Origin of the sequence: Massilia atriviolacea (assembly GCF_003953935.1) — a bacterium.
Classification (GTDB): domain Bacteria; phylum Pseudomonadota; class Gammaproteobacteria; order Burkholderiales; family Burkholderiaceae_D; genus Telluria_A; species Telluria_A atriviolacea.
The window spans coordinates 113,490-169,385 of the sequence record NZ_RXLQ01000009.1; the positions used below are offsets into that span (position 1 = coordinate 113,490).

General features: G+C 63.4%; 56 protein-coding genes and 1 tRNA gene (2 of these 57 running past the window's edge). 33 read left to right on the forward strand and 24 right to left on the reverse strand.

Going from position 1 to position 55,896, the window contains the following annotated elements; translation table 11 throughout:
- Positions 1-865, forward strand: partial view of a response regulator gene (locus EJB06_RS17960; RefSeq protein WP_126075395.1) — the 3' portion only. The gene continues 131 nt to the left of window position 1, outside the view; the window shows 865 of its 996 coding nt (coding positions 132-996); its start codon lies off the left edge, out of view; it ends in the stop codon at positions 863-865.
- A 47-nt stretch (positions 866-912) separates the two neighbouring features.
- Here EJB06_RS17960 and EJB06_RS17965 read toward each other — a convergent pair whose 3' ends face one another.
- Together EJB06_RS17965 and EJB06_RS17970 are read right to left on the reverse strand one after the other, a co-directional pair.
- Complete coding sequence (locus tag EJB06_RS17965; RefSeq protein WP_126075396.1) at positions 913-3,444, reverse strand: ABC transporter permease; 2,532 nt, start codon at positions 3,442-3,444, stop codon at positions 913-915.
- Between the two features lie 18 nt (positions 3,445-3,462).
- Positions 3,463-4,482 (reverse strand): adenosine deaminase, encoded by a 1,020-nt coding sequence (locus EJB06_RS17970; RefSeq protein WP_126075580.1) that lies wholly within the window; start codon positions 4,480-4,482, stop codon positions 3,463-3,465.
- Positions 4,483-5,053: 571 nt separating this feature from the next.
- Here EJB06_RS17970 and EJB06_RS17975 point away from each other — a divergent pair.
- The 15 genes from EJB06_RS17975 (at position 5,054) to EJB06_RS18050 (ending at position 22,369) form a co-directional block, all read left to right on the forward strand.
- Positions 5,054-6,976 (forward strand): PrkA family serine protein kinase, encoded by a 1,923-nt coding sequence (locus EJB06_RS17975; RefSeq protein ID WP_126075397.1) that lies wholly within the window; start codon positions 5,054-5,056, stop codon positions 6,974-6,976.
- A 109-nt stretch (positions 6,977-7,085) separates the two neighbouring features.
- The gene (locus EJB06_RS17980) at positions 7,086-8,354 is read left to right on the forward strand and encodes a YeaH/YhbH family protein (RefSeq protein ID WP_126075398.1); all 1,269 of its coding nucleotides are present in this window, start codon (positions 7,086-7,088) and stop codon (positions 8,352-8,354) included.
- 29 nt (positions 8,355-8,383) lie between these two features.
- Positions 8,384-9,910 (forward strand): SpoVR family protein, encoded by a 1,527-nt coding sequence (locus EJB06_RS17985; RefSeq protein WP_126075399.1) that lies wholly within the window; start codon positions 8,384-8,386, stop codon positions 9,908-9,910.
- Positions 9,911-10,567: 657 nt separating this feature from the next.
- Positions 10,568-11,230, forward strand: coding sequence for an energy transducer TonB (locus EJB06_RS17990; RefSeq protein WP_126075400.1), 663 nt, complete (start codon positions 10,568-10,570; stop codon positions 11,228-11,230).
- Between the two features lie 88 nt (positions 11,231-11,318).
- The gene (locus EJB06_RS18000; RefSeq protein WP_198420854.1) at positions 11,319-12,248 is read left to right on the forward strand and encodes a MotA/TolQ/ExbB proton channel family protein; all 930 of its coding nucleotides are present in this window, start codon (positions 11,319-11,321) and stop codon (positions 12,246-12,248) included.
- Between the two features lie 6 nt (positions 12,249-12,254).
- A complete protein-coding gene (locus EJB06_RS18005; RefSeq protein WP_126075401.1) occupies positions 12,255-12,692 on the forward strand; it encodes an ExbD/TolR family protein in 438 nt (145 codons plus the stop codon).
- 76 nt (positions 12,693-12,768) lie between these two features.
- A complete protein-coding gene (locus tag EJB06_RS18010; RefSeq protein ID WP_198420855.1) occupies positions 12,769-13,197 on the forward strand; it encodes an ExbD/TolR family protein in 429 nt (142 codons plus the stop codon).
- Positions 13,198-13,369: 172 nt separating this feature from the next.
- Positions 13,370-14,506 carry a tetratricopeptide repeat protein gene (locus EJB06_RS18015; RefSeq protein ID WP_307720456.1) on the forward strand — a complete coding sequence of 379 codons (1,137 nt, stop codon included), beginning with the start codon at positions 13,370-13,372 and terminating at the stop codon, positions 14,504-14,506.
- A gap of 123 nt (positions 14,507-14,629) precedes the next feature.
- Positions 14,630-15,601: a bifunctional riboflavin kinase/FAD synthetase gene (locus tag EJB06_RS18020; protein WP_126075403.1), complete on the forward strand. Its 972-nt coding sequence runs from the start codon at positions 14,630-14,632 to the stop codon at positions 15,599-15,601.
- Between the two features lie 69 nt (positions 15,602-15,670).
- Positions 15,671-18,607, forward strand: coding sequence for an isoleucine--tRNA ligase (gene ileS, locus EJB06_RS18025; RefSeq protein ID WP_126075404.1), 2,937 nt, complete (start codon positions 15,671-15,673; stop codon positions 18,605-18,607).
- Between the two features lie 42 nt (positions 18,608-18,649).
- Positions 18,650-19,168, forward strand: a complete 519-nt coding sequence (gene lspA / locus EJB06_RS18030; protein WP_126075405.1) for a signal peptidase II — start codon at positions 18,650-18,652, stop codon at positions 19,166-19,168.
- A gap of 17 nt (positions 19,169-19,185) precedes the next feature.
- Entirely contained in the window at positions 19,186-20,406 is a 1,221-nt protein-coding gene (gene coaBC, locus EJB06_RS18035) for a bifunctional phosphopantothenoylcysteine decarboxylase/phosphopantothenate--cysteine ligase CoaBC (RefSeq protein WP_126075582.1), read from the forward strand.
- A 14-nt stretch (positions 20,407-20,420) separates the two neighbouring features.
- Positions 20,421-20,870: a dUTP diphosphatase gene (gene dut, locus EJB06_RS18040; protein ID WP_126075406.1), complete on the forward strand. Its 450-nt coding sequence runs from the start codon at positions 20,421-20,423 to the stop codon at positions 20,868-20,870.
- Positions 20,871-20,882: 12 nt separating this feature from the next.
- Positions 20,883-21,974 carry a M48 family metallopeptidase gene (locus EJB06_RS18045; protein WP_126075407.1) on the forward strand — a complete coding sequence of 364 codons (1,092 nt, stop codon included), beginning with the start codon at positions 20,883-20,885 and terminating at the stop codon, positions 21,972-21,974.
- Positions 21,971-22,369, forward strand: a complete 399-nt coding sequence (locus tag EJB06_RS18050) for a surface-adhesin E family protein (protein WP_126075408.1) — start codon at positions 21,971-21,973, stop codon at positions 22,367-22,369. The genes EJB06_RS18045 and EJB06_RS18050 overlap by 4 nt, the downstream gene beginning before the upstream one ends.
- 10 nt (positions 22,370-22,379) lie before the next feature.
- Here the strand turns inward: EJB06_RS18050 and EJB06_RS32900 are convergent, their stop codons facing one another.
- Complete coding sequence (locus EJB06_RS32900; RefSeq protein ID WP_267876906.1) at positions 22,380-22,514, reverse strand: hypothetical protein; 135 nt, start codon at positions 22,512-22,514, stop codon at positions 22,380-22,382.
- Positions 22,515-22,563: 49 nt separating this feature from the next.
- Here EJB06_RS32900 and EJB06_RS18055 point away from each other — a divergent pair, with 49 nt between their 5' ends.
- The 7 genes from EJB06_RS18055 to EJB06_RS18085 all read left to right on the forward strand — a co-directional run bounded on the left by EJB06_RS18055 (position 22,564) and on the right by EJB06_RS18085 (position 29,053).
- Positions 22,564-23,577 (forward strand): XdhC family protein, encoded by a 1,014-nt coding sequence (locus EJB06_RS18055; protein ID WP_126075409.1) that lies wholly within the window; start codon positions 22,564-22,566, stop codon positions 23,575-23,577.
- Between the two features lie 83 nt (positions 23,578-23,660).
- The gene (locus EJB06_RS18060) at positions 23,661-24,569 is read left to right on the forward strand and encodes a DMT family transporter (RefSeq protein WP_126075410.1); all 909 of its coding nucleotides are present in this window, start codon (positions 23,661-23,663) and stop codon (positions 24,567-24,569) included.
- Between the two features lie 9 nt (positions 24,570-24,578).
- On the forward strand, positions 24,579-25,469 hold the full coding sequence (locus tag EJB06_RS18065) for a DNA-3-methyladenine glycosylase family protein (protein WP_126075411.1): 891 nt from the start codon (positions 24,579-24,581) through the stop codon (positions 25,467-25,469).
- Between the two features lie 67 nt (positions 25,470-25,536).
- Complete coding sequence (locus EJB06_RS18070) at positions 25,537-26,565, forward strand: MerR family transcriptional regulator (protein ID WP_126075412.1); 1,029 nt, start codon at positions 25,537-25,539, stop codon at positions 26,563-26,565.
- Positions 26,566-26,734: 169 nt separating this feature from the next.
- Positions 26,735-26,953 (forward strand): ribbon-helix-helix protein, CopG family, encoded by a 219-nt coding sequence (locus EJB06_RS18075; protein ID WP_126075413.1) that lies wholly within the window; start codon positions 26,735-26,737, stop codon positions 26,951-26,953.
- 11 nt (positions 26,954-26,964) lie between these two features.
- On the forward strand, positions 26,965-27,378 hold the full coding sequence (locus EJB06_RS32240) for a hypothetical protein (protein WP_198420856.1): 414 nt from the start codon (positions 26,965-26,967) through the stop codon (positions 27,376-27,378).
- Between the two features lie 103 nt (positions 27,379-27,481).
- On the forward strand, positions 27,482-29,053 hold the full coding sequence (locus EJB06_RS18085) for a methyl-accepting chemotaxis protein (protein ID WP_126075414.1): 1,572 nt from the start codon (positions 27,482-27,484) through the stop codon (positions 29,051-29,053).
- A 61-nt stretch (positions 29,054-29,114) separates the two neighbouring features.
- On the opposite strand, the gene EJB06_RS18090 is transcribed toward EJB06_RS18085, so the two are convergent.
- Positions 29,115-29,191, reverse strand: a tRNA-Met gene (locus EJB06_RS18090).
- A gap of 191 nt (positions 29,192-29,382) precedes the next feature.
- On the opposite strand from EJB06_RS18090, the gene EJB06_RS18095 reads away from it, so the two are divergent.
- The 6 genes from EJB06_RS18095 to EJB06_RS18120 all read left to right on the forward strand — a co-directional run bounded on the left by EJB06_RS18095 (position 29,383) and on the right by EJB06_RS18120 (position 34,620).
- Positions 29,383-29,967 carry an NUDIX hydrolase gene (locus tag EJB06_RS18095; protein WP_126075415.1) on the forward strand — a complete coding sequence of 195 codons (585 nt, stop codon included), beginning with the start codon at positions 29,383-29,385 and terminating at the stop codon, positions 29,965-29,967.
- Positions 29,968-29,970: 3 nt separating this feature from the next.
- Positions 29,971-30,699 (forward strand): leucyl/phenylalanyl-tRNA--protein transferase, encoded by a 729-nt coding sequence (gene aat, locus EJB06_RS18100; RefSeq protein WP_126075416.1) that lies wholly within the window; start codon positions 29,971-29,973, stop codon positions 30,697-30,699.
- 82 nt (positions 30,700-30,781) lie between these two features.
- Positions 30,782-31,510 (forward strand): arginyltransferase, encoded by a 729-nt coding sequence (locus tag EJB06_RS18105; protein ID WP_126075417.1) that lies wholly within the window; start codon positions 30,782-30,784, stop codon positions 31,508-31,510.
- Between the two features lie 65 nt (positions 31,511-31,575).
- On the forward strand, positions 31,576-32,613 hold the full coding sequence (locus EJB06_RS18110) for a quinone-dependent dihydroorotate dehydrogenase (protein ID WP_126075418.1): 1,038 nt from the start codon (positions 31,576-31,578) through the stop codon (positions 32,611-32,613).
- Between the two features lie 10 nt (positions 32,614-32,623).
- Positions 32,624-33,670, forward strand: a complete 1,047-nt coding sequence (locus EJB06_RS18115) for an aldo/keto reductase (protein ID WP_126075419.1) — start codon at positions 32,624-32,626, stop codon at positions 33,668-33,670.
- Positions 33,671-33,744: 74 nt separating this feature from the next.
- Positions 33,745-34,620: a CE1 family esterase gene (locus tag EJB06_RS18120; RefSeq protein WP_126075420.1), complete on the forward strand. Its 876-nt coding sequence runs from the start codon at positions 33,745-33,747 to the stop codon at positions 34,618-34,620.
- A gap of 3 nt (positions 34,621-34,623) precedes the next feature.
- Here the strand turns inward: EJB06_RS18120 and EJB06_RS18125 are convergent, their stop codons facing one another.
- The 6 genes from EJB06_RS18125 to cysT form a co-directional block, all read right to left on the reverse strand.
- Positions 34,624-35,847: a DUF2325 domain-containing protein gene (locus tag EJB06_RS18125; RefSeq protein WP_126075421.1), complete on the reverse strand. Its 1,224-nt coding sequence runs from the start codon at positions 35,845-35,847 to the stop codon at positions 34,624-34,626.
- 10 nt (positions 35,848-35,857) lie between these two features.
- Positions 35,858-36,133, reverse strand: a complete 276-nt coding sequence (locus EJB06_RS18130) for a hypothetical protein (RefSeq protein ID WP_198420857.1) — start codon at positions 36,131-36,133, stop codon at positions 35,858-35,860.
- Between the two features lie 149 nt (positions 36,134-36,282).
- Positions 36,283-37,221: a CysB family HTH-type transcriptional regulator gene (locus tag EJB06_RS18135; RefSeq protein ID WP_126075422.1), complete on the reverse strand. Its 939-nt coding sequence runs from the start codon at positions 37,219-37,221 to the stop codon at positions 36,283-36,285.
- The gene (locus EJB06_RS18140) at positions 37,218-38,291 is read right to left on the reverse strand and encodes a sulfate/molybdate ABC transporter ATP-binding protein (RefSeq protein ID WP_126075423.1); all 1,074 of its coding nucleotides are present in this window, start codon (positions 38,289-38,291) and stop codon (positions 37,218-37,220) included. Before EJB06_RS18140 ends, EJB06_RS18135 begins: the two co-directional genes overlap by 4 nt.
- Positions 38,288-39,223 carry a sulfate ABC transporter permease subunit CysW gene (gene cysW / locus EJB06_RS18145; protein WP_126075424.1) on the reverse strand — a complete coding sequence of 312 codons (936 nt, stop codon included), beginning with the start codon at positions 39,221-39,223 and terminating at the stop codon, positions 38,288-38,290. The genes EJB06_RS18140 and cysW overlap by 4 nt, the downstream gene beginning before the upstream one ends.
- On the reverse strand, positions 39,220-40,122 hold the full coding sequence (gene cysT, locus EJB06_RS18150; protein WP_126075425.1) for a sulfate ABC transporter permease subunit CysT: 903 nt from the start codon (positions 40,120-40,122) through the stop codon (positions 39,220-39,222). Before cysT ends, cysW begins: the two co-directional genes overlap by 4 nt.
- 215 nt (positions 40,123-40,337) lie before the next feature.
- On the opposite strand from cysT, the gene EJB06_RS18155 reads away from it, so the two are divergent.
- Positions 40,338-40,742, forward strand: coding sequence for a hypothetical protein (locus tag EJB06_RS18155; RefSeq protein ID WP_126075426.1), 405 nt, complete (start codon positions 40,338-40,340; stop codon positions 40,740-40,742).
- A gap of 8 nt (positions 40,743-40,750) precedes the next feature.
- On the opposite strand, the gene EJB06_RS18160 is transcribed toward EJB06_RS18155, so the two are convergent.
- From EJB06_RS18160 to EJB06_RS18175, 4 genes are all read right to left on the reverse strand, one after another.
- Positions 40,751-41,524, reverse strand: a complete 774-nt coding sequence (locus EJB06_RS18160) for a sulfite exporter TauE/SafE family protein (RefSeq protein WP_126075427.1) — start codon at positions 41,522-41,524, stop codon at positions 40,751-40,753.
- Between the two features lie 114 nt (positions 41,525-41,638).
- Entirely contained in the window at positions 41,639-42,277 is a 639-nt protein-coding gene (locus EJB06_RS18165) for a peroxiredoxin (RefSeq protein ID WP_126075428.1), read from the reverse strand.
- A gap of 42 nt (positions 42,278-42,319) precedes the next feature.
- The gene (locus EJB06_RS18170; protein WP_126075429.1) at positions 42,320-42,880 is read right to left on the reverse strand and encodes an RBBP9/YdeN family alpha/beta hydrolase; all 561 of its coding nucleotides are present in this window, start codon (positions 42,878-42,880) and stop codon (positions 42,320-42,322) included.
- A gap of 112 nt (positions 42,881-42,992) precedes the next feature.
- A complete protein-coding gene (locus EJB06_RS18175) occupies positions 42,993-43,379 on the reverse strand; it encodes a diacylglycerol kinase (RefSeq protein ID WP_126075430.1) in 387 nt (128 codons plus the stop codon).
- Between the two features lie 148 nt (positions 43,380-43,527).
- Here EJB06_RS18175 and EJB06_RS18180 point away from each other — a divergent pair, with 148 nt between their 5' ends.
- Positions 43,528-44,307 (forward strand): IclR family transcriptional regulator, encoded by a 780-nt coding sequence (locus EJB06_RS18180; protein WP_126075431.1) that lies wholly within the window; start codon positions 43,528-43,530, stop codon positions 44,305-44,307.
- A 41-nt stretch (positions 44,308-44,348) separates the two neighbouring features.
- Here EJB06_RS18180 and pbpG read toward each other — a convergent pair whose 3' ends face one another.
- From pbpG to EJB06_RS18195, 3 genes are all read right to left on the reverse strand, one after another.
- A complete protein-coding gene (gene pbpG / locus EJB06_RS18185; RefSeq protein ID WP_126075432.1) occupies positions 44,349-45,446 on the reverse strand; it encodes a D-alanyl-D-alanine endopeptidase in 1,098 nt (365 codons plus the stop codon).
- 153 nt (positions 45,447-45,599) lie between these two features.
- The gene (locus tag EJB06_RS18190; RefSeq protein WP_126075433.1) at positions 45,600-46,295 is read right to left on the reverse strand and encodes a nitroreductase; all 696 of its coding nucleotides are present in this window, start codon (positions 46,293-46,295) and stop codon (positions 45,600-45,602) included.
- A gap of 8 nt (positions 46,296-46,303) precedes the next feature.
- Positions 46,304-47,149: a DMT family transporter gene (locus tag EJB06_RS18195; protein WP_229427145.1), complete on the reverse strand. Its 846-nt coding sequence runs from the start codon at positions 47,147-47,149 to the stop codon at positions 46,304-46,306.
- Positions 47,150-47,575: 426 nt separating this feature from the next.
- On the opposite strand from EJB06_RS18195, the gene phaP reads away from it, so the two are divergent.
- Positions 47,576-48,145 carry a TIGR01841 family phasin gene (gene phaP, locus EJB06_RS18200; RefSeq protein WP_126075435.1) on the forward strand — a complete coding sequence of 190 codons (570 nt, stop codon included), beginning with the start codon at positions 47,576-47,578 and terminating at the stop codon, positions 48,143-48,145.
- A 302-nt stretch (positions 48,146-48,447) separates the two neighbouring features.
- On the opposite strand, the gene EJB06_RS18205 is transcribed toward phaP, so the two are convergent.
- The 7 genes from EJB06_RS18205 to EJB06_RS18235 all read right to left on the reverse strand — a co-directional run bounded on the left by EJB06_RS18205 (position 48,448) and on the right by EJB06_RS18235 (position 55,330).
- Positions 48,448-49,170, reverse strand: coding sequence for an ABC transporter ATP-binding protein (locus EJB06_RS18205; protein ID WP_126075436.1), 723 nt, complete (start codon positions 49,168-49,170; stop codon positions 48,448-48,450).
- Entirely contained in the window at positions 49,167-49,940 is a 774-nt protein-coding gene (locus tag EJB06_RS18210; RefSeq protein ID WP_126075437.1) for an ABC transporter ATP-binding protein, read from the reverse strand. The genes EJB06_RS18205 and EJB06_RS18210 overlap by 4 nt, the downstream gene beginning before the upstream one ends.
- 21 nt (positions 49,941-49,961) lie before the next feature.
- Positions 49,962-51,170, reverse strand: coding sequence for an ABC transporter permease subunit (locus EJB06_RS18215; RefSeq protein WP_126075438.1), 1,209 nt, complete (start codon positions 51,168-51,170; stop codon positions 49,962-49,964).
- 23 nt (positions 51,171-51,193) lie between these two features.
- On the reverse strand, positions 51,194-52,123 hold the full coding sequence (locus EJB06_RS18220) for a branched-chain amino acid ABC transporter permease (RefSeq protein ID WP_126075439.1): 930 nt from the start codon (positions 52,121-52,123) through the stop codon (positions 51,194-51,196).
- Between the two features lie 279 nt (positions 52,124-52,402).
- Positions 52,403-53,350 (reverse strand): 4-hydroxy-3-methylbut-2-enyl diphosphate reductase, encoded by a 948-nt coding sequence (gene ispH / locus EJB06_RS18225; protein ID WP_198420858.1) that lies wholly within the window; start codon positions 53,348-53,350, stop codon positions 52,403-52,405.
- 47 nt (positions 53,351-53,397) lie between these two features.
- Positions 53,398-53,853: an FKBP-type peptidyl-prolyl cis-trans isomerase gene (locus EJB06_RS18230; RefSeq protein ID WP_126075441.1), complete on the reverse strand. Its 456-nt coding sequence runs from the start codon at positions 53,851-53,853 to the stop codon at positions 53,398-53,400.
- A gap of 91 nt (positions 53,854-53,944) precedes the next feature.
- Positions 53,945-55,330: a hypothetical protein gene (locus EJB06_RS18235; RefSeq protein ID WP_164557959.1), complete on the reverse strand. Its 1,386-nt coding sequence runs from the start codon at positions 55,328-55,330 to the stop codon at positions 53,945-53,947.
- Between the two features lie 178 nt (positions 55,331-55,508).
- Between EJB06_RS18235 and radC the strand changes: the two genes are divergently transcribed.
- Positions 55,509-55,896 carry the 5' portion of a RadC family protein gene (radC, locus tag EJB06_RS18240; protein WP_126075443.1) on the forward strand. 287 nt of this gene lie beyond the right edge of the window, so 388 of the gene's 675 nt are visible here — the first part of the coding sequence; the start codon lies at positions 55,509-55,511; its stop codon lies beyond the right edge, outside the window.

Here is a 55,896-nt window from a genome sequence, read left to right on the forward strand (position 1 = left end):
GCTGGCCTGGATCGGCGCCCACGGCGAGCGCCAGCCGGGCCGCCTGGCGGCCAGCCACGACACCTATCCCGGCGCGCAGGACGGCTGCAACGTCGCCGTCGACATCGACCAGATCCACCGCATCAGCTTCGAGCCGGAGCGCTTCATGACGCCGTCGGTGGTGGTGGTCGATTATTCGATGCCGCAGATGGATGGCCTCGAATTGTGCGAAGCGCTGCGCCACCTGCCCTGCAAGAAGATCCTGTTTACCGGCGTGGCCGACGAAAAGGTGGCGGTGGACGCCTTCAACCGCGGCCTGATCGACCGCTACATCAAGAAGAGCGACGACGGCGCGCTCGACCGCCTGGAAGCCGAAATCGTGGCATTGCAGCGCGAGTATTTCGCGGCCCGCTCGGACCCGCTGCGCGACATGCTGGAGCTGCACAACCACAGCTTCCTGAGCGACCCGGCCTTCAGTGCGGTGGTGCGCATGGTGATCGAGCAGCACGGGATCGTGGAGCACTACCTGTATCCGAATCCGGCCGGGATTTTGCTGTACGACGCGCGCGGCCGCGCGCAGCTGTTGGTGGTCGAGACCGAGGCCGGGATGAATGCGCACCATGAAGTCGGCTGCGACAGCGATGCGCCGCCCTCCTTCCTGCAGGCGGTGCGCGAACGCTGCATCGTGCCGTATTTTCGCGAGGGCGACGGCATGTATGCGCGCGACTTCGCCCGCAACTGGCATCGCTGGACTGCGCCCGCGCAGTGCTGCCGTGGGGCGCAGGACAATTATTACTGGGCGCTGTTCCCGCTGGCGCCGGGTGAGCTGGACCAACCGGCCCACCCGTTCTCCAGCTTCCTGCGCGAGCGCGAGACCACGCCTTGAGCAGCGCGCCCTTGTCCAGCGCGCCCTTGCCCCGCGCGCCCTTACTCTTACGTGCCGCGCAGGGTCTGCAAGGGCGGCTGGCGCAGCACGTTGCGCAGCCCGAGCCAGCCGCCGACGATCGCGCACAGCGCGCCCACCACCAGTCCGGCCAGCCACACCATCGGGCTGAAGGTCCACGGGAACTTGAACTGGTAGGTCGCCAGCGCCCAGCCCAGCGCCGCCGCGCCCGATGCCGCCAGCAGGCCCGCCAGCCCGCCCACCAGCGCGAATTCGATCCACTGCGCGCGCGAGAGCTGCTTGCGCGTCGCGCCGAGGGCGCGCAGCAGGCCGGACTCGCGGGTGCGCTCGTCCTGGGACCCCATCAGCGCCGCGTACAGCACCAGCACGCCCGAGGCCAGGGTGAACATGAACAGGAATTCGACGGCGGTGACCACCTGGTCCAGCACCTCCTGCAGCTGGCGGATGATGCCGCTGACATCGATCACGGTCAGGTTCGGGAAATCGCGCGTCAGGCCGTTGGTGAAGGTGGACTGGGCCGGCGGCAGGTGAAAGGCCGTCATGAAGGTCTGCGAGGTCTTTTCCATCGCGGCCGGGTTGATGATGACAAAGAAGTTGGCGCGCATCGAGCCCCATTCGAGCTTGCGCAGGCTGGTCACCCTGGCGTCGACCAGGGTGCCGCCGACGTCGAAGCGCAGGCTGTCGCCCAGTTTCAGGCGCAGGGTCTTGGCAAGGCCCTGCTCGACCGAGGCTTCGGCCACGCCCGGCCCATCCTTGTACCACTGGCCCGCCACGATCTCGTTCGAGGCCGGCATGTCGCGCGTGGTCGAGAGGTTGAACTCGCGGTCGGACAGGCGGCGCGCATTGTCGTCGTCGTAGGTCGCCGCAGTGATCGGATTGCCGTTGACGGCGGTCAGGCGCCCGCGAATCATCGGGAACAGCTGCGCGTCGTCGACCCTGGCGGCGGCGATGCGCCTGGCCACGTCGTCCTTTTGCTCGGGCAGGATGTTGATGACGAAGCGGTTCGGCGCGTCCGGCGGGGTGGCGCTGCGCCAGGCCGTCATCAGGTCGCCGCGCACCACGGTCAGCAGCAGCAGGGCCATCAGGCCGAGCGCCAGCGAGACCACCTGCACGATGGTCGCGCCCGGGCGGCGCTGCAGCGAGGTGACGGCAAAGCGCCAGCTCTGGTTGTCGACGGCGCCGCGCAGGGTCTTCAGAAAGGCCAGGCCGCCCCACGCCACCAGTCCAAACACGGCAAAGCCGCCAAGGAAGCCGGCCGCGGTCGACAGCGCCAGCTTGACGTCGCCCGCTTGCCACAGCAGCAGTCCCACAAACACCACGAGGCCGAGGCCATAGGTGGCCAGCGCCATCGGCTTCGGCGCGGCCTGTTCGCGCCGGATCACGCGGTTGTGCGGCACGTTGCGCAACTGGAGGACCGGCGGCAGCGCAAAGCCGACCAGCAGCAGCATGCCGGTGGCGATGCCCTGCAGCGCCGGCAGGAAGGAGACCGGCGGCAGGTCGGTGCTGAGCATGGCGCCGATCAGCTCCATCAATACATAGTGGCCGCCGAAGCCGACCAGCACCCCGAGCGTACTGCCCACCAGGCCGATCAGGGCGAATTCGATCAGGTACAGCATGCTGACCTGGTTCTGGCTCAGGCCGAGGCAGCGCAGCATGGCGCAGGCGTCCAGGTGGCGCAGCATGAAGCGGCGCGCCGCCATGGCCACGGCCACCGCCGCCAGCATGGCCGAGAGCAGGCCGACCAGCGACAGGAAGCGGTCGGCGCGGTCGAGCGTGGAACGCATTTCGGGACGGCCGTTTTCGAGCGACTCGACGCGCACGCCGCGCACCTTGTCGGCGGCGATGCGCTCGGTGATCCACGCTTCGAAGGCCTTGACGCTCCTGGTATCGTTACCGGACGGCGCGCCCACCTGCAGGCGGTAGGTCACGCGCGAGCCGTTGTCGATCAGGCCGGTGGCATCGAGGTCGGCCAGCGGCAGCATCACGCGCGGCGAAAAATTGGCGAACGAGGGACCGCGATCCGGTTCCGAGGCGATCAGCTGGGCGATCGTGAATTCCTTGTCGCCCACCCGGATGCGGCTGCCCACATCGACCTTGAGGGCGGTCAGGACATTCGGGTCGACCCATACCGTGCCCGGGGCGGGCGTGGCGTCGGTCTTCTCGCCCAGGGCGGCGCTGGCCTGTTCCAGGCTGGTGCTAATGCGCAGCTGGCCGCGCAGCGGGTAGCCGGGCGAGACCGCCTTGACGGCCGCCAGCTGCGACAGCGATTGCTCGCCCTCGCCCGCCTGCGCCATGCTGGGAAAGGTCACGGTATCGGCCAGCACCAGGCCGCGCTTCTTGGCTTCGGCGCGCCAGGCGGGATCGAGCGGCTGGTCGGCATTGACCAGCAAATCGGCGCCGAGCAGCTGGTGCGCATCGCGATTGAGGCCGTTGCGCATGCGGTCGATGAAAAACCCCACCGCCGACAGCGCCGAGACAGCGATGATCAGGGAGATCAGCAAAAAGCGCAGTTCACCGGCGCGCCAGTCGCGCGCGGTCATTCGAAGCGATTGAATCAGCATGGCGGGGCGGGCGGTGTTTTAGAGGGTGACGTTGGCGCTGGCGAAAAACTGGTCGACTTCGGCCAGGAAGGCGCGCTTGGCTTCCGGCGCCAGAAAGGCGGCCGTGAAGCTGTTGCGGGCCAGCTGGCGCGCGTGCGCGGCGGTCAGCGGCAGCGCGTCGAACACGGCCACGAAGTTATCGTTCATGTAGCCGCCGAAGTAAGCCGGGTCGTCCGAGTTGACGGTGGCGACCAGGCCGGCGTCGAGCAGGGTCGCCAGATTGTGTTCTTCCATCTCGCCGAACACGCGCAGCTTGACGTTCGATAGCGGGCACACGGTCAGCGCGATCTGCTCGCGCGCCAGGCGCGCCGTCAGGTCGGCGTCTTCCAGGCAGCGCACGCCGTGGTCGATGCGTTCCACATTCAGGACGTCGAGCGCGGTTTCGATGTAGGCCGGCGGGCCTTCCTCGCCGGCGTGGGCCACCAGGCGCAGGCCGAGCTGGCGGCAGCGTTCGAACACGCGCGCGAATTTCTCGGGCGGATGGCCGCGCTCGGACGAGTCGAGCCCGACGCCGATGAACTTGTCGCGGAAGGGCAAGGCCTCTTCCAGGGTGGCGATGGCGTCGTCTTCGCTCAGGTGGCGCAGGAAGCACATGATCAGGGTGGCGCTGATGGGGCCATCCTGGCAGGCGCGCCAGATGCCGTTGATCGCGGTCTCGAAGGGCACGCCGCGCGCGGTGTGGGTTTGCGGGTCGAAGAAGATTTCGGCATGGCGCACATTGTCGGCGTGGGAACGCACGAGGTAGGCCATGGTCATATCGTAGAAGTCCTGCTCCTTGAGCAGGACGCTGGCGCCGGCGTAGTAGATGTCGAGGAAGGATTGCAGATCGCTGAAGGCATAGGCCGCGCGCAGCTCTTCCACCGAAGCGTAGGCCAGGGAAACACCATTTCTTTGCGCCAGCGCAAAGATCAGCTCCGGTTCGAGCGACCCTTCGATGTGGATGTGCAATTCAGCCTTGGGCATCTGTTGCACAATATTTCTCATCTGGTCGTTCAGCATCATGTTTCTCCGTCGGTAATGGGTGTGTCCTCAGGCAGCAGTGTAGCGCAAGCGCGCTCCGCGCAAAGTTCGGGGCGGAAAATGTGTGACACGCGCGGCGATTTTCGTGCGCCATCGGTCGCAGAGTTCGTGCACTATCCAATCACACTTGATGGTCGTGATGGCGTTCTTTCGTTAGTGCAGGAAAGCTTGATCAAGACGACATGCATAACGAACATCCAAGTCAAAAATGAGACAGCAAAAAGGCAAGTAAACACAGCGCTTTTTCTTTTTAAATCAAGCAGTTAAGACGGTTACATCAGCTTACTCTACATTACTTTGACTTCCGCAACCATTAGGCACATAATAAATTTCATAGGCGTAAGAAGAGCTTGTCGACACGCGCAAAATCACCGGGCCACACCGGTAAAAAATAATAATACCGTTATCTGTTTTTTGTTTCAGACATGCTGGAACAGGAATGCCGGCGGCGGTTCAACAGGAGTACGCCAACGATCAGGGCTGGACAGCACGCCGACGGTAAGACTGCCAGTGACAGTGAAGTAGTGACAGCACATTAAAGGACATTCAAATGACCATTTTTGACAACTACGCAGCTCGCTACGAGCGTACCCGCGAAGAGGAATATTCCCTCTCTGAGTATCTGGCACTGTGCAAGAAGGACAAGCTCACGTATGCCAGCGCGCCCGAACGCATGCTGGCCGCGATCGGCGAGCCGACCCTGGTGGACACGCGCAACGACACGCGCCTGTCGCGCATCTTTGCCAACAAGGTCATCAAGATTTATCCGGCTTTCCGCGATTTCTACGGCACCGAGGAAGTCATCGAACAGGTGGTGTCCTACTTCCGCCATGCCGCCCAGGGGCTGGAAGAACGCAAGCAGATCCTGTATCTGCTCGGCCCGGTCGGCGGCGGCAAGTCGTCGATCGCCGAAAAACTCAAGGTGCTGATGGAACAGGTGCCCTTCTATGCCCTGAAAGGCTCGCCGGTGAACGAATCGCCGCTCGGCCTGTTCAACGAAGAAGAAGACGGCGTGATCCTGGAAGAGGATTACGGCATTCCGCGGCGCTACCTGCGCACCATTCCCAGTCCGTGGGCGGTCAAGCGCCTGCACGAATTCAATGGCGACATCAACCAGTTCCGCGTGGTCAAGCGCTATCCCTCGGTGCTCAAGCAGATCGCCATTTCCAAGACCGAACCGGGCGACGAGAACAACCAGGATATTTCTTCGCTGGTCGGCAAGGTCGATATCCGCAAGCTCGAAGATTACGCCCAGGACGATCCGGACGCCTACAGCTATTCGGGCGGCCTGTGCCTGGCCAACCAGGGGCTGATGGAATTCGTCGAGATGTTCAAGGCGCCGATCAAGGTGCTCCATCCGCTGCTGACAGCCACCCAGGAAGGCAATTACAAGGGGACCGAGGGCTTCGGCGCGATTCCCTTCGACGGCATCATCCTGGCCCACTCCAACGAGTCGGAATGGAAGACCTTCCGCAACAACCGCAATAACGAAGCCTTCCTCGACCGGATCTACATCGTCAAGGTGCCGTACTGCCTGCGCGTGTCGGACGAGATCAAGATTTACGACAAGTTGATCCGCAATTCCTCGCTGGAGCTGGCCCCGTGCGCGCCCGGCACCATGAAGATGATGGCGCAGTTCGCGATCCTGTCGCGCCTGAAGGACCCGGAAAATTCGAGCATCTTCTCCAAGATGCTGGTCTACGACGGCGAGAACCTGAAAGACACCGACCCCAAGGCCAAGTCGATGCACGAGTATGTCGACTATGCCGGGGTGGACGAGGGCATGAACGGGCTGTCGACCCGCTTCGCCTTCAAGATCCTGTCGAAGGTGTTCAACTTCGACAATACGGAGGTGGCGGCCAATCCGGTGCACCTCCTGTATGTACTGGAACAGCAGATCGAACGCGAGCAGTTCCCGCCCGAGACCGAACAGCGCTACTTCTCGTATATCAAGGAACACCTGGCGCAGCGCTATGTCGAATTCATCGGCAAGGAAATCCAGACCGCCTACCTGGAAAGCTATTCCGAATACGGCCAGAACATCTTCGACCGCTATGTGACGTTTGCCGACTTCTGGATCCAGGACCAGGAATTCCGCGATCCCGACACCGGCGAGAGTTTCGACCGCGATGCGCTCAACAACGAGCTGGAGAAAATCGAAAAGCCGGCCGGGATCAGCAATCCCAAGGATTTCCGCAACGAGATCGTCAACTTCGGCTTGCGCGCCCGCGCCACCAACGGCGGCAAGAATCCGGCCTGGACCAGCTATGAAAAGTTCCGCACCGTGATCGAGAAAAAGATGTTCTCGAATACCGAGGAACTTTTACCGGTTATTTCGTTCAATGCCAAGGCCAGTGCCGAGGATGCGAACAAGCACGCCGACTTCGTGGCGCGCATGGTGGAAAAAGGCTACACCGCCAAGCAGGTGCGCCTGCTGTGCGAATGGTATCTGCGCGTGCGCAAGTCGTCGTAAGGCGGCCCGCTGGCGGACCGTGCCGGTCCGCCCGGGCGCCTTGGCGCTGCCCAAGGCGCGCCACGGCGCCCGCCCAGGCGCAAACAGGATTTGAAGCAGGAGGCCCGTTTTGACTTACCTCATCGACCGACGCTTGCAAGGCAAGAACAAGTCTGCGATCAACCGAGAGCGCTTTCTCCGGCGATATAAAAGCCAGATCAAGGACGCTGTCGGGCGGGCCATCAAGGGCCGCTCGATCACCGATATCGAGAATGGCGAGAAGGTATCGATTCCCGTCAAGGATGTGAACGAGCCGAATTTCGGCCATGCCCACGGCGGCGTGTGGGAAACCGTCAACCCCGGCAACAAGGAATATCAAAAAGGCGACCAGTTCAACCGGCCCAAGGGCGGCGGCGGAGCGGGACGCGGCAAGGCGGGCAACAGCGACCAGCAATCGGAAGACGATTTCATCTTCGAGCTCTCGCGCGAAGAATTCATGAATTACTTCTTCGAAGACCTGGAATTGCCGAACATGGTCAAGACCCAGCTGACCGCCACCACCGAATTCAAGAACCAGCGCGCCGGCTACAATATGTCGGGCACGCCGTCCAACATCCACGTGCTGCGCTCGCTGCGCGGGGCGCTCGGACGGCGCATCGCGGTCGGCGGCAGCTCGCGCAAGGCGGTGCTGGAAGCCGAGAGCGAACTGGTCGCGCTGCTCGAGGACGGGGCGCCGCTGGACGACCCGCGCGTGGTCGAGCTCAAGCGCCTGATCCACCACCTGCACACCAAGCTGCTGGCGATCCCCTTCATCGATCCGTTCGACTTGCGCTACAGCAACCGCATCAAGGTGCCCAAGCCCATGACCCAGGCCGTGATGTTCTGCATCATGGACGTGTCGGGCTCGATGGACGAGAGCCGCAAGGATACCGCCAAGCGTTTCTTCATCCTGCTGTACCTGTTCCTCAAGCGCGCCTACGACAAGATCGAGGTGGTCTTCATCCGCCACCACACGGCCGCCTCCGAGGTGGACGAGGAAGAATTCTTCCATTCGCGCGAGTCGGGCGGGACCGTGGTGTCCTCGGCGCTGCACCTGCTGACCAAGATCATCGGCGAGCGCTACGGCAGCGGCGAGTGGAACAGCTACGTCGCCCAGGCCTCGGACGGCGACAACTGGGACAACGACTCGGTGCTGTGCAAGCAGCTCCTGATCGATACCATCATGCCGGCGGTCCAGTACTACACCTATGTGGAAATCACCGACGGCCCGCCGCAGAACCTGTGGGAGCAGTACGCCGAAGTGTCGGACCACCATCCGAACTTTGCGATGCAAAAGATTGTCACGCCGGCCGACATCTATCCGGTCTTCCGTGAACTGTTCAAGAAGCAAGTGAAATAGCCAGCTCGTCGGCACCAGGAGAGACAGCCATGCCAAGAGACCCGAAACACCCGCGCGCCCTGCCCGAGCAGTCCGAATGGACGTTCGACCTGATCGAGCACGCGCACGAGGAAATCCGTCGTGTCGCCAAAAAATTCGGCCTCGACACCTACCCCAACCAGCTCGAAATCATCACCGCCGAGCAAATGATGGATGCCTACACCTCGGTCGGCATGCCGGTCTCGTATAACCACTGGTCCTTCGGCAAACATTTCCTGTCCACCGAAAAAAGCTACAAGCGCGGTCAGATGGGCCTGGCGTACGAGATCGTCATCAACTCGAATCCCTGCATCGCCTACCTGATGGAAGAAAACAGCCTGACCATGCAGGCGCTGGTGATCGCGCATGCTGCTTATGGGCACAACTCATTTTTCAAAGGCAACTACCTGTTCCGCACCTGGACCGATGCCGACGCCATCGTCGACTACATGGTGTTCGCGAAGAACTATATTGCCGAGTGCGAGCAGCGCTATGGCATCGACGCGGTCGAGCTGCTGCTCGATTCCTGCCATGCCCTGCAAAACTACGGTGTGGACCGCTACAAGCGTCCGGCCAAGCTATCCCTGGCGCAAGAAAATGCACGCCAGAAAGAACGCGAGGAATACGCCCAATCGCAGGTCAACGCCCTGTGGCGCACGGTGCCCCGGCGCGACGAGGAGGCGGCCGACGTGGCGATCCCGCGCTTTCCGCCCGAGCCCGAAGAGAACTTGCTGTACTTCATAGAAAAATACGCGCCCCTGCTCGAACCATGGCAGCGCGAAATGGTCCGCATCACGCGCAAGATTTCCCAGTACTTTTATCCGCAGCGCCAGACCCAGGTGATGAACGAGGGCTGGGCCACCTTCTGGCACTACACGATTTTGCAGGAACTATATAAGGAGGGCATCGTCGGCGACGGCTTCATGATGGAGTTCCTGCAAAGCCATACCAACGTCGTCTACCAGCCGCCCGCCACCAGCCAGTACTACAGCGGCATCAATCCGTATGCGCTGGGCTTCGCCATGATGAGCGATATCCGCCGCATCTGCGAAGACCCGACCCCGGAAGACCGCGACTGGTTTCCGGCGATTGCCGGCACCGACTGGCGCGTGGCGCTCGACTTTGCGATGCGAAATTTCAAAGACGAAAGTTTCATTGCCCAATACCTCTCTCCGAAACTGATCCGCGACTTTCACTTCTTCGCCGTGCTCGACGACGACAAGAACGAGAAGCTGACCATCTCGGCCATCCACGACGAACGCGGCTACCGCTACGTGCGCCAGCAGCTGGCCGAGCAGTACAACCTGGGCAACCGCGAACCGAACATCCAGGTCTGGCAGGTGAACACGCGCGACGACCGGGCATTGACCTTGCGCCACACCCAGTTCCAGCGCCGTCCGCTCAACCAGCACGCCCAGGAAGTGCTCAAGCACGTGGCGCGCCTGTGGGGCTTCGATGTGCACCTGGACACCGTCGATCCTTCCGGAAACATCCTCAGCAGCCTCGAATGCAAGCGCGAGAAGCGCAACCGCAACTGAAGCGCGCCGATCGCCAGCCGGTGGAAGTCCGGCTGCCGGGCCCTCCACCCGGCCCTACCAGATGAGCGCAACAGAATCGTCCATGTCCGCGCAAAAAAGACTGGTACACGCGCATCAATATGCTATATTGCTGTCGTGATGACAGTCATTAGCCAGGCGCATAGCTTGGCGCGCCCGACTGGCCCGCCATCCCCGCGATGACAGCCTGTTTCGGCGCTGCGCAGCCAGCCTTTCGGCAGCACGTTCCCGGATGCGCAAGCGTGGCTTTCAACCGTACGCCTTCCCTGACCGAAACTCGATATAGTTAGCATAATCGCCACAAGGCGATAGAACATTATTTGGCGACAGTGTCAGTAAGGTGTAAGAAACAACGGGCTAAATCGATTGTTTGCTGCATTTTGTACGCTTTTGCATGCCCTTCAAATAAGTAGCGCTTTAGTATTGCTTTTTTCACCAGAAGATGCAGGTCAGGGCTCTAGCGAGGCCTTTGACAATCGTTTTCACGCTCCGAATCGAACCGTTTTGGAGCCGTAAAAATGTATGGTAAAAAAAGAATTCGTAGGTATAATTCGCCGACGTCCCGGATGCGGCTCAAGGTCTTGTCGTGTTTTGTGGGTTTAGTAGCAACAAAAAGAGTTGGTATTGGAGAAAGCAGGCATGAATTTTTCGCATGATAAGAACCCCGGGAAGAATTTCACTGGCATTGCGGTCGTAATTGCTATTCACGCATTGGTGGCTTGGGGGATCGTAAGCGGTCTGGGTACCCGCATGGTCACGAAAATGGCTGAAGCAGTGGAAACCAAGATTGTCGAAGAGGTCAAACCGCCTCCTCCGCCGGATGTTCCGCCACCGCCGCCGCCGCCTGAAATGAAGGCGCCTCCGCCTCCGTTCATTCCGCCGGTCGAAGTCAACGTACAGCAGCCGCCACCGGTGCAGAACACGATCGCCACGGCGACCAATGTCAAGCCGGCCACGACGGAACTGCCGCGTCCAGCGCCACCAGCGCCGCCAGCACCACCGGCGCCGGCCAACCCGAATCCAGTCCGCATTCCAGCGGTCGCCGACTTCAACACTTGCGCAAAACCGGAGTTCCCAAAAGCTTCCTTGCGTAACGAAGAAACCGGCACGGTTACCCTCTCTTTCCTGATCGGTACCGACGGTCGCGTCGCCGATTCGAAAATTGTCAAGTCGAGCGGCTTCAGCGCCCTGGACAAGGCAGCGAAAGAAGGCATCGGCAAGTGCAAGTTCAAGCCAACCATGGTCGATGGCAAGCCGGAACAAGCATGGATGCAAATGCAATACGTCTGGACGCTGGATTAACAACCGAGGCGGCAGTTTAGTCTCACTACTGTGATTTTCGTTGTCATTATGTTCAGCGAACTGATTATTTTATAAATTTGGAGGAAGCATGTTTAAGAATACCCGTTTGTCCGCTGCACTGGCGGCTGTCCTGTTCTCGGTTACGGCAGCTTCGGCGCTGGTCTCCGCACCAGCTTTCGCTGACGCTCCTGCTCCAGCGGCGGCACCTGCAGCAGATGCAGCGGCTCCAGCTGCGGCACCAGCACCGGAAGCGGCTGCTCCAGCAGCGCCGGCAGCTGAAGCTCCAGCAGCTCCGGTCAAGGAAGAAAAAGAAGCGGTGCACAACCCGTACGGTATCGAAGCTCTGTGGGCCGAAGGCGACTTCGTTTCCAAAGGCACGCTGATCATCCTGTCGCTGATGTCCATGGGTTCGTGGTACATCCTGATCACCAAGCTGATCGACCAGGCCAAGATCTTCAAGCAATCGAAAGAAGCCCAGGCCAAGTTCTGGAAAGCATCGTCGATCGCAGCTGGTTCGGCTACCCTGAAAGAAGGCAGCCCATTCCGCTTCATCGCTGAAACCGGCACCAAGGCAACCAATCACCACGATGGCGCCCTGCTCGAGCAGATCGACCTGTCGACCTGGGTGACGATGTCGATCCAGCGCGCTGTCGACAAAGTGCAATCGCGTCTGCAAGACGGCCTGTCGTTCCTGGCAACCGTTGGTTCGACCGCACCGTTTATCGGTCTGTTCGGTACCGTGTGGGGTATTTACAATGCACTGACCGCCATCGGCATGTCGGGTAACGCATCGATCGACAAGGTTGCAGGTCCAGTGGGTGAAGCGCTGATCATGACCGCCTTCGGTCTGTTCGTCGCAGTTCCTGCGGTTCTGGGTTACAACTGGCTGGTTCGCCGTAACAAGTCGGCCATGGAAGATGTCCGTTCGTTCAGCGCCGACGTTCACTCGGTCCTGATTTCGGGTGCGATGTCGACCAGCGAAGCTGGCCGTGCTGCCGGCGCTAAAAAGATCGGATAATTCACCATGTCCATGAGCGTCGGCTCCGATAGCGGAGAAGAAGATGCAGTCATGTCAGAGATCAACACGACGCCGCTTGTCGACATCATGTTGGTTCTGCTGATTATCTTCTTGATTACGAGCCCGGTGGTTCTGAAGCTGCAAAAGATCGCCTTACCTTCGGAAACCAACCAGGCATTGAAACCTAAGCCAACCACGGTGAACATCGTCGTCAATAAAGAAGGCGACATGTACTGGAACCAGACCCGTCTGAACGATACGACCGAGCTGTTCGAGTTCCTGAAGAAGGAAGCCGTGAAGATGCCGCAGCCTGAAGTCCACGTTCGCGGCGATCAACAGACGCGTTACGAGTTCATCGGCAAGGTGATGTTCACGGCACAGCGTGCTGGGATTCAGAAGGTCGGCTTCATTACGGAACCACCAGATAAAACTGGCGGCCGTTAAGCCCTCCTGAGTAGGGCGCGCAACGGGCAAGACGGTTGCGCGCCTTACGGGTTCCAACATTAGAAAAGGAAACATCATGAGTATGAGTGTCGGTTCTCCCGCCGCAGGCGCGGATCCGGAACCAATGATGGAAATGAACATGACCCCCTTGATCGACGTAATGTTGGTCTTGATTATCATGTTGATCATCACGATTCCGAAACAAAACCATGCAGTCAATCTGAACATGCCTGTCGGTAAAACGGAAACGCCGCCGACGCCGCCTGTCGTGATCACGATCGACGTCGACTTCGACGGCACGATCTTGTGGGACAACGTGGTTGTTCCAGACCGCGCCAGCCTGGAAGCGAAAATGAATTCCGTGGCGGCCATGGCCGACCAGCCGGAAGTGCATCTGCGCCCCAACAAGCTGGTTGAGTACAAGTATGTTGCTGGTGTGATGGCAACTGCGCAGCGCCTCAATGTGAAAAAAATTGGTATGGTTGGTAACGAACAGTTCCAATAAGCGCTATTGCTAATTGACGATACGGCAGGGTAATCCTGCCGTTTCGCTTTTGATTGAAAGAGTCCCAATGATCAAGTCTCGTCTCGCACATCTCGGCCTCGCCATGGCCGCTCTTGGCTTTACCGCAGCAACGCCCGTCGTCGGATTGTCCACTGCCTACGCAGCAGAAGCCGTGCGCGCGGAAATTGGTGGTCCTTTGCAGGCTGCCCAGAAAATGATGCAAGCCGGACGCGCGAAGGAAGCGCTGAACGAACTGCGCAAACTCGACGGTAAAAACCCGACCGCCAACGAGCAATACCTGATCGAACGCGTGCGCGCCGCCGCCGCCTCGACCGCCGGCGACTACGATACCGCCGCCCGCTCCTTCGAAAAACTGATCGACTCGGGCAAACTGTCCGCCAGCGAACGCGCCAACTTTTCCGAAGGCTTGATCGGCATTTACATGCGCGCCAAGGAATTCGGCAAGGCCAATGCCGCCATCCAGAAATCGCTGAAAGAGCGCGACGATCCGAAGCTGCGCGCCTACCTGATCCAGAATTACATGGCGATGGGTAACACCGCCGAAGCCACCCGCCTGCTCGAAGCGGACCTGCGCTCCTACGACAAATCGGGCCGCACGCCACCGGAAGAGCCATTGCAGATGATGGCCAACCTGCAGAACAAGAGCGGCGACAAGGCCGGCTATGTCAACACCATCGAAAAACTGGCAGCCCATTATCCGAAGGCCAGCTACTGGGCCGACCTGCTCAACCGCATCGTCAGCAAGCCAGGCTTCGCCGACCGCCTGCGCGTCGACGTTTCGCGCCTGCAACTGGCCAACAACCTGCTGAAAAAGCCGAGCGAGTACATGGAACTGGCCCAGCTGGTCCTGCGCGACGGCGCCGCCGCCGAAGCGGTCAAGATCGTCGACAAGGGCTACAAGGCAGGCATCCTGGGTGTGGGCGCCGATGCGCCGCGCCACCAGCGCCTGAAAGACCTGGCCGACAAGACCCTGGCCGACTTCAACAAGAACCTGGCCGCCAGCGAAGCTGCGCTGCAAAAAGCCGCCGATAACGACGGCCTGGTGAGCCTGGGCTACGCCATGGTGCAAGCCGGCCAGGCCGAAAAAGGCCTGGCGATGATGGAAAAAGCCATCGCCGCCGGTAGCCTGAAGCGTCCCGACGACGCCAAGCTGCGCCTGGGCCAGGCCTACGCCGCGGCCGGCCAGAAAGCCAAAGCCATCACGACCCTGAAATCGGTCGGCGGCAAGGACGGCACGGCCGAACTGGCGCGCTACTGGATCATGGCCATCAACCATCCAATGGCTTGATCGTCACCGCATCCCTGTAGTCTCCCGAAAAGCGCTGTCTGCATCTTGCAGGCAGCGCTTTTTAGCTTTGAACGTATAATCGCTATTTCGATTATTCATGCACAGTCATCCCAAGAGCACCCTATGAAGGTTTTTCGCGGACTTCCCAACGACAGGGCGCGCGCGCCCTGCGCGCTCACGATCGGTAACTTTGACGGTGTCCATCGCGGTCACCAGGCATTGCTGGCGCGCGTGTGCTCCGCCGCCTCCGAGCTGGGACTGGAAGCGGCGGTGATGACGTTCGAGCCGCATCCGCGCGAATTTTTCGCGCGCCGCGCCGGCGACCTGTCCAGGGCTCCGAACCGCATCGCCAACCTGCGCGACAAGCTGCAGTCGCTCTCCAACGCCGGCATCGACCGCGTCATCGTCGAACACTTCAACGAACACTTCGCCGCCATCTCGCCCCAGGATTTCGTCGAGCGCGTGCTGGTCGAGGGCCTGCACGTCAAGTGGCTGATGGTGGGCGACGACTTCTGCTACGGCGCCCGGCGCGCCGGCAATGTCGCCATGCTGGCCGAAGCCGGCAAGCGCCACGGCTTCCATGTCGAGACGCTGCCCACCGTGATGCACGGCGCCCAGCGCATCTCCTCGTCGGCCGTGCGCAGCGCGCTGGCCGCCGGCGACTTCGGCCAGGCCGGCCAGCTGCTCGGCCACCCCTACGCCATGTCGGGCCACGTGATCCACGGCGCGAAGCTGGGGCGCACGCTCGGCTTCCCCACGCTCAACCTGCGCGTGGCGCACCGCCCCGCCCTGTCCGGGATTTTCATCGTCCAGGTGCATGGCCTGGGGCCGGAGCCGCTGCCCGCCGTGGCCAGCCTGGGCGTGCGTCCGACCGTCGACGACAGCGGCCGCGTGCTGCTGGAGGTGCACGTCTTCGACTTCGCCCAGTCCTGCTACGGCCAGATGGTGCGCGTCGAATTCCTCGAAAAGATCCGCGACGAAGAAAAATACACCGACCTGGCCACCCTGACCGCCGCCATCGCGCGCGACAGCGAGCAGGCGCGCGCCTGGTTCGCGCGGCGCGCCGCCGCCCTCACTGCCACCGACCGAATTTGACGCCGCTTGCCCGAGCACCGCAGCGCGTCAGCATCCACGACACCCAGATACACCTCCTTGAAGAAAAATATGTCCGACAATAGCCAAACCAGCAAACCAGAGCAGCACCAGCAAAACCCGCAAGCCCCCAGGGGCGCCAAAAACGAAGCGAAGAAAGACGGCAAGCCGGTCAGCAAATACCCGGTCAACATGACCGACACCCCGTTCCCGATGCGCGGCGACCTGGCCAAGCGCGAACCGGGCTGGGTCAAGCAATGGCAGGACAAGAAAATCTACGAGCGCGTACGCAAGGCGGCCAAGGGCCGTCCGATGTTCGTGCTGCACGACGGCCCGCCGTACGCCAACGGCGACATCCACCTCGGCCACGCCGTCAACAAGATCCTGAAAGACATGGTCGTCAAATCGCGCGGCATCGCCGGATTCGACGCGCCTTATGTGCCGGGCTGGGACTGCCATGGCATGCCGATCGAAATCCAGATCGAAAAACTGCACGGCAAAAACCTGCCGACCGCCGAGGTCCTGACCAAAGCCCGCGCCTACGCGCTCGAACAGGTCGACCGCCAGCGCGCCGGCTTCATCCGCCTGGGCGTGCTCGGCGAATGGGACAACCCGTACCTGACCATGGCCTTCCGTAACGAGGCCGACGAACTGCGCTCGCTCGGGACCCTGCTCGACAAGGGCTATGTGTACCGCGGCCTGAAACCGGTGAACTGGTGCTTCGACTGCGGCTCGGCCCTGGCCGAAGCGGAAGTCGAATACCAGGACAAGCGCGACCCGGCCATCGACGTCGGCTTCGCCTTCACCCAGCACGACAAGCTGGCCGCCGCCTTCGGCCTGCCCGCGCTGCCGGCGGGCGATGGCTTCATCGTCATCTGGACCACCACGCCGTGGACCATCCCGTCCAACCAGGCCCTGAACGTCAATCCGGAAGTGACCTACGCGCTGGTCGAGACCACCCGCGACGGCAAGCCGCTGCTGCTGATCCTGGCCGCCGACCTGGCCGAGTCCTGCCTGGCGCGCTACAAGCTCGAAGGCAAGGTGATTGCCACCTGCCTCGGCGCGGCCTTCGACGGCATCGCCTTCAAGCATCCGCTGCATGCGTCCGACGCCTTTTTCGACCGTTACTCGCCGGTCTACATGGCCGATTACGTCACCACCGAAAGCGGTACCGGCGTGGTGCACTCGGCCCCAGCCTACGGCCTGGACGACTTCATCTCGTGCAAGGCGCACGGCATGAAGGACGACGAGATCCTGACCCCGGTGATGGGCGACGGGCGCTTCGCCTCGACCCTGCCGCTGTTCGGCGGCATGACCATCTGGGAAGCGTCGAAGCCGATCTGCGCGGCGCTGACCGCCGCCGGCGCCCTGTTCGAAGTGAAGATGTTCGACCACAGCTACATGCACTGCTGGCGCCACAAGACCCCGATCGTCTACCGCGCCACCTCGCAATGGTTCGCCGGCATGGACATCACGCCGAAAGACGGCGGCCCGACCCTGCGCGAGACTGCCCTCAAGGGCATCACCGAAACGCGCTTCTTCCCCGACTGGGGCCAGGCGCGCCTGCACGGCATGATCGAGAACCGTCCCGACTGGACCCTGTCGCGCCAGCGCCAGTGGGGCGTGCCGATGGCCTTCTTCCTGCATAAGGAAACCGGCCAGCTGCACCCGCGCACGCCCGAACTGCTGGAGCAGATCGCCAAGCTGTTCGAAGAGCGCGGCATCGACGCCTGGCTCGATATCGAGCCGAAGGACCTGCTCGGCGAGGACGCCGGCATGTACGTCAAGAACAAGGATACGCTGGACGTCTGGTTCGATTCCGGCTGCACCCACCAGACCGTGCTGCGCGGCTCGCACGCGGCCCAGTCGCACTTCCCGGCCGACCTGTACCTGGAAGGCTCGGACCAGCACCGCGGCTGGTTCCATTCCTCGCTGCTGACGTCCTCGATGCTCAACGGCTGCCCGCCGTACAAGGCCCTGCTCACGCACGGCTTCACGGTCGACGCCGAGGGCAAGAAGATGTCCAAGTCGCTCGGCAACACGATGGCGCCGCAAAAAATCTCCGACACCCTGGGCGCCGACATCCTGCGCCTGTGGGTCGCCTCGACCGACTACACGGGCGAGCTGTCGATCTCCGAAGAGATCCTCAAGCGCGTGACCGAATCGTACCGCCGCATCCGCAACACCCTGCGCTTCCTGCTGGCGAACACCTCCGACTTCAACCACGCCAGGGACGCGCTGCCGACCGCCGAGCTGCTGGAAATCGACCGCTATGCGATTGCCGCCATGGGCGCGCTGCAGAACGACATCGCCAGCCACTACGAGCGCTACGAATTCCATCCGGTCGTCTCCAAGCTGCAGAACTACTGCTCGGAAGACCTGGGCGGCTTTTACCTGGACATCCTCAAGGACCGCCTGTACACGTCCGCCGTCGATTCGCCGGCGCGCCGCTCGGCCCAGACCGCGCTGTGGCACATCACGCAAAGCCTGCTGCGCGTGATGGCGCCGATGCTCAGCTTCACCGCCGAGGAAGCGTGGGCCGTGTTTGCCGACGCCGAGGCCTTTGCCGCCAGCGACGAAACCATCTTCACGCAGACCTTCTGGACCCTGCCGGAAGTCGCCGACGGCGCCGCCCTGCTCGACAAGTACACCGCCTTGCGCGCGGTACGCACCGACGTCACCAAGCAGCTCGAAGAATTGCGCGTCTCGGGCGCCATCGGCTCCTCGCTCCAGGCCGAACTGACCATCAAGGCCAGCGGCGCCAAGTACCGCCTGCTGGCGAGCCTGGGCGACGACCTCAAATTCGTCTTCATCACCTCGCAGGCCAAGGTCGGCGAAGTGGCCGACGAAGCCGCCGAGGCGATCGAGGTGGCCGCCTCCGGTGCGCCGAAATGCGAGCGTTGCTGGCATTATCGCGCCGACGTCGGCACGCATGCCGAACACGCGGGCCTGTGCGGCCGCTGCCACAGCAATCTGTTCGGCAGCGGCGAGAAGCGCGCTTTCGCATAAATTCGCATAAACAAGAACAAGACCAAAACCAGATACCGACCCATGGCCACCAAAAAGAAACAGCTGTTCTCGTCCGCCCCGCAAGGCGGTTCCGGCATGATGCCCTGGCTGGGCATCGCGACCATCGTGATCCTGCTCGACCAGCTCACCAAGATCGCGATCCAGAAGACCTTCGTGTTCGGCGAGGAGAAGGTGATCACCACCTTCTTCAACCTGGTACTGGCCTATAACAAGGGCGCCGCCTTCGGCTTCCTCAACAGCCAGCCGGGGTGGCAGCGCTACTTCTTCACCGGCGTGGCGGTCATCGCGGTCGGCTTCATCCTGTACATGTTGAAGCGCCATGGCGGCCAGCGCCTGTTCTGCTGGGCGCTCGCGCTGATCATGGGCGGCGCCATCGGCAACGCCATCGACCGCCTGGCCTACGGCCACGTGGTCGACTTCCTCGACTTCCACATCGCCGGCCTGGGCCACTTCCCGGCCTTTAACATCGCCGACAGCGCCATCTGCATCGGCGCCGCGCTGTTCGTCTTCGACGAACTGCGGCGGGTCAACCGGCAATAGGGAGAAGGCGCATGACGATGGACCTGCAAGGCAAAAAAATCGTCCTCGGCCTGTCCGGCGGAGTGGCCTGCTACAAGGCGGCTGACTTGTGCCGCGCGCTGGTCAAACAGGGCGCCTCGGTGCAGGTGGTCATGACCGACGCCGCCACCCACTTCATCACCGCCGTGACCATGCAGGCCTTGTCCGGCCATCCGGTCCACACCGACCAGTGGGATCCGCGCGTGGCCAACAACATGGCCCACATCGACCTCACGCGCGGGGCCGACGCGATCCTGATCGCGCCCTGCTCGGCCGACTTCATGCGCAAGCTGGCGCACGGCGTGTGCGACGACCTGCTCTCCACCCTGTGCCTGGCGCGCCCGCAGCGCGTGCCGCTGCTGGTGGCACCGGCCATGAACGTCGAGATGTGGGAAAACCCCGCCACCCGCCGCAACGCCGCCCAGCTGCGCGCCGACGGCATCCAGATTTTCGGCCCGGCCGCCGGCGAACAGGCCTGCGGCGAAACGGGCCTGGGCCGCATGCTGGAGCCGGCCGAACTGCTCGACGAAGTCATCGCCTCGTTCCAGTTCAAGGTCCTGGCCGGAAAACGCGTGCTGATCACCGCAGGACCTACTTTCGAGGCGATCGATCCGGTACGCGGCATCACCAATCTGTCGTCCGGCAAGATGGGCTACGCGCTTGCCCGCGCCGCGCGCGAAGCCGGCGCCGAGGTCACGCTGATCTCCGGCCCGACCGCGCTGGCCACCCCGCACGGCGTGCGCCGCACCGACGTGCAGAGCGCGCGCCAGATGTACGAGGCCGTCATGAACGCGGTCGGCGGCCAGCATGTATTCATCAGCGTGGCGGCGGTGGCCGACTGGCGCGTCGCCAACGCCAGTACCCAGAAAATGAAAAAACAGGACGACGGCGCCACGCCCAGCCTGGAATTCGAACAGAATCCCGACATCCTCGCCTCGGTCGCCGCCACCACCTCGGTATCGGGCTGGCCGTACTGCGTCGGCTTCGCCGCCGAATCGGAACGTTTGGCCGAATACGGCACTGTCAAGCGCGAGAAAAAAGGCATCCCCCTGTTGGTCGGCAATATCGGCCACCACACCTTCGGCCAGGACGACAACAGCATCATGCTGTTCGACGACCATGGCCACACCGTCCTGCCGCGCGCCGACAAGCTCACCCTGGCGCGCCAGCTTGTTTCAGAAATCGCAAGGCGCATCGAACAGCGCTCCCTGCTCAAGTAAAAAGTACCCGCATCATGAAAACCATCGACGTCAAAATCCTCGACCCGCGCATGAAAGACCAGCTGCCGGCCTACGCCACCCCGGGCAGCGCCGGCCTCGATCTGCGCGCCTGCATCGACGCGCCGATCACCATCGAAGCCGGGGCCACCGTGCTGATTCCGACCGGGCTGGCGATTCACGTGAGCGACCCTGGCTACGCCGCCATGATCCTGCCGCGCAGCGGCATGGGCCACAAGAACGGCATCGTGCTGGGGAATCTGGTAGGCTTGATCGACTCCGACTATCAGGGACAACTGATGGTATCGACCTGGAACCGTGGCCAGAACGCCTTCACGCTCAACCCCATGGAGCGCCTGGCGCAACTGATCGTGGTGCCGGTGGTGCAGGTCGGATTCAATATCGTCGACGATTTCGACACGAGCGAACGCGGTGCGGGCGGTTTCGGCAGCACCGGCAAACACTAATTGGAGATGTCTATGGCCCGTTTCACTGGTCTGCTTCCGGCTACGCCGGTAATCTGCCTGGCACTCATGCTGTCGGCTTGCGAGACGACCGGGCCAGCCCCTGATGCCACTCCCGCGGTTCCCCAGCCGCAGCAACCGGCCGAGCCGCCGCCGCGCGTGGTCACCCCGCGCCTGGCCGCCGCCGCCGACGCGCTGACCAGGATGGCCGCCATGCAGGAACGCCTGTACCGCATCGCCGCCCCGCTCCTGATCAACAACGCGGACCTGTGCAAGTCGTCCACGCGCAACCTGCTCGGCTTCACCGCGCGCAACCGCTACTGGTATCCGGGCGAGTACAACGAAGCGGCGCAGATCGCCTTCGAGATGGGCGAGCGCCTGCAGGTGACCGGCGTACTTGCCGGCAGCGGCGCGGCGCGCGCCGGCCTGCGGCGCGGCGACAACCTGGTGTCCGCCGGCGGCAAGGCGCTGCCGGTCGGTCCCAACGCCTCGAGCACCGTCGGCGCCGTGTTCGGCCCCTTGGTCGCCAAGCAGGCCAGCCTGGCGCTGCAGATCGAGCGCGACGACAAGACCCGCGACCTGACCGTGCCGGTCACGCGCGCCTGCGGTTTCGTGATCGAACTCGGAAACGCCGACAACATCAATTCCTACGCCGACGGCCAGCGCGTGATGGTCACGCGCGGCATGCTGCAATTTGCGAAAAGCGACGAGGAAGTCGCCTACCTGCTGGCCAAGGGCATGGCGCACAACATCCTGGGCCACGCCACCTCGCAGCGCAATGTCGGCACCATCGGCAGCATCATCGACAACCTGACCAACGTGCGGCCCGATACCTCGATGCTGATCGGCAGCGGCGGCATCAAGGCCATGCCGGCGGAACTCGACGCCGCCGCCGACCACCTGGGCATGTACCTGCTGGCGCGCGCCGGCGTCGGCATCGATGGCGCCCCGGCGTTCTGGAAGCGCCTGGCCGCGACCTATCCGGCCACGGTGTTGAACGGCTACGTCGCCAACCACCCGGCCACTGCCCAGCGCCTGGCCGCGATCGACAAGGCCACGGCCGACATCAAGGCCAAGCAGGCCGCCAAAAAGACCATCGCGCCATGAAACCGCTGCTGCTCGCCTGCCTGATGCTTCCCCTGCTCGCGCAGGCGGCGCAGTGGGTCAAGGTGCCGGTCGGCTCTAGCGCGGGCAGCCAGTCGTACATCGACAGGAGCAGCATCATCCGCAGCGACAAGAGCTACAAGGTGTGGTCGCTGGTGTCGTACGCCAAGGAGCAGGCCACGCCGGAAGGCACGCCTTATCTGTCGATGAAGGCGCTGCACCTGTATTCGTGCGCGGAGCGCACCACCACCTTGCTCAGCCAGGTGTACTACGCCGAAGCGATGGGCAAGGGGCCGGTCTCGCAAAGCTTCAAGTACGAAAAATTCGCCCCCGAAGACATCGTGCCCGACAGCGTGGCGGATGGCGCCCTGCAGGTGATCTGCAAGCGCAGAAAATAAGCGCGCCCGGCTAGCTCGGGAAGTTCGGGAAGTAGGTTCCCATAATCCAGGTCAGCACGCCGCAGAACACCACTACCGCCACCAGCACGGCCAGCAAACGGCCGAACTTCGGCGAGCCGTCGTCATTTTTTGTATCATTGCTCATCTTCCACCCACCATGTGCTCGATTCAGGAGCGCCAGTATATTCGATCCGATGGACAGCATAGACCTGGAAGTATTAAAGACCGCCTCGGCGTGGATCGCCGCCGGCCGGCGCTGCGAACTGATCACCGTGATCAAGACCTGGGGTTCGAGTCCGCGCCCGATCGGCGCCACCCTCGCCATCTGCGACGACGGCCGCGTGGTCGGCTCGGTCTCGGGCGGCTGCATCGAGGATGACCTGATCGAGCGCGTGCGCCGCGAGGGCATCACGCGCGCGGTTCCGGAGGTGGTCAGCTACGGCATCAGCGCCGACGAAGCGCACCGCTTCGGCCTGCCCTGCGGCGGCACCATCGAACTGGCGATCGAGCCCTTGTCCGACGCCAGCGCCATCGACGAACTGCTCGCGCGCCTGGAAGCGCACGAACTGCTGGCGCGCCGGCTCGACCTGGCGACCGGCGCCGTCACCTTGAGGCCGGCGCAGTCGGGCGACGCGCAACTGCTGGCCGACGGCGTGCTGACCACGATCCACGGCCCGCGCTGGCGCCTGTTCATCATCGGCGCCGGCCAGCTCTCGCGTTTTCTGGCGCAGATCGCCACGGCCATGGATTATTACGTGACGGTGTGCGACCCGCGCGAAGAATACCGGGCCGGCTGGAACCTGCCGGGCGTACAGCTGGTGCACATGATGCCCGACGACCTGGTGCTCGAATCGCACCTCGATCACCGCAGCGCCGTGGTGGCGCTCACGCACGACCCCAAGCTGGACGACCTGGCGCTGATGGAGGCGCTCAAGTCCGACGCCTTCTACGTGGGCGCGATCGGCTCGCGCCTGAACAACGCCAAACGGCGCGAGCGGCTCAGGCAATTCGACCTGTCCGACCGGCAGCTGGCGCGCCTGCACGGGCCGATCGGCCTGTACATCGGCAGCAAGACGCCGTCCGAGATCGCGATTTCGATCCTCGCGGAGCTCACCGCCGTCAAGAACGGGGTGCCGGCCGAACTGCAGGTGCGCCATGCGGCGGCGCTGGCGCCGGCCGGCACGGACGTGTGCGCGGTCGCGCTCTGATTGAATAGCAACATGCGGGGTTCCGGGGCGCTGCCGGCGCTGCAGAATAGCGCTTCGTTACGCAGCGCATCGAAAGTCTTCCCATGAGCACAGCCAACCTGCTTCGCCTGATCGTCCTCGCCGCCATCTGGGGCAGCTCCTTCCTGTTCATGCGCATCGCCGCGCCGGTGCTCGGGCCGGCCGTGCTGATCGAATACCGGGTCGCCTTCGCGGCGCTGTTCCTGGCCATCGTCGGCCTGGTGCTGAAAAAACGCCTCGACCTGCGCGCCAACTGGAAGCATTACCTGATCCTCGGCTTCATCAACTCCGCCCTGCCCTTTTTGCTGTTCGCCTTTGCCGCGCGCACCTTGTCGGCATCGGTGCTGTCGGTGCTCAACGCCACCGCGCCGATGTGGGGCGCGCTGATCGGCGCGTTCTGGTCGCGCCAGGCCATCGCCGGCAAGCAAGTGCTCGGGCTGGTGCTCGGCACCTGCGGCGTGGCCCTGCTGGTCGGCTTCGACGACGTCAGCGCGCGCCCGGGCGCACCGCTCGCCATCGGCGCCGTGCTGCTGGCCGCCTTCTGCTACAGCGTGGCCAGCACCTACGCCAGAACGGCCACGGCGGCCAAGGCGGTCGAGCCGTTCGCCAATGCGCACGGCAGCATGTGGGCCGCGGCCTTGCTGGTGATTCCCGCACTGCCGTTCTTCCCGGCGCCCGCCGCCGCCACGCCGGGCATCATGGGCGCGGCGCTCGCACTGGGCATCCTGTGCAGCGGCATCGCCTACATCATGTACTTCAAACTGGTACAGGATGTCGGCGCCACCTCGGCGCTGACCGTCACCTTCCTCAGTCCCCTGTTCGGGATTTTGTGGGGCGTGCTGTTCCTGTCCGAGCACGTGGGCTGGTACACGCTTGCCGGGGCCGCCGTCGTTGTCACCGGCACCGCGCTGGTGACGGGCTTCAATCCCTTCGGCCCGCGTGCTATCGTGGCGCCCTCTCCCACCAGCAAATAGGGCAGTCGTTTGCAGACGTCGATTCCTCTTCCGGCCGGCTACCGCAGCGCCGACATCCTCGCCTTCCACAGCCGCGATCCCGAAGCGGTGGCCGAACAGGTGTCGCCCGGCCGCATCCGCAAGGGCGTGACGATCGGCGGCGTGCCGGTGCTGCTCGATATCGCCATCGGCACTGAGGCCGCCCTGTGCACGGTGCAGGCCGACGGCACGCTCACGCCCGACCATGTGCGCCAGGTCGACGATGCCCTGCTCAACATCCTGGCGCTGCGGATCGACCCGGCGCCCTTCCTGGCGGCGGTGCAGGGCGACCCGCTGCTGGGACCCGTGGCGCAGCGTCAGCCGGCGCTGCGCATCGTGCAGTCGGCCACCATTTTCGAAGCGCTGACCTGGGCCATCATCGGCCAGCAAATCAACCTGACCTTCGCCATTGCGCTGCGCCGCACCTTCATTCTGCAGGCCGGCCGCCAGCACAGCAGCGGTGTGTGGTGCTATCCCGAAGCGCGCGACGCGGCGCGCCTGCTGGCCGACGACCTCACCACGCGCAAATTCTCGCGCTCCAAGGCCGACACCGTGCTGCGCCTCGCGCAACTGGTCGACGGCGGCGCACTGACGCTCGATCGCGGCGACGACGCCTCGGCGGTTGCGGCGGCGCTGCTGGCGGTCAAAGGCATCGGCCCGTGGACCGTCAACTACGCCCTGCTGCGCGGCTACGGCTACGCCGACTGCTCGCTGCACGGGGACGTGGCGATCCGCGCCGCGTTCCAGCATCTGCTGGGCGAAGACGCCAAGCCGGACATGGCGCGCACCGAAGCGCTGCTGGCGCGCTACGCGCCGCACCGGACCATGGCGGCGGCCCACCTGTGGGCCAGCCTGCATCCACCCGCGGTAGCAGACGAATAATCCGCTTGACCCTGACGTGGGGTCAGACTCCACACTGTGCTCACGCATGAAGACAAGGAGCGATTCGATGAAGTTGAAAATAGGCGAGCTGGCGAAACGGTCGGGACTGACGGTGCGCGCACTCCATCATTACGACAGCATCGGTCTTCTCTGTCCTTCGGCGCGTTCCGAGGCCGGCTACCGCCTGTACAACCGCGACGACATCGCCCGCCTGCACCAGGTCCAGGCGCTGCGCCGCTTCGGCGTGTCGCTGGCCGACATCGGAACCTTCCTGGCCAATCCGGCCTCCAGCCTGTCGACCATCGTGGAGCAGCAGATCGCCGCGCTGACCCGCCAGATCGACCAGGCCGGCATCTTGCGCGCGCAGCTGACGACGCTGCACAGCGAGCTCGGTGCCGGGGTGGAGCCGGACCTGGCCGCGTGGCTGACCACTTTGGAGTTAATGACCATGTACGACACCTATTTTTCAAAAGAAGAACTGAAACAACTGCCGTTTTTTGCCGGCGACGCCGCCTGCATCGCCGAATGGGATGCGATGGTGGCGCGCTTCAAGCGCATGCTGGCCGACGGCACGCCGCCATCAAGCCCCGAGGCGCAATTGCTGTCGCAGGAATGGATGCTGAAACTGGAGCGCGACACCAACGGCGACCCGGGCGTCATGGTGCGCATCCTGGCCATGCAGGCGCGCGAGCCGGCCATGCGCGAGCAGAACGGGATCACGCCGGAAGTCGAAGCGTTTTTGAAGGAAGCCTTCGCGCAGTCGCGCCTGGCGATGTTCAAAAAATACCTGTCGCCGGCGGAGTTTGCGTACATGGAGGCCCATTACCGCCTGCGCATGGACGAGTGGCCGGATCTGATCGCGCGGGTGCGCAAGGCCATCGCGGACGGCGCACCGCCGGATGCGCCGCAGGTGCGCGAGCTGATGCGCGAGTGGATCGACCTGTCGCAATCCTTCGCCGGCGAGGATCCCGCCACCCACGCGAAAATCCGCGTCGCTTACGAAAAGGAACCGCTGCTGATGATCGGCAGCTGGATCACCGATGAGATGAAAGCGTATATCGGGCAAGCGATGGCGGCCATGCGTCCGCATTCCTGATCCGGTCTCCGGACAAGCATTCGCAGAATGCTTGTCCGTCCTCAAAGGAGCGGCGGGAACTCGATGACGCCACGGGCTGCACCGCACCTCACGGTTGATCTCCTTTTATAACGCTGATAAATTCAGGGGATCGAACGTGGCCACCACTCGCTGTGTCGAGGAGATATTCATGAGTAACACTGAATACCAGGTAAAACTTTCGCTTTCAGAACAGGAACTTCAAATATTAGAAGAGCTCGCTAAATCGAACGGGATAAGCAAAGGCGACCTCGTTCGCCAGGCGCTGTCGGACTTCAAATTATTCCAGGAAGCGCGAAAAAATGGAGGAAGCATTTTGATCGAAGATAAGGATGGAAACTTGAGCAAGGTTCACTATCTCTGGAACTAGCAAAGGCAGGTATGAGCGAACTCGGCAATTCTTCAGGCACGTCGTCATCGTCCGATTCGCCGCAAACAGGCGACGCCGACACGGAAAGCATCGCCGACCTCGATCTGGATACGGGACACCCCTCCCGCTGGCGCTCTCCTGGACGTCCGATCCTGACGACCAAACGCCTGCTTGCTCCCTACAACCACCAGAAACAACAAGAAATAGCCAGGCGCAACATCGCCTATGCGCTGATTTGCCTCGTCACCGCGCTGGTATTGATGTCCTTTATTTACCTGTGGACATTACCGCTGAATGAGAGTGCCAGAAAGCATGTCGAAAACCTGATGCTGTTCATGCAGCTTATCTTTGGCCCGATCATTACCCTGGCGGCCACGGCCATCGGTTATTACTTTGGTGCAAATAGCAGAACCGGCCGCTTGTGAATCTTCACATTCGCAGAATAACCACAATGGCCCAATATTCGTCGTATCGCCGCCGACGCTGAATTAGTATGAGCTATCACCCGACAACAGGTACGGAGGTAGCATGCGCATCAACATGCCGGTCACTGAGAAGCAGGTCATCATCAGCGATACCGAAACGATCGTGTCCACCACCGATCTCCAAGGCAATATTACCTACGCCAATCCCTATTTCATCGAGATCAGCGGCTTCACCGAAGAAGAACTGATCGGCGCGCCGCAAAACCTGGTGCGCCATCCGGACATGCCGGTCGAAGCCTTTGCCGACCTGTGGGCGACCATCAAGAGCGGACAGCCGTGGAGCGGCCTGGTCAAGAACCGCTGCAAGAATGGCGACTATTACTGGGTGCTGGCCAACGTCACCCCGGTGGTCGAGAACGGCCAGACCACCGGCTACATGTCGGTGCGCACCAAACCCACGAACGACCAGGTCAGTGCAGCCGCCGCGGCGTATCGCGAGTTAAAAACCGGTAATCCACGCCAGCTTGCCGTGCGCAACGGCCGGGCCGTGTCGAACGGCGCGCTGAGCAAGCTCTCCGCGCTGCTGAGCATCTCGCTCGGGCAGCGCATCGGCATGACAGTCAGCCTGCTGCTGGCGGCGATGCTGGCCCTCATGTTCAGCAGCACCCGCCCGCTGTGGCTGATTGCGCTCTCGATCCTGTCGATCGCGGCCTTGCTGCACCTGTGTTACGTGCTCTACAGCACTGTGCTGGGCCCCTTGCGCCAGGCCCTGCGCGCCACCCGCATCATGGCGGGCGGCGACCTGACCACCGACATGAGCAGCGAGCGCACCGATGAAATGGGCCAGTTGCTGCGCACCTTGCGCCAGCTGCGCGTGAACCTGCATTCGATCGTGGGCGACGTGCGCCGCAACGCCCAGCAGATCGGCGTGGCCACCCGCGAAATTGCCGCCGGCAACCTGAACCTGTCGAGCCGCACCGAATCGCAGGCCTCGTCGCTGGAAGAAACCGCCTCCAGCATGGAAGAGCTGGCGTCGACGGTGCAGCAAAACATGGGCAATGCGGAGCAGGCCACCGGCATGGCCGACGATGCCTCCAGCGTGGCCGGCAAGGGCGGCACCGTGGTCGGCCAGGTCGCCAGCACCATGAGCGACATCAGCGACTCGTCGAAAAAGATCGTGGACATCATCGGCATCATCGAAGGGATCGCCTTCCAGACCAACATCCTGGCGCTCAACGCCGCCGTGGAAGCGGCCCGGGCCGGCGAACAGGGGCGCGGCTTTGCCGTCGTGGCCGCCGAAGTGCGCAACCTGGCCCAGCGCAGCGCCGGCGCGGCCAAGGAAATCAAGGAACTGATCGATGTCTCGATCGGCAAGGTCGACAGCGGCGTGGCGCTAGCCCGGCAAGCCGGCACCACCATGCAGGACATCATTACCTCGGTGCACAAGGTGACCAACATCATGAACGAGATCGCCTCGGCCTCGCGCGAGCAAAGCGCCGGCATCAACCAAGTCAACGATGCGGTGACGCAAATGGATGAAGTAACGCAGCAAAATGCCGCGCTGGTGGAAGAAGCGGCGGCAGCGGCCGCCAGCCTGCAGGAACAGACCACGGTGCTGGTCAAGGCGCTCAGTGTGTTCAAGCTCGACCGCCACGCCGCCGCCCAGCGGCGCTGAGCGCCGGCGCCGTAACGGAAAAAGCCCCCGGTTCTTTGCAGAACCGAGGGCTTCTCGAATTTGGTTGCGGGGACAGGATTTGAACCTGTGACCTTCGGGTTATGAGCCCGACGAGCTGCCAGACTGCTCCACCCCGCGTCTGTATGCAGTTATTATAGGGGACTTTCCATAATTAGGCAATATTAATCCAATCAAGATGTGCGATAGCGGTAAGGCGAAGGCCGGGCCGGGTGCGCCGGCGCGCTTTTCGCCCCTGCGCGCACCGCATCGGCCCTGCAATCGGTGTACAGTAAGCGAACATCATTCTTCCCATACTCTTTCCTCTTTTTATGAAATTTTGTTCCGAGTGCGCCCATCCCGTCGACCTGCTCATCCCCGAAGGCGATAACCGCCCGCGCTACGTCTGCAAACAATGCGCGGCAATCCACTACCAGAATCCCAAACTCGTCGTCGGTTCCATTCCTGTCTGGCAACCGGAAGGCGACCAAGTGCGCGTGCTGCTGTGCAAGCGCGCCATCGAACCGCGCCACGGCTTCTGGACCCTGCCGGCCGGCTTCATGGAAAACGATGAAACCACCGCCGAGGCGGCCGTCCGCGAAACCGAGGAAGAAGCCGGCGCCGACATCGAGATCGGCAACCTGTTCAGCCTGCTCAACGTAGCCCAGGTGCACCAGGTCCACCTGTTCTACCTGGCGCGCCTGCGCAGCCTGGACTTTACCCCGGGCATCGAAAGCCTGGATGCGCGCATGTTCGCCGAGCACGAGATTCCCTGGGACGACCTGGCCTTCCCCACCATCCGCACCACCCTGGAACTGTTTTTCGCCGATTGCGCCCGCCTGCGCGAGGGCGGCGCTTTCGGCTTTCACACGCACGACGTGGTGCGGGCGATGCGCATTGTCAGCGATCCCGCATAAGCCATGATTCCCTGGCTTGACACCGATTCGCCGTTTCCCGACGTCTCCGAAGCGCTCACCTACGACGCGCCCGGCCTGCTGGCGGCCGGCGCCGACCTGTCGCCCGAGCGCCTGCTGAGCGCCTACAAGCACGGCATCTTCCCCTGGTTTTCCGAAGGCCAGCCGATCCTCTGGTGGAGCACCGACCCGCGCATGGTGCTGATGACGGAGGATTTTCGTATCAGCAACAGCCTGCGCAAGGCCCTGCGCCGGGTCGAACGCAGCATGCAGGAAGGCGGGCGCTGGCAGGTGCGCTTCGACAGCGCCTTCGGCGACGTGATGCGCGCCTGCGCCGCCCCGCGCAAGGATGGCCCGGGCACCTGGATCTCGGACGACATCGTGGCCGGCTACACCGGCCTGCACGACATGGGCTACGCCCACTCGGCGGAACTGTGGCTCGATGGAGAACTGGTCGGCGGCGCCTATGGCGTGTGCATCGGCCGCATGTTCTACGGCGAGTCGATGTTCGCGCGCGTGACCGACGGCTCCAAGATCGCGCTGGCCTTCCTGGTCGCCTTCTTGCGCCGCCAGGGCGTGGCCATGATCGACTGCCAGCAGGAGACCGGCCACCTGGCGTCGCTGGGCGCGGCGCCGATTGCGCGCGCGGCCTTCCTGGCGCATTTACGCGACGCCATCGCCAAACCGGGCATCGCGCAATGGAAACCGGGCTCGCCATTTACACAGACGCCGTAAACAGCGTAAAGTTTCGCTACAATACAAACGAAGGAAGCAACCAGGGCCACCGTTCGCAACCACGCGCATCGAAAGCGACTGCATGACGCACTTAAACGACCTGCCTTTCTCGACGCTGCAGTTCTACACCACAGCGCCCTACCCGTGCAGCTATCTCGACGCACGGCAGGCGCGCTCGCAAGTGGCCACGCCTTCGCACCTGATCAACGCCGACGTCTACTCGGAACTGGTAAAAAACGGCTTCCGGCGCAGCGGCATCTTCACCTACCGCCCTTACTGCGACGGCTGCAATGCCTGCATCCCGGTGCGCGTGCGCGCCGCCGAATTTTCGCCCAGCCGCGGCCAGCGGCGCGCCTGGACGCGCCATGCGGCCCTGGTGGCCACGGTCGCCAACCTGAGTTTTTCGGACGAACACTACGCCCTCTACCTGCGCTACCAGACCACGCGCCATATCGGCGGCGGCATGGACCAGGACAGCCGCGACCAGTATGCCCAGTTCCTGCTGCAAAGCCGCGTCAACACGCGCCTGGTGGAATTTCGCGATGGCGCCGGGGTGCTGCGCATGGTCTCGATCATCGACGTGCTTTCGGACGGCCTGTCGTCGGTGTACACGTTTTTCGACCCCGACGTTCCCGGCGCCTCCTTCGGCACCTACAACGTGCTGTGGCAGATCGCCCAGGCCAGCGAACTGAAACTGCCCTATGTGTATCTCGGCTACTGGATCGAACAGAGCCCCAAGATGGCCTACAAGATCAACTTCCGCCCGCTCGAAGCGCGCATCGACGCCGTCTGGAGCCTGCTCGATCGCTAACGGCCGGTGGGCGGGCAGGCCCGGCACACGGTAAAATGCGGGACACGCACCAACCCGAGCACTCCATGTCCCAGAAACTGCTGTATGCCTTAGGTCGTCCCCTGCTGTTTTCCCTCAAGCCCGAGACGGCGCACAATGTCACCCTCCCCTTCCTGCGCGGCGCCGCTTCGCTCGGCCTGACCGGCCTGTTAAGCAAGCCCGCCCCCGATCCGCGCACCGTCATGGGCATCACCTTCCCCAACCCGGTCGGCCTGGCCGCGGGGCTGGACAAGGATGGCGCCTACATCGACGGCCTCTCCAGCCTCGGTTTCGGCTTCATCGAAGTGGGCACCGTCACGCCCAGGCCGCAGCCGGGCAACCCGAAGCCGCGCATTTTCCGCATCCCGGCCAAGCGCGCCGTGATCAACCGCATGGGCTTTAACAATGGCGGCGTCGACGCCTTTGTCGCCAATGTGCAGGCATCGAAGTTTTACCAGGACCGGCAAGGCGTGCTTGGCCTGAACATCGGCAAGAACGCCAGCACGCCGATCGAAAACGCGGTCGACGACTATCTGCACTGCCTCGACAAAGTCTACCCCTACGCCAGCTACGTGACGGTCAATATCTCGTCGCCGAACACCGCCAACCTGCGCCAGCTGCAGGGCGCCTCGGAACTCGACGCGCTGCTCGCGCGCCTGAAGGACGCGCAACTGCGCCTGTCCGACCAGCACAAGCGCTACGTGCCGCTGGCGCTGAAGATCGCGCCCGACGTCGACGGCGACCAGATCAAGGATATCGCCGGCGCCCTGCTGCGCCACAAGATCGACGGCGTCATCGCCACCAACACCACGCTCAGTCACCGCGACGTCGAGCGCATGAAGCACGGCCAGGAAACCGGCGGCGTCTCGGGCGCGCCGGTGTTCGAACTGTCGAACATCGTGATCCGCGCACTGCGCCAGGAACTGGGCGACGCGGTACCGATCATCGGCGTGGGCGGTATCATGCGCGGCGCCGACGCCAAGGAAAAAATCAAGATGGGCGCCTCGCTCGTGCAGCTGTACACCGGCCTGATTTATCAGGGATCGGGCCTGATCCGCGAATGCGCGCAGGCCCTTCGACCATAAGGAAAGCACCATGCTCAAGACCCGGCTCGGACGCACGCCGCTGGAGGTATCGAAGATCTGCCTCGGCAGCATGACCTTCGGCGAACAAAACAGCGAAGCCGATGCGCACAGCCAGCTCGATTACGCGCTCGAGCGCGGCATCAACTTTGTCGACACCGCCGAAATGTATCCGGTCATGCCGCGTCCGCAGACGCAGGGCGACACCGAACGCTTCATCGGCAGCTGGCTGAAAAAGACCGGCCGCCGCAGCGAGATCGTCCTGGCCAGCAAGGCCGCCGGGCCGAATCCGAACCTGCACTGGGTCCGCGAAGGAAAGCAGAACCTCGATGCCGCCAGCCTGCGCACCGCCGTGGAAGAGAGCCTGCGGCGCCTGCAGACCGACCATATCGACCTGTACCAGCTGCACTGGCCGAGCCGCAACGTGCCGGTGTTCGGGGCGACCGCGTTCGATCCGGCCAAGGAGCGCGCGGCGATTCCCGTCGAAGAGACCCTGGCCGCGCTGGCCGACCTGATCGCGGCCGGGAAGATCGGCCATGTGGGCCTGTCGAACGAGAGCGCGTGGGGCGTGAGCGAATTCGTGAAGCAGTCCGAGATCAAAGGGCTTCCGCGCATCGCCAGCGTGCAGAACCTGTACAACCTGACCGCGCGCAATTTCGAGACCAGCCTGATGGACGAAACCTGCTTCCGCGAAGATGTAAGCCTGCTGGCCTACAGCCCGCTGGCGTTCGGGCAGTTGAGCGCGAAGTACCTGGACGATCCCAAGGCGCATGGACGCCTGACGATTTTCCCGGCCTCGTGGAGCCCGCGCTACCTGCGTCCGCCGGTGCTGGCGGCGGTCAAGGAATACGCGGCGCTGGCGCGCGCCAACGGCCTGACGCCGACCGGGATGGCGCTGGCGTGGTGCTACTCGCGCTGGTTCGTGGCCTCGACCATCATCGGCGCGACCAGCCTGGCGCAGCTGAAGGAAAATATCGACGCCATGTCGGTGACCCTGGCGCCGGAGGTGGTGGCGCAGATCGACGCGATCCACGCGCGCATCACCAACCCGGGCGCGTAAACCGGGGCGGGTTCACATCGGTTTCACAGGCGCCGCCGTAATCTGGAGTCTTTCCACTCCTCCAGGAAGGCTCCATGAAATCGCTGTTCCCGCTCATCGCTTTTCTCTGCGCCTGCATCCCCGCCACGGCGCAGGAACAGCGGCTGGTCCACCAGGACGTGAAGCGCAAATTCATCGTCTACACGCCCACCTCCTACGCCGCCAATCCGCAACAACAGTATCCGCTCGTGATCAACTACCACGGCGGCGGGATGACCATGCGCGAACAAATGCTCTACACGCGCATGAACCAGGCCGCCGAGCGCGAACATTTCATCGTGGTTTACCCGCAGGGCATCAAGCAGGACTGGAACGTCAACCTGGCACGCGACAGCAAGGAGGGCAGCGACGATATCGGTTTTACCGAAGCGATGCTGGCCAGGCTGAAGGCGGACTACCGCATCGACCAGCGCCGCGTGTACGCCACCGGCCTGTCGCGCGGCGGCTTTTTCAGCCTGCGCGTCGCCGCCGAACTACCGCATCTGTTTGCGGCAGTGGCCGTGGTGGGCGCGTCGACACCGCAGACGCTGATCGACCAGCAGCCGAAACCGGGCAGGATCGGCGTCATGCACATCGGCGGCACGGCCGACACCATCGTCGCCTTCGACGGCAAGGCGGGGCATTATCTGGGGGCCGGCGAGTCGCACCGGTACTGGCTGAAACACAGCGGACTCGATGGCGCGCCCGCAAGCGAACGCACGATCGACAGCGACAAGCTCGATGGCACCGAGGTGACGCACCTCGAACAAAGCCGCGACGGCGTGAGCGCGGCGCTGGTCACCATCCGCAACGGCGGCCATACCTGGGCCGGCGCCGACGCCTTCAACGTCGGCCTGCCGCTCGGCGCCACCAGCCGCGATGTCGATGCCAACGCCCTGATCTGGTCCTTCCTGAGCAAGCACCGCAGATAAAGGCTAGGCGGCCAGGATGGCGATCTGGCGCAAGCCGCGCGAAAAACTCGTACTACTCGGATTTTCCACGAACACGCACTGCTTGCCGGTGCGCTTGCAGTGCTCCTTCACGCGCCAGTAGGCATTGTGGCTGATGCAGCCGGTCTGGCAGATCACCAGGTCGGCCGCCGCCAGGTTGGCGTCCAGCAGGTCGGCGCCGTGTTCCTGTCCGCCGTCATGGTGCGCGAACCTGGCGCCCGCCTCCTCCGTCATGCAGCGGTAGCTGGCCACGCTGGCGCTGCGTCCGCCCACGCACAGCAAGGTCTTGTCGACCAGCTGCGCGGCGGCGATGGCCTCGGCCGCGTCTTCCTCGCACACCGCCGCATCGGCCGGCCGCGCCGCCTGCAAGGCGTCGAGCTGGCGCGTCGACGCCGCCAGTTGCTGGCGCAGCTGCGCCAGCTGCGCGTCGCGCGCACTGAGGCGCTGCGCCGCTTCGTCGAGCTTTTGCTTGAGGCGCGTGCGCGCTTCCAGGTCCGGCACCGACGCCGCCAGTTCCGCCATGTCGGCCTGCAGGAAGGCGACCTTGCTCTCGCGCGCCACCAGTTCGGCGCGCGCCGCCATCAACTGCGCCTGCACCTGTTCCAGCTCGCGCGCCTTGTCGGCCAGGGTGCGCACGTGGCGCTGCTGCGACTGCGCCAGTTCGGCCGCCATGGCGGCGTTTTCTTCCTGCAGTTCCAGGTAGCGCGCATGGTCGATGCGCGTGGTCGCGCCGGCCTGGTGCTGGATCATGTGCATCTCGCGCAGCACGGTGTCCTGGACCAGGAAGTCGCTGCGCGGATGGGTCAGCGCGGCCCAGAAGGCGCCCGCCACATCGCCCTGCGCGATCGCCTGGCGCCACAGCTGCATCACCGCCTCGCCGCTGCGCGCCTCCTTGAAGCGCAGCAGCACCAGCGCATAACGCTGGTCGAGCGCATCCTGCAGCAGGTTGGAGATGCGGTTGCGGTTGGCGCATTCGGCCACCGCGCCGACGTGGATTTCGTAATCGTCGGCCAGCGCCTGGCCGCGCACGCCCTTGTTCACCAGCTTGCGCAGCACGCCGAGCGGCAGGCACACGCCGATCACCGGGCAATGGGTATTGGCCGGCAGCTCCCACAGGCGCTGGCGGCGCGAGGACGAAGTGCGCGAAGCCGCTTCGCCTTCAGGAGGAAAGAACCGCGCAAGCGGCTTTTTGGCATCGTGGTCGCACATGCGCGTCTCCTTAGTGCAGCTTGGGGCCGTGGCGCGCTTCGTCGATGACGGCGGCGGCGGCAGCGGCGGCGTTGGACTGGGCAACGTGGTCGAGGCGCGCCTGGGCGTCGCCGACCATGGCCGACAGCGCGCGGAACGCTTCCGGCGTGAAGCGCAGCGAGACGTGGCTCAGCGACAGGTGCAGCACGCTGCATTCGGGACAGATGCTGACGTGGCCGATGGTGCTGTCGGCGATCGTCACATGCTGGCAAGGCTCGCTTGGATTCTGTGGATGTTTGCTCGGCACGATGCTTTCCTTGACGGTTTGCAGTGGCTGGCAGCGGCGGCGGCGGCGGGCTATGCGTGGGATGGATGGCTTGCTGAAATCAAGTATAAACGAGAATCATTCGCATTTGCAAGCAATCTATATCCCCTCCCCGCCGCCGGAAAGACAGGCTAATTTTCGCGCGGCGCGTCGGCGTCGAGTGCGCGTTCGATGTCGGCGCGCGAGACATCCGGCGCGAACTGCTCGATGAAGTGATAGGCATACGCGCGCAGGTACGCCCCGCGCCGCACCGCCAGGCGCGTCACGTTGGCCGCGAACAGGTGCGACGCTTCCACCGCGCGCAAGCCCTTGTCGCGCCCATGGTCGAAAGCCATCGAAGCCACGATCCCCACCCCCATGCCAAGGCTCACATACTGCTTGATGACGTCCGAATCCATCGCCGTGAGCACGATGTCGGGGCGCACCGACGCCCTGGCGAAGGCCGCGTCGATATGCCCGCGCCCCGTGAAGCCGACGTCGTAGGTAATCAGCGGATAGTCGGCCAGGTCTTCCAGCCGGATCGGCGAGCAGTTGAGCAGCGGATGCCCGTCCGGCACCACGATCAGGTGGCTCCAGCGGTAGCACGGGAAGGACACCAGGTCGGGGAACTGCGACAGGCCTTCGGTGGCGATGCCGATATCGGCCTTGCCCGACAGGACCCATTCGGCGATGTGATCGGGAGCGCTCTGCTGCAGCGCGATGCGCACCTCGGGGAAGTCCTTGCGGAAGGACTGCACCACTTTCGGCAGCGCATAGCGCGCCTGCGTGTGGGTCGCGGCGATGGTCAGGGTGCCGCTGTTCCGGCCCGCGTATTCCATGCTGGCCTGCTGCAGGTTCTCTGCCTCCACCAGCAGGCGGTCGATGATCTTGAGGATGCCCTTGCCCGGATCGGTCAGGCCGGTCAGGCGCTTGCCGTTACGCTCGAAGATCACCACCCCCAGTTCGTCTTCGAGCTCGCGGATCTGGCGGCTCACGCCCGGCTGCGACGTGAACAGGGCGTTCGCCACTTCGGTCAGGTTGTAGCCGCGCCGGGCCGCTTCGCGGATGGACCGCAATTGCTGGAAGTTCATATCGCCGCTCCCTGGTCGACAAACACCTGCATCCGGCGCGGACGCACCACCAGCGTTTCGCCGTCTTTCAGGGCCAGCTGGCGATAGCGCTCGTTGGGGATCACCGCTTCGATCAATTCGGCATTGTCGGCGCGCTCGAGGTCGAGCTGGGCCAGCGGACCGATGGCGTGCGCGCGGCGCAGCTTGACGACGATGCCGTCCGCGCCCGGCGTGTAGCGCTCGATGTCCAGGTCGTGCGGACGCACGTAGGCGATGCCCTGCCCGTTGCTGGCCGAGGCATTCGGCGGCACGGTAAAACTGGCGTCGCCGCTGGCCATGACGCCATCGTTGACGCGCCCGTGGAACAGGTTCACATTCCCCAAAAAACCGTACACGAACGGCGAGGCCGGGTTGTTGTACACCTGCTCCGGGGAGCCCAGCTGCTCGACCCGGCCCTTGTTCATCAGGACCACCTGGTCCGACACTTCCAGCGCTTCTTCCTGGTCGTGGGTCACAAAAATGCTGGTCACGTGCAGGTCGTCGTGCAGGCGGCGCAGCCAGCGCCGCAGTTCCTTGCGCACCTTGGCGTCGAGCGCGCCGAACGGCTCGTCGAGCAGCAGCACGCGCGGCTCCACCGCCAGCGCGCGCGCCAGGGCGATGCGCTGGCGCTGTCCGCCCGAGAGCTGCGGCGGATGGCGGTCGGCCAGCCAGTCCAGCTGCACCAGTTCCAGCAGCTGCTGCACCTTGTGGCGGATCTGCTGCTCGTTCGGGCGTTCCTTGCGCGGCTTGACGCGCAGGCCGAAGGCCACGTTTTCGAACACGGTCATGTGCTTGAACAGCGCATAGTGCTGGAACACGAAGCCGACCTGGCGTTCGCGCACATGGCTGTCCGAGGCATCCTGGCCGTCGAGCAGCACGCGCCCGCTGTCCGGATGCTCCAGGCCCGCGATGATGCGCAGCAGGGTCGTCTTGCCGCAGCCCGAAGGCCCCAGCAGCGCGGTCAGTTCGCCCGAGGGGAACTGCAGCGTGACGTTATCGAGGGCGACGAATTGGCCGAACCGCTTGTTGATGTTACTGACTTCGATCGTCATGATCCGTGCTCCATGTTGCGGTCTGCGGCGTGCAGCGCGTGCGTTTCGCGCAGCCGCCATTCGACAAAGGTTTTGATCGCCAGGGTCACCAGCGCCAGCAATGCCAGCAGCGAGGCGACGGCAAAGGCGGCCGCGAAGTTGTATTCGTTGTAGAGGATTTCGACGTGCAGCGGCATGGTGGTGGTCTCGCCGCGGATGTGGCCCGACACCACCGACACCGCGCCGAATTCGCCCATGGCCCGCGCGTTACACAGGATCACGCCGTACAGCAGGCCCCATTTGATGTTCGGCAGGGTCACGCGCCAGAAGGTGGCCCAGCCCGAGGCGCCCAGCACCAGCGCCGCTTCTTCTTCCTCGTTGCCCTGCGACTGCATCAGCGGAATCAGTTCGCGCGCCACGAACGGGAAGGTGATGAACACCGTCGCCAGCACGATGCCCGGCACCGCGAACAGGATCTTGATGTCGTTCTTGGCCAGCCACTCGCCGAACCAGCCCTGGGCGCCGAACATGAGCACATAGATCAGGCCCGCGATCACCGGCGAGACCGAGAACGGCAGGTCGATCAGGGTAAGCAGGATCGACTTGCCCTTGAATTCGAACTTGGCGATGCACCAGGCCGCGCACACGCCGAACACCAGGTTGAACGGCACCGAGATGAAGGCGGCGATCAGGGTCAGCTTGATGGCGGCCACGGCATCCGGGTCGGTAATGGCGGCGATGTAGGTGTCGACGCCCTTCTTGAAGGCTTCCGCGAACACGGCGGCCAGCGGAATGAACAGGAACAGGGTCAGGAAGACCAGGGCGACGAGTTTGAGCAGCGCGCTGACCCAGACCGGTTCCAGCGGGTGCGAGCGGCCCAGCAAGCGCTCCCAGATCGAGCGGCGCGCGCGCCGCGTGGGCGGCGTGGCCGCCTGTTTGATCGCAGTACTCATTTTTTACCGGTCCTGGCGCGTGTCCACGCCTGCAGCAGATTGATGGCCAACAGCAGCGCGAACGAGGCCACCAGCATCACCACGGCGATCGCGGTGGCGCCGGCGTAGTTGTACGCTTCGAGCTTGATGTAGATGAGGAGCGGCGTGATTTCGGAGATCATCGGCTGGTTGCCGGCGATGAAAATGACAGAGCCGAATTCGCCGGTGGCGCGCGCGAACGAGAGCGCAAAACCGGTCACCAGGGCCGGCATCAGGGCCGGGAACACCACGCGCGTAAACGTCTGCCAGGCGTTCGCGCCCAGGCTGGCGGCGGCTTCTTCGAGTTCCTTTTCCAGGTCTTCCAGCACCGGCTGCACCGTGCGCACCACGAAGGGCAGGCCGATGAAGGTCAGCGCCACCACTACGCCGAGCGGGGTGTAGGAGACCTTGATGCCAAGTTCGGTGAAGTATTTGCCGATCCAGCCGTTGGACGAGTACAGCGCGGTGAGCGTGATGCCCGCCACCGCCGTGGGCAGGGCAAACGGCAGGTCGACCAGGGCGTCCATGAAGCGCTTGCCCGGGAATTCGTAGCGCACCAGCACCCACGCGACGATGCCGCCGAAGAAGGTGTTGATCAGCGCCGCAACGAAGGAAGCGCCGAAACTGAGGCGGTACGACGCCACCGCCTGTTCCGACGCCACCACTTCCCAGAACGCCGGCCAGGTCATGCTGAAGGTCTTGAGGAACACCGACGACAGCGGGATCAGGACGATCAGGCACAGATAGAAGACGGTAAAGCCGAGCGTCAGCCCGAAGCCGGGCAAGACGCGGCGCGGCGACTTGACGTAAAACCAGCGGAAAAGCCAGTCGAGCCCGGGGAAGATGCGGGGCGGCTTGTCGCTGGGAAGTGAAAGGGACATGGGGCCTCTTATTACAAATTCGTCTAATAGGCGCCAATAATCGCAGGAGAACCTCATAACGCAAACGAAGCATTTCTTATTTACATAGATCGATACGCTATTAGGATTGCGCCGAGCGCCGCGTCGCCGCCGTTTGAGACGGCGCAAACGCCGGGTAAAACGGCTGAACCCGGCTCGCAGCGGCGCGGTCTGACATGCAGCGATCAGGAGGAGGCATGGACATGCATACAGGTTTGCAAGGCAGCGGCGGCGCGCCGGGGACGCCGGAAACGATGCTCAGCGTCAGCGTACCGCCGGGGCTGCGCGCCATTTTCCAGGTCTGGGCGCAGGAATGCGATCCGGCGCCGATGCTGCCGCGCGGCGGCGACCCGCGGGCGCTGGTGGCGGCTTACGTCCGCCTGGGTGCGGCGGCCGGGACGGCGCCGGTCGAGCGCGAGATGCTGGTGCGGGTGTATGTGAATGCGGCGCTCAATTGCGAGTTCGCCCTGTGGACCGAGCTGCGCCACGAAGCGGCGTCGGTGCTGCGCTGGCTGGCGCCGATCGTGGTCGCCGACCCGGCCCTGCGCGCGCAGGTGGCGCAGGCCTGGCCGGGCAGCCGGGAATCGATGTCGTCTGTTTAGAGCCTATCTCAATAGACCAGCTTGACCGCCACCAGGGTCAGGGTGGTCGCCAGCAGGCCGCGCAGGAAGCCTTCCGGCACCGATTTGGCGATCCAGGAACCGAGGGTGATGCCCGGCAGCGATCCGATCAGCAGCATGGCCAGCAGGGACCAGTTGATCGAGCCCAGCCACCAGTGGCCGAAGGCGGCGATCGCGGTCAGCGGCACGGCGTAGGCGATGTCGGTGCCGGCCACTTCGGCCGGCGTCATGCGCGGATACAGCATGACCAGCAAGGTCGCGCCGATGGCGCCGGCGCCGATCGAGGATACCGTCACCAGCACGCCCAGCACCGCGCCCGAGAAGACGGTGGCGGCGGTCAGCTTGCTGCCCTGCAGCTGGCGCTCGGGTTTGGCGTTGATCCAGGCCATCATCTTGCCCCTGAACAGCAGCGCAATCACGGTCAGCATGACCGAGCCGGCGATCGAGTAGCGGATGATCTGGCCGATTTCCTTGTCGAGCGTACCGAATTGCTTGAGCGCCAGGGTAGCGGCCACGGCGGCCGGCAAGGCGCCGTAGCACAGATGGCGCACGATATCCCAGCGCACGGTGCCGCGCAGGCGGTGCGTGAAGGTGCCGGCCGATTTGGTAATGGAAGCGAAGGCGAGGTCGGTGCCCACGGCAACCGAGGGCGAGACGCCGAACAGCAAGGTCAGCAGCGGCGTCATGAGCGAGCCGCCGCCGACGCCGGTCATGCCGACCAGCAGGCCGACGGCAAAACCTGAAACGATGTACGTTAGTTGCATGAATGAGTCCCTAGAATGTCCGCAAGGGTATAGGGACTCTACCGCGTTTCAAACGATGGAAAGCTTATTTGCTTATGCGTTCCAGCACGGCGTGGTAAAAATGGTCATACCGGCCTATTTGTTCGGCTGCGGCGTCACGCGCAGGTAGGCGCGCTCGGCGGTGTAGCCTTTCGGGTACTTTTGCTTGATCACTTCCGGATCCTGCACGCTCAGCGGGATGATCACATCGTCGCCATCGCGCCAGTTGCCGGGCGTGGCCACGGTATAGGCGTCGCTCAGTTGCAGGGCGTCGATGACGCGCAGCACTTCGTCGAAATTGCGTCCGGTGCTCATCGGGTAGGTGATCGACAGGCGCACCTTTTTCTTCGGATCGATCACGAACAGCGAGCGGACCGTGGCCGTGGCCGACTGTTCCGGATGAATCATGTCGTACAGGGCCGCCACTTTTTTATCGGCATCGGCGATGATCGGAAAGCCGACCACGGTCTTTTGCGTCTCTTCGATATCCTTGATCCAGGTTTTGTGCAGCTCGGCCGGATCGACCGAGAGGGCAATGGCTTTCACGTTGCGCTTGTCGAATTCCGGCTTGAGCTTGGCGGTCAGGCCCAGTTCGGTCGTGCAGACGGGCGTAAAGTCGGCCGGATGCGAAAACAGCACCACCCACGAATCGCCCGCCCATTGGTGAAACTTGATCGTTCCCAGCGAAGAATCCTGCTCGAAATCGGGAGCGGTATCGCCCAGACGTAAACTCATTGTGATCTCCAATCGTTCATCAAAGTTATCAGCGGATGTCAATCATGGCGAAAAAGCCAGCATCCTATTGTGCGCCAATTCGGCCAAACGCTGCAAATACTTGTATCCGGCGGACCAGTCGCCCAGGCCGGACTCGGCATTGATATGCCCCACCCTGCCCTCCTCGATCAGCTCGCTCCCCCAGCGGCGCGCCCACAGGGCCGCGTGCGCCGCGCTCATCCATGGATCGTTGGCGCTACTCACCACAATGCTAGGGCAATCGAGCGACAGCGCGGGCAGGCGGTCGGCCACGCCGAATTTGTCGGGATCGGCGGGCGCAACCAGCAAGGCGCCGGCCACGCCCTCGCTGCTGCGGGCGATGCTGTGCACGGCGGTCAGGCAGCCGAAGCTGTGCGCCACCAGCAGCGCGGGACGCGGATCGGCGCGCCGCAGCCGATCGAGCCGCGCGGCCCAGGCGGCCAGGTCGGGATTGTCGAAATCGTCCTGGCGCACGCGCACGAATTCGGGATGCAGGCGCTGCCAGCGCGACTGCCAATGGTCCGGCCCGCTGTCCTGCAGTCCGCTGACCACGATTACTTGAAAATGGGGAAAGAGTTCGGTCATGGCGCACCTCCTGGAAGCGCCAGAATACGGCCCGAACCGGCGAAAGCGAAGGAATCGTTTCGCGGTTCGATATGCGGCCTGCGCATAAGGCGGGCCGGCAGCAAGAAGCGGACTAGTAAAAGCGGTTGAACAACACCAGGCCCCACGCGGCCACGGCAATCATGACCGCCAGCATCACGGCGGCGCTGCCGAAATCCTTGGCGTTCTTCGACAGCGGATGGCGCTCCAGCGAGATCCGGTCGACCACGGCTTCGATGGCCGAGTTGATCAGTTCGACGATGAGCACCAGCACCAGCACGGCAATCAGGAACAATTTCTGGAAGGCGGAAACGGGCAAGGCCAGGGCGATGATGGTGCCGATGACGACCATGATCAATTCCTGGCGGAATGCATGCTCGCTTTTCCAGGCGGACTTGAAGCCCTCGATCGAATAGCCGGTGGCCGCCACGATGCGCTTCAGGCCGCTTTTGCTCTTGAATTCACTGACAGGCTCGGTCATGGAGACTCTTTAAAATAACAGGTAACACGCATTATGCCCCGGCCCGAGGCGGCTGCGCCACCTTTGCCGGGCGCCACAGGGAAATTGCCAATCCTTTTCACATTGTGGTATAAAGTACGGACATATACTGCACTGCACCAACCACATCATGAAAATCGACACCGTTGAAGCACCCAAAACCTCGATCCAGGTCATCGAGCGCATGGTGGCCTTGCTCGACGCGCTGGCCAACTATACCGATCCGGTGAGCCTGAAGGAATTGTCCAAGGTATCCGGATTGCATCCCTCGACCGCGCACCGGATCCTGAACGACATGGTCATCACGCGCTTCGTGGACCGGGTCGAACCGGGCACCTACCGGCTCGGCATGCGCCTGCTGGAGCTGGGCAATGTGGTGAAAAGCCGCCTGTCGGTGCGCGAAGCGGCGCTCGACTTCATGCGCTCGCTGCACAAGAAGACCCAGCAGACCATCAACCTCTCGGTGCGCCAGGGCGATGAGATCGTGTACATCGACCGCGCCTTTTCGGAGCGTTCCGGCATGCAGGTGGTGCGCGCGATCGGCGGGCGCGGACCGCTGCACCTGACCTCGACCGGCAAGCTGTTCCTGTCGGTGGACGAGCCGAAGGCGATCCGGGCGTATGCCACGCGCACCGGACTGGCCGGGCACAACAAGAATTCGATCACCGACCTGGGCAAGCTGGAACGCGAGCTGAGCGTGGTCAGGACGCGCGGTTATGCCCGCGATAACGAGGAACTGGAACTGGGCGTGCGCTGCATGGCGGCAGGCATCCACGACGATTCGGGCAAGCTGATTGCCGGCCTGTCGATTTCGGCGCCGGCCGACCGCTTGCAGGAAGAATGGCTGGAAGACCTGGTGCTGACGGCCAGCCAGATTTCGGCGACCCTGGGCTATACCGGACCGGCGTGAGCCGTCGATCCCGGCCTGGGCCGGGCCGGGTCGTACTTCAATCAGGACATGCCCGCCGGCCGCAAGGCTTCCAGCCAGCGCCGCATGCGTCCCGCATCGGCCGTGCGCGACTGCTTGCCCTTGGAATCGAGGAATACCATGATCACCGAGCGGCCCTGGATCACGGTCTGCATCAGCAGGCAACGCCCCGCTTCGTTGATGAAGCCGGTTTTCTGCAAACCGATATCCCAATCCGGCATCGCGACCAGGTAGTTGGTATTGTTGTAATGCATCAGCCTGCCGCCCGCATCGACCGTCGATTTCGGATCGGTCGAATACTGGCGCAGCAGCGGCTGGTTGTATGCAAACATGGCCAGCTTGGCCAGGTCGCGCGCGCTGGCCACGTTGCGGCTGGACAGCCCGCTCGAATCGACATAGCGCGTATCGTTCATGCCCAACTGGTGCGCCTTGGCATTCATGGCCTCGACAAAGCCCGCCACGCCGCCCGGATAATTGCGTCCCAGCGCCGCCGCCGCCCGGTTCTCCGAACTCATCAGCGCGATATGCAGCAGGTTGGCGCGCGTCATGCGCGAACCGACGCGCAGGCGCGAACTGGTGAATTTTTCGTGGTCGACGTCGTCTTCGGTGATGGTCAGCACCTCGTCCATGTCCTGGTTCGCTTCGACCACGATCAGGCCGGTCATCAGCTTGGTGATCGAGGCGATCGGCAAGGCGATGTTGGCGTTCTTCTCGAACAGGACTTCCGCATTGTTCTGGTCGAGCACGAAGGCGACGTTGGACTTGAGGTCGAGCGGGTCGGGAGTCTGGTTCAGGCCGGCACGGTCGCCGGCGCTCTGGCGCACCCGTTCCGGCAGGGAAGCGGCCACGATCACGCGCTGGTACACCACCTTGCGCTTGCCCTTGACCATGACGGTGCGGCGCACCATGGTGTTGCGGCTTTCCGCCATGAGGCGCGGCGCAATCTCGCGCCGCTTGAAGCGGGTTTTTCCCGCGCTGGGTTTCTTGACCTTGCCGGCATTGACCACGGCCTTGGCCTTGGCCTTGACCCCGACCTTGGCCTTGGCCCTCTCCTTGGCGTCGACTGGCGGCGTGGCGACGAGCAGCAGGGAAGCGATAGCGCCCAAGACAAACTTATACATCTGAAATCCTTTGAAGCGAGCTGACCTATATGTTGCTGAAGTCTAGCAAAGTACTCAGCAATCGCAAGCGAATTTAACATTCGGAGGAAGTCTTGTGCCCGGCTACAACGTCCGTAGCCAGCGCGCTCCTTGCATCCGTCCTAGTGTACGCGTTTATTCCATGAAGCGAACAAAGCCTGCCAGCGGTTCGCGCGCGGTCACCAGGGTATTCTCGATCTTGTCGGGATCGGCGAAGCCGAGCGCCATGCCGCATACCAGCATCTCAGTGGGGGGCAGCTGAAGATGTTCGGCAATCACCCTGTGGTACGGGGTAAACGCCGCCTGCGGACAGGTATCGAGGCCGCGCCCGCGCGCCGCCACCATGATATTTTCCAGGAACATGCCGTAATCGAGCCAGGAGCCCTGTTCCAGCACCTTGTCGATGGTAAAGATCAGGCCCACCGGCGCGTCGAAAAAGCGGTAGTTGCGCCCGAACTGGGCGTGCATGCCGGCCTTGTTGTCGCGCTCCAGGCCCAGCAGCGAATACAGGTCCAGCCCCACCTTGCGGCGCCGCTCGATGTAGGGCGAGGTCCATTCGCGCGGGTAATACGGATATTCCTCCACGTGCAGGGCGGCCTGCGCCGGATCGTTGTGGACCGCCAGGATCGCCTGCGACAGGCGCTCTTTCGCCTGGCCGGTCAGCACGGTCACCTTCCACGGCTGGATATTGGTGCCCGACGGTGCGCGGGCGCTCACTTCCAGGATGGCCTCGATATCCTCGCGCGCGACCGGGGTCGGCAGGAAGGCGCGGATCGAACGGCGCGAACCGATGGCGGCGTCCACGATGGCTTGTTCTTTACTTACGAGCATTGTTACTCCTATTTTTTAACGACACAGACCACGCCGATCACCGCCACCACCATCCCGGCCACCCCGAGCCAGCTGAAGGCTTCGCCGAACATCAGCCAGGCCATCACGGCCGTGGTCGGCGGCGTCAGGTACAGCAAGCTGGTCACCTGGGTCGCATCGCTGCGGCGGATCAACGAAAACAGCAGGAAGATGGCGCCGATCGACAGCGCGAACACCGACCACATCCACGCACCGATGAAACGCGGGGTCCAATCGATGCTGCCGAGCGACCAGTCCAGCCCTTCGAACAGTATCGCGATGGGCAATAGTACCGCCACCGTCGACCCGAACTGGATCACGGTACCGGTGCGCAGATCGAAGTGCGGGCAAAAGTGCTTCTGGTACATCGTACCGGCGGTAATCGACAGCAGCGCCAGCACCGCATAGCCGATCGCCGGCGCGGACAGGCCGACCAGGGTGATCTTGGCATACACCACCAGCGCCACGCCGCTCAGGCCGAACAGCAGGCCCAGCCACTGGCGCGGGCGCACGGTTTCGCCGATCAGGGGCGCGCAGGCGGCGGTAAGGATCGGTTGCATGCCGACGATCAGGGCGGTGACGCCGGCCGGCATGCCGAGCTTGATGGCGCACCAGACGCCGCCCAGGTAGCCGGCCTGCAGCAGCAATCCGGCCACGGCGATATGGCCGATGCTGCCCTTCGGCCACGGGGCTTTCCAGATCAGCACGATGGGCAGCAGCACCACCAGCACCGCCGCGCAGCGCAGCAGCAGGAAGGTCAGCGGCGGCGCGTAGGGCAGGCCGAACTTGGCCACGATGAATCCGGTACTCCACAGCAGCACGAAAAACACGGGCATCGGCGACAGCCAGGGCGCACTGTGGCGCGGCGCAGCATTTTTTAACGTTTCGTTTGACATATATCAATGGCCGCGCTCGACGCCAAAACGTCAAGACGCCGTATCAACAGGTTGGACAGCGCGAACCGCGAGTCTAGCATGGGCGGCGTTGCCATGTTATCAAGGCCGGTTTTGTCTATGACAGCCGGGCTTGCGGCGGTGCACGAAGCGGACCATTGTTCTTGCCCGGCACAAGGATTTCTATTGATCACGAGAGGTTTGTGCACTGCACAAGATTCGCTTGACACTGGTCGGGAAATCATTAAAATGGCCTTTGTTGCGCTGCACAATCCTATTGTTCAGCCTTGGCTCGACAGATTTTTCTGCCTCACCGGTTCAACGCAGCATTTATCAACAATACTATTAATCAATATTTGGAGAATATATATGTTTGCAATCCCTGAGCAGTTTTCGAACGCCACCAAAGCCAACTTCGAATCGCAGTTCGCGCTGTACTCCTCGCTGACGTCGAAAGCCTTCGAAAGCATTGAAAAGCTGGTCGAGTTGAACATCACCGCTGCCAAGGCAACGCTGGAAGAGTCCTCGATCGCTACCAAGCAACTGCTGTCGGCCAAGGATCCACAAGAATTTTTCTCGCTGACCGCCGCCCAGGCCCAGCCGACCGCTGAAAAAGCGCTGTCCTACGGCCGCCAGCTGGCTGCCATCGCGACCGGCACCCAGGCTGAATTTTCGAAAGCGGCCGAATTCCAGATCGCCGAAACCAACCGCAAGGTGATTTCGCTGGTTGACGAAGTGAGCAAGAACGCACCGGCCGGTTCGGAAAACGTGGTTGCCGTCATCAAGGCATCGATCGGCAACGCCAACGCCGGCTACGAGCAGCTGACCAAGACCGCCAAGCAAGCCAAGGAAGCCATGGAAACCAATGTGAACGCGGCCGTATCGCAGTTCACCCAGGCTGCACAGAACGTTGCTGCACGCACCAGCGCCAAGCGTTAATCGAGCGCTGTCGCAGTAGCAAAAAACCCCGCAGCTGCGGGGTTTTTTTTATGGGAGGCATTCCATCAATGCTGCCAGGTTAAGCCATTGTCGACTGCAAACCCGGGATGACTTTGCGCGCAGGCGGGAATCCATGACAGCGCCGATCGGCAAACTTGCCTTGGATTCCCGCCTGCGCGGGAATGACGGCGCTTCAGTACAAGTCTGCGCGAAATGACGGCGCTTCAGTACGCGCCTGCGCGGGATGACGGCGCTTCAGTACGCGCCTGCGCGGAATGACGGCGCTTCAGTACGCGCGTTCGCTATTCGCCCAGGTAGGCCGCCTTCACGCGCGGATCGTGCAGCATGTCCTGGGCATTGCCGCCCATGATGATCGCGCCCGAATCCATCACATAACCGCGGTCGGCCGCTTCCAGCGCCAGTTTCGCGTTCTGTTCCACGAGCAAGACCGTGATCCCCTGCCTGTGCACGTCGCGAATCACCTCGAAAATCTTTTCCACCATGATCGGCGCCAGGCCCATCGAGGGCTCGTCCAGCAGCAGCAAGTTCGGATGGCTCATCAGGGCGCGCGCCATCGCCAGCATCTGCTGCTCGCCGCCGGACAGGGTCCCCGCCATCTGCGCCGCGCGTTCCTTCAAGCGCGGAAACACCGTGAACCACTTCTCGACATCGGCGTCGATGCCAGCCTTGTCGTCGCGCGTGTACGCGCCCATCAGCAGGTTTTCGTGGATCGACATGCGCGTGAACACGCCCCGCCCTTCCGGCACCATGGCCAGCTTCTTCTGCACCAGCTCGAACGACTTGCTGCCCTTGAGCGAGGCGCCCATATAGCTGATCGTGCCCTCGACCTTGCAGTCGGGCAAGGTGCCGGTGATGGCTTTCAGGGTGGTGGTCTTGCCGGCGCCGTTGGCGCCGATCAGGGTCACCAGCTCGCCCTTGTTCACTTCCAGGTCGATGCCCTTGACGGCCTTGATGCCGCCATAGGCCACCTTCAGCCCCTGGATCTTCAGAATGTTGTCGCTCATGCGTGAGCACCTCCCAGGTAGGCTTCGATCACTGCCGGATTTTTCTGTATGTCGGCCGGTAAGCCTTCCGCGATGGGTTTGCCGTATTCGAGCACGGTGATGCGGTCGCACAGCCCCATCATCAGCTTGACGTCGTGTTCGATCAACAGCACGGTCTTGCCTTCGTTCTTGATCTTGACCAGCAGTTCGCGCAGCGCCAGTTTTTCGGTCGCGTTCATGCCTGCGGCCGGTTCGTCCAGCGCCAGCAGCTGCGGCTCGGTTGCCAGGGCGCGCGCGATTTCCAGGCGGCGCTGGTCGCCGTAGGAGAGGAATTTGGCGGTGCGCTTGGCGAAGGCGCCGATGCCGACAAAGTCGAGCAATTCCTGCGCACGCGCGCGGATCGCCGCTTCTTCGAGGCGCGCCGCCTTGTGCCGGAACACCGCGCCGAATACGCCCTGATGGGTGCGCACATGGCAGCCGACCATCACGTTTTCGAGCGCCGTCATCTCGCCGAACAGGCGGATGTTCTGGAAGGTGCGGGCAATCCCGGCCTTGGCCACGAGGTGGGGGGCGGACGGCGAATACGGTTTGCCGGCCAGCTCGAAGGTGCCGGTATCGGGCTGGTAGAGCCCGGTAATGACGTTAAAAAAGGTGGTCTTGCCGGCGCCGTTCGGCCCGATCAGGCCGTAAATCTGGCCCTTCATGATCTTGATGCCGACGTTGGTCAGCGCTTGCAAACCGCCGAAGCGTTTGTTGACGCCGTCAATATGGAGAATGACTTGTTCGCTCATCTGGATATCCTCGCGCGGCCCTTACACCGGCAACTGGCCGGGCTTGTTGGTCTCGGCGGCCTCGGGCCGGTCTTCGTGCTTGGGCGCGGGCCACAGGCCGGCCGGACGGTTGAGCATGATCAAGACCATCGCCAGGCCGTACAGCAACTGACGCAGCACTTCAGCTTCGATCAGCACCTTGCCGAACAGGGTCATCTGCAGCGGCTCGACCACGTGGCGCAGCACTTCCGGCAAGGCCGCCAGCAGGACGCCGCCCATGATCACGCCGGGAATATGGCCGATACCGCCCAGCACCACCATCGCCAGCACCGCGATCGATTCGGTCAGCGAAAACGATTCCGGCGAGACAAAGCCCTGGAACGAGGCGAACATGGCGCCGGCCACGCCGCCGAAGGACGCCCCCATGGTGAACGCGAGCAGCTTGACGTTGCGGGTATTGATGCCCATGGCCTTGGCCGCGATTTCATCTTCGCGGATCGCAACCCAGGCACGGCCCAGGCGCGAATGCTGCAGGCGGGTGGTGATGAACACGATGGCGATGCACAGGAACAGGAACAGGAAGTAGTAAGCGTTCACTGACGGCATGCCGTAGCTGCCGATGAAGACGGTGGCCTTGGAACCCGGTTCGCCCGCCAGCGAGACGCCGAAAATGCGGATCGGATCGATCAGGTTGATGCCCTGCGGACCGTTGGTGAAGTTGATCGGGTCGTTCAGGTTGTTCATGAAAATGCGGATGATCTCGCCGAAGCCCAGGGTCACGATGGCCAGGTAGTCGCCGCGCAGCTTGAGCGTCGGGGCGCCCAGCAGGGCCCCGAAGAACCCGGCCGTGGCCGCCGCCAGCGGCACGATCAGCCAGACCGACAGGTGGATCCCGGTCTCGCGGATGTCGGGACCCATGATCGCCACCAGCCATTCCCCGAACACCGGATACTGGTTGACCACCGATTCGAGCAGGGCCGCAAATTGCGGCGAGGCCAGCAGCCCGGTCATGTAGGCGCCGACGGCGAAGAAGGCGATATAGCCGAGGTCGAGCAGGCCGGCGAAGCCGACCACGATGTTCAGCCCCAGCGCCAGCATGATGTACAGCAGCGCCATGTCGATGATGCGCACCCAGGAGTTGCCGAAGTTCTGGGCGACGAAGGGGAAGATCAGCAAGGCCACCAGCAGCGCGACCAGGTTGATGCGGGCCTGGCGCGGGTGGTTTTCCAGGTCAAACGAGAGCAGAGCCATGATGTTTCCTTTTCTGTTCGTTATCAGGCGCGGTCGGCGACGCGCTCGCCCATGATGCCGGACGGCCGGATCGTCAGGACGATGATCAATACGACGAAAGCAAAAATGTCCTGGTAATGGCTGCCCAGGAAGCCGCCGGTCAGGTCGCCGATGTAGCCGGCGCCGAGCGCTTCGATCAGGCCCAGCAGGATGCCGCCGATCATGGCGCCATAAATATTGCCGATGCCGCCCAGCACCGCCGCCGAGAAGGCTTTCAGGCCGGGCAGGAAACCCATCGCAAACTGGATCGAGGAATAGTTGGCGCCCCACATCACGCCGGCCACGGCGGCCAGCGCCGCGCCGATGGCGAAGGTAGCGACGATGACCTTGTTCGAGTCGACCCCCATCAGGCCGGCCACGCGGGGATTTTCGGCGGTGGCGCGCATGGCGCGGCCCAGCTTGGTTTTTTCGACCAGCAAGACCAGCGCGCCCATCGACATGGCCGCCAGCGCCAGCAACAGCACCTGGGTCTGGGAAATCACGGCGCCGCCGATATGGATCGGCTCGCTCGACAGCAGTTGCGGGAAGGACAGCGGGCTGCGGCCCCAGATCATCATCGAGAAGGTGGTCAGCAGGGTGGACACGCCGATCGCGGTGATCAGCGGGGCCAGGCGGGGAGCGTTGCGCAGGCGCCGGTAGGCGACCCGTTCGACCAGGACATTGACCAGCATGCAGACGGGAATGGCGCCGAGGATGGCGATGGCCAGGTCGACATAACCGGGCAAGCCGGGCGCGACGATTTCCAGGCCCTTGAGGATGGACAGGCCGACCATGGCGCCGATCATCAGCACGTCGCCGTGGGCAAAGTTAATCAGGTTGAGCACCCCGTACACCATGGTGTAACCCAGCGCGACCAGGGCATACATGCTGCCGAGCACAAGGCCGTTGATAATTTGTTGGATAAAGGTATCCATGATGACCCCGTTTCAATTCGTTCTAACAAAAACGGCACCCGGAGAAATCCCCGTGTGCCGCTCATGGCCTGACGCCGCTAGTGCACAAACACCGCCGTCCCTGGCCACGGGACTGCCGGTTTTTCATGTCTCTGCTGCAACCGTGCGCCATCAGAACGAACATGACGTCCCGATGACAAAACATCCGAGCGTCAACATCATAACGAGGTTTAGAAAAAACTAATATCGGAAAATCACACGTGTTCCGAATTTAATTTTGACAAACGGCCATGCTTTGGGTTATGCAACCCCAAGCTTGATGCCGTCGAGTCCCTTCGGCAGCGGGAAGGTCACATGCTCTTCCACGCCCTCCAATGCGCGCACGCTGCGCGCACCGAGTTCCTTGAGGCGGTCGATCACGGCCTGGACCAGGACTTCCGGCGCCGAGGCCCCGGCCGTGACGCCGATCCGCAGTTTGCCGACCAGCCATTGCGGATCGATCTGCGAGGCATTGTCGACCATATATGCCGGCGTGCCCTTCTTTTCCGCCACTTCGCGCAGGCGGTTCGAGTTCGAACTGTTGGGGCTGCCCACGACGATCACCACGTCCACCTGGGGCGCCATGAACTTGACCGCTTCCTGGCGGTTGGTGGTGGCGTAGCAGATGTCGCCCTTCTTCGGCTCGATGATGTTCGGGAACTTTTCCTTGAGCGCGGCGATGATGTCGGCGGTGTCGTCCACCGACAAGGTGGTTTGCGAGACGTAGGCCAGCTGGTCGGGGGTCTTCACTTGCAGCATGGCCACGTCGGCCACGGTTTCGACCAGGTGCATGCCTTCCTCGGTCTGGCCCATGGTGCCTTCGACTTCCGGATGGCCGTCGTGGCCGATCATGACGATCTCGCAGCCCTGGCGCCGCATCTTGGCGACCTCGACGTGCACCTTGGTCACCAGCGGACAGGTGGCGTCGAAAATGGTCAGGCCGCGCGCTTCGGCTTCGGCGCGCACCGCTTTCGACACGCCGTGGGCGGAAAACACCAGGGTGTTGCCCGGCGGGACATCCTCGAGTTCCTCGATGAAGATCGCGCCCTTGTTGCGCAAGTCCTCGACCACATAGGCGTTGTGCACGATTTCGTGGCGCACATAGATGGGCGCGCCGAATTGTTGCAGGGCGCGTTCGACGATTTCGATTGCGCGGTCGACGCCGGCGCAGAAACCGCGCGGCTGGGCCAGGAGAATTTCGCTGTCCATGATGAACCTCTGTATTTTCTATACAACAGTTATTTGTGTGACGACAATTAAAGTACTGAAATCAGGCGCACTTCGAATTGCAGCGACTGCCCAGCCAGCGGATGGTTGAAGTCGAAGGTCACGGCATCCTCGCCGAACTGGCGCAGCACGCCGGCAAAGCGGCCGCCGCCCGGCGCGGCGAAGTCGACCAGGTCGCCGATCTGATAGTCGGCGCCGGGAGCGGAATTCTCGTCCAGGGTGGCGCGCGAGACATCGCGCACCAGTTCCGGGTTGCGCTCGCCGAAGGCTTGCGCCGGGGCCAGCTGGAAAGTCTGGTGCGTGCCTTCCGGCAAGCCCATCAGGCAGGTTTCGAGGAAAGGCGCGAGCTGGCCGCTGCCCATCATCAGGGTGGCCGGGTTGCCGGCGAAGGTCGTGATCAGATCGGTACCGTCAGCGGTGGCCAGGCGGTAGTGCAGGGTCAGGTAAGCCGATTCGGTGACGACGGCGGGGGTAGTGGTGGACATGGTCGGTATCGAGGCGTGCAAAGCGACATTGTAAGCCACCCCGGGCCGAACGGCCTCGCCTTGCGGAATTTGATTGCAGGCGGGCACCGTTTTAACAGCCGCAGCCGTAGCTGAACGTGTCCTTACCAAGCACTTTCCAGGCGCCATTGATGTTGACCAGCACCAGGCGGTACCAGCGATCGTCGGTCGCGGTGATGGTCCGCTCGATATCGCCCGGCCCCTTGCCCTCCCCTTCCCAGACGGCCAGGTCGGCCACGCCGTCGGCGTCGAGGTCGTAGTAAAGATGGCTTCCCTTGATAAAACCGGTGCGGGCGCGGTCCAGGGTCATGCTGGCCTGCTTGCGCACGGCCGGTCCGGGCGGCAGCGCGCGCGTCGTGTAGAAGGCGTACAGGCTGCCCGGCGGATTGGCGTTCTGTTTCTTGCTGGCAGCGGCAAACTTGCCGAAAAAACGCCATGGACCGGCATCGGCCTCGCCAAACGCAAAGCCGGGCGCCCAGCCCTCGCACATGGGGCCGTCGGCGGCGCGCCACAGCGTCTCTGTCTTGCGCAGTACGCTTGGCGCGACGCGCAGCGCGCCGTCGCGGTCCAGCTGAACGCGCTGCACCGGACGCGCCAGGGCGTCGGTGCGGCTGAGCATGTCGTACAAGCCGGGCGAGTCGTCGTTCTGGCTCACGTCCGTCGGCCTGGGCCGCGGCTTGACCCATTGCCGGAAAGCGATGCCGAAGCGGCCGCTGGCCTCTTCGGCGCTGCTGGTGGGCGGCGCCACCTGGGCTTCGCTGCGGAACAGCGACGGCCCCACCTCGGCAAATGCCAGCGCCGCCACCACGCCCGCCAGGCGGCGCCGGCCGGCGGCTTGGTCGCTCCTGTGCAGCGAACTGTAGAAGATGCCAGTCGCCTCTTCCAGGCCTCCGGCAATCTCCCGCGCTTGCGGATCGGTATCGGCCAGCACGCCCAGGCGGCGGGCTTTGCGCTGGAGGTCGGCCCAGTCGGCAAACGGCGCCGGCCTGGGACCGTCGATGCCGCGCGCCAGGTGCGCCTTCATGCGCTCGAGCGCCGCGTCGCGCGGGAAAGGGCCCTGCTGGTGCAATCTGGGATGCAAGTCCTTGAGGTGGTTCGCATAGTTCTCCAGGTTGCTCCAGTTCGGTTGCAGGCGGAAAGCCCGCTCCGGATCGGATTCGCCGGCACGCGGCTTGCCGGGCACCGTGCTGACGATCACCGGTGAACGCGCCAGGTAGCGGCAGGCCGTGAAGCCGGCGGCGCCGTCCACCGTGCGGATTTCGCAGTAGCCGACTGCGTTTTCTTCGCGCACCAGGGTCACCCTGGCATTGCGCGCCAGGGTGGCGACGGCGGCGGCGCTGGCATCGGGCGTGGCGCGCACCACGACGTCGTCGCCCTCGACCCAGCGCTGCGCCGGTGCATCGGGCGCCGCGTGGACAAGCGGGGCCAGTAATAGGGCTGATACGGCAAGGATGCGCATGCAAGCTTCCATCGTTTAAAGACATGGTGTTGAAAAACACGGCAAGTTCCCGCAGCCTGTCACGCCGGGATCAGCAAGCCGCGCCGCAGCGCGACCATAATGACTGCGCATGATGGCGTCCATTGGCGTTGGCCTGCGACTCGTCATGTTGCAAGTTTACCATTCAAGCGGAGGCGCGATGGGCATCAAGGATTGGCCGGAACAGCAGCGTCCGCGCGAGCGGCTCATCAGCGAAGGCGCGGCGGCCCTGTCCGACCCGGAATTGCTGGCGGTTTTCCTGCGCGTGGGCGTGCGCGGCAAGAGCGCGGTCGAGCTCGGACGCGAGCTCTTGCTGCGCTTCGGCTCGATCAACGGCCTGTTCGGCGCCAGCCTGGTGCAGTTATCCACGGTACACGGACTCGGCCCCGCCAAGTTCGCGCAATTGCAGGCGGTCATGGAGTTAGCCCAGCGCGCCATCGGCGAGCGCCTCGCCAGCGGCGCGCTGCTCAATGCCCCGGAAGCGGTGCGCCAGTACCTGCGCATGCAACTGGGCCGCCAGGCGCACGAATCCTTCCTCGTGTTGTTCC

What these genes read in the sequence shown, in the direction of transcription:
- EJB06_RS18005 (WP_126075401.1), top strand. Translation starts at nt 12,255, where the DNA reads ATGTCCATGAGCGTCGGCTCCGATAGCGGAGAAGAAGATGCAGTCATG.
- EJB06_RS18155 (WP_126075426.1), top strand. Translation starts at nt 40,338, where the DNA reads ATGGACATGCATACAGGTTTGCAAGGCAGCGGCGGCGCGCCGGGGACG.
- EJB06_RS18165 (WP_126075428.1), bottom strand. Translation starts at nt 42,277, where the DNA reads ATGAGTTTACGTCTGGGCGATACCGCTCCCGATTTCGAGCAGGATTCT.
- EJB06_RS17970 (WP_126075580.1), bottom strand. Translation starts at nt 4,482, where the DNA reads ATGCTGAACGACCAGATGAGAAATATTGTGCAACAGATGCCCAAGGCT.
- phaP (WP_126075435.1), top strand. Translation starts at nt 47,576, where the DNA reads ATGTTTGCAATCCCTGAGCAGTTTTCGAACGCCACCAAAGCCAACTTC.
- EJB06_RS17965 (WP_126075396.1), bottom strand. Translation starts at nt 3,444, where the DNA reads ATGCTGATTCAATCGCTTCGAATGACCGCGCGCGACTGGCGCGCCGGT.
- EJB06_RS18050 (WP_126075408.1), top strand. Translation starts at nt 21,971, where the DNA reads ATGAAACCGCTGCTGCTCGCCTGCCTGATGCTTCCCCTGCTCGCGCAG.
- EJB06_RS18095 (WP_126075415.1), top strand. Translation starts at nt 29,383, where the DNA reads ATGAAATTTTGTTCCGAGTGCGCCCATCCCGTCGACCTGCTCATCCCC.
- EJB06_RS18230 (WP_126075441.1), bottom strand. Translation starts at nt 53,853, where the DNA reads ATGTCCACCACTACCCCCGCCGTCGTCACCGAATCGGCTTACCTGACC.
- EJB06_RS18125 (WP_126075421.1), bottom strand. Translation starts at nt 35,847, where the DNA reads ATGTGCGACCACGATGCCAAAAAGCCGCTTGCGCGGTTCTTTCCTCCT.
- EJB06_RS18110 (WP_126075418.1), top strand. Translation starts at nt 31,576, where the DNA reads ATGTCCCAGAAACTGCTGTATGCCTTAGGTCGTCCCCTGCTGTTTTCC.
- aat (WP_126075416.1), top strand. Translation starts at nt 29,971, where the DNA reads ATGATTCCCTGGCTTGACACCGATTCGCCGTTTCCCGACGTCTCCGAA.
- EJB06_RS18210 (WP_126075437.1), bottom strand. Translation starts at nt 49,940, where the DNA reads ATGAGCGAACAAGTCATTCTCCATATTGACGGCGTCAACAAACGCTTC.
- EJB06_RS17990 (WP_126075400.1), top strand. Translation starts at nt 10,568, where the DNA reads ATGAATTTTTCGCATGATAAGAACCCCGGGAAGAATTTCACTGGCATT.
- EJB06_RS18020 (WP_126075403.1), top strand. Translation starts at nt 14,630, where the DNA reads ATGAAGGTTTTTCGCGGACTTCCCAACGACAGGGCGCGCGCGCCCTGC.
- EJB06_RS18215 (WP_126075438.1), bottom strand. Translation starts at nt 51,170, where the DNA reads ATGGCTCTGCTCTCGTTTGACCTGGAAAACCACCCGCGCCAGGCCCGC.
- EJB06_RS18000 (WP_198420854.1), top strand. Translation starts at nt 11,319, where the DNA reads ATGTTTAAGAATACCCGTTTGTCCGCTGCACTGGCGGCTGTCCTGTTC.
- EJB06_RS18205 (WP_126075436.1), bottom strand. Translation starts at nt 49,170, where the DNA reads ATGAGCGACAACATTCTGAAGATCCAGGGGCTGAAGGTGGCCTATGGC.
- EJB06_RS18105 (WP_126075417.1), top strand. Translation starts at nt 30,782, where the DNA reads ATGACGCACTTAAACGACCTGCCTTTCTCGACGCTGCAGTTCTACACC.
- EJB06_RS18070 (WP_126075412.1), top strand. Translation starts at nt 25,537, where the DNA reads ATGAAGTTGAAAATAGGCGAGCTGGCGAAACGGTCGGGACTGACGGTG.
- EJB06_RS18180 (WP_126075431.1), top strand. Translation starts at nt 43,528, where the DNA reads ATGAAAATCGACACCGTTGAAGCACCCAAAACCTCGATCCAGGTCATC.
- EJB06_RS18055 (WP_126075409.1), top strand. Translation starts at nt 22,564, where the DNA reads ATGGACAGCATAGACCTGGAAGTATTAAAGACCGCCTCGGCGTGGATC.
- EJB06_RS17975 (WP_126075397.1), top strand. Translation starts at nt 5,054, where the DNA reads ATGACCATTTTTGACAACTACGCAGCTCGCTACGAGCGTACCCGCGAA.
- EJB06_RS18060 (WP_126075410.1), top strand. Translation starts at nt 23,661, where the DNA reads ATGAGCACAGCCAACCTGCTTCGCCTGATCGTCCTCGCCGCCATCTGG.
- EJB06_RS18175 (WP_126075430.1), bottom strand. Translation starts at nt 43,379, where the DNA reads ATGACCGAGCCTGTCAGTGAATTCAAGAGCAAAAGCGGCCTGAAGCGC.
- EJB06_RS32240 (WP_198420856.1), top strand. Translation starts at nt 26,965, where the DNA reads ATGAGCGAACTCGGCAATTCTTCAGGCACGTCGTCATCGTCCGATTCG.
- dut (WP_126075406.1), top strand. Translation starts at nt 20,421, where the DNA reads ATGAAAACCATCGACGTCAAAATCCTCGACCCGCGCATGAAAGACCAG.
- EJB06_RS18190 (WP_126075433.1), bottom strand. Translation starts at nt 46,295, where the DNA reads ATGCTCGTAAGTAAAGAACAAGCCATCGTGGACGCCGCCATCGGTTCG.
- EJB06_RS18085 (WP_126075414.1), top strand. Translation starts at nt 27,482, where the DNA reads ATGCGCATCAACATGCCGGTCACTGAGAAGCAGGTCATCATCAGCGAT.
- EJB06_RS18140 (WP_126075423.1), bottom strand. Translation starts at nt 38,291, where the DNA reads ATGACGATCGAAGTCAGTAACATCAACAAGCGGTTCGGCCAATTCGTC.
- EJB06_RS32900 (WP_267876906.1), bottom strand. Translation starts at nt 22,514, where the DNA reads ATGAGCAATGATACAAAAAATGACGACGGCTCGCCGAAGTTCGGCCGT.
- EJB06_RS17985 (WP_126075399.1), top strand. Translation starts at nt 8,384, where the DNA reads ATGCCAAGAGACCCGAAACACCCGCGCGCCCTGCCCGAGCAGTCCGAA.
- ileS (WP_126075404.1), top strand. Translation starts at nt 15,671, where the DNA reads ATGTCCGACAATAGCCAAACCAGCAAACCAGAGCAGCACCAGCAAAAC.
- lspA (WP_126075405.1), top strand. Translation starts at nt 18,650, where the DNA reads ATGGCCACCAAAAAGAAACAGCTGTTCTCGTCCGCCCCGCAAGGCGGT.
- EJB06_RS18045 (WP_126075407.1), top strand. Translation starts at nt 20,883, where the DNA reads ATGGCCCGTTTCACTGGTCTGCTTCCGGCTACGCCGGTAATCTGCCTG.
- EJB06_RS18170 (WP_126075429.1), bottom strand. Translation starts at nt 42,880, where the DNA reads ATGACCGAACTCTTTCCCCATTTTCAAGTAATCGTGGTCAGCGGACTG.
- ispH (WP_198420858.1), bottom strand. Translation starts at nt 53,350, where the DNA reads ATGGACAGCGAAATTCTCCTGGCCCAGCCGCGCGGTTTCTGCGCCGGC.
- EJB06_RS18135 (WP_126075422.1), bottom strand. Translation starts at nt 37,221, where the DNA reads ATGAACTTCCAGCAATTGCGGTCCATCCGCGAAGCGGCCCGGCGCGGC.
- EJB06_RS18115 (WP_126075419.1), top strand. Translation starts at nt 32,624, where the DNA reads ATGCTCAAGACCCGGCTCGGACGCACGCCGCTGGAGGTATCGAAGATC.
- EJB06_RS18120 (WP_126075420.1), top strand. Translation starts at nt 33,745, where the DNA reads ATGAAATCGCTGTTCCCGCTCATCGCTTTTCTCTGCGCCTGCATCCCC.
- EJB06_RS18010 (WP_198420855.1), top strand. Translation starts at nt 12,769, where the DNA reads ATGAGTATGAGTGTCGGTTCTCCCGCCGCAGGCGCGGATCCGGAACCA.
- EJB06_RS18160 (WP_126075427.1), bottom strand. Translation starts at nt 41,524, where the DNA reads ATGCAACTAACGTACATCGTTTCAGGTTTTGCCGTCGGCCTGCTGGTC.
- coaBC (WP_126075582.1), top strand. Translation starts at nt 19,186, where the DNA reads ATGGACCTGCAAGGCAAAAAAATCGTCCTCGGCCTGTCCGGCGGAGTG.
- pbpG (WP_126075432.1), bottom strand. Translation starts at nt 45,446, where the DNA reads ATGTATAAGTTTGTCTTGGGCGCTATCGCTTCCCTGCTGCTCGTCGCC.
- EJB06_RS18195 (WP_229427145.1), bottom strand. Translation starts at nt 47,149, where the DNA reads ATGCCCGTGTTTTTCGTGCTGCTGTGGAGTACCGGATTCATCGTGGCC.
- EJB06_RS18075 (WP_126075413.1), top strand. Translation starts at nt 26,735, where the DNA reads ATGAGTAACACTGAATACCAGGTAAAACTTTCGCTTTCAGAACAGGAA.
- cysW (WP_126075424.1), bottom strand. Translation starts at nt 39,223, where the DNA reads ATGAGTACTGCGATCAAACAGGCGGCCACGCCGCCCACGCGGCGCGCG.
- cysT (WP_126075425.1), bottom strand. Translation starts at nt 40,122, where the DNA reads ATGTCCCTTTCACTTCCCAGCGACAAGCCGCCCCGCATCTTCCCCGGG.
- EJB06_RS18220 (WP_126075439.1), bottom strand. Translation starts at nt 52,123, where the DNA reads ATGGATACCTTTATCCAACAAATTATCAACGGCCTTGTGCTCGGCAGC.
- EJB06_RS18235 (WP_164557959.1), bottom strand. Translation starts at nt 55,330, where the DNA reads ATGCGCATCCTTGCCGTATCAGCCCTATTACTGGCCCCGCTTGTCCAC.